The 57,039-nt window shown below is 61.5% G+C and carries 48 protein-coding genes (1 of these 48 cut by a window edge); 28 read left to right on the forward strand and 20 right to left on the reverse strand.

Annotation, left to right across the window (positions count from 1 at the left end):
* Nucleotides 1-342: 342 nt before the first annotated feature.
* Complete coding sequence (locus tag P3C18_RS05330; RefSeq protein ID WP_275960812.1) at nt 343-1,677, reverse strand: imelysin family protein; 1,335 nt, start codon at nt 1,675-1,677, stop codon at nt 343-345.
* A 189-nt stretch (nt 1,678-1,866) separates the two neighbouring features.
* Here P3C18_RS05330 and P3C18_RS05335 point away from each other — a divergent pair, with 189 nt between their 5' ends.
* Nucleotides 1,867-2,439, forward strand: coding sequence for a LemA family protein (locus P3C18_RS05335; RefSeq protein WP_275960815.1), 573 nt, complete (start codon nt 1,867-1,869; stop codon nt 2,437-2,439).
* Between the two features lie 3 nt (nt 2,440-2,442).
* Nucleotides 2,443-3,339, forward strand: coding sequence for a GIDE domain-containing protein (locus tag P3C18_RS05340; RefSeq protein ID WP_275960816.1), 897 nt, complete (start codon nt 2,443-2,445; stop codon nt 3,337-3,339).
* A gap of 62 nt (nt 3,340-3,401) precedes the next feature.
* On the opposite strand, the gene P3C18_RS05345 is transcribed toward P3C18_RS05340, so the two are convergent.
* Nucleotides 3,402-5,465 carry a GGDEF domain-containing phosphodiesterase gene (locus P3C18_RS05345; RefSeq protein WP_275960817.1) on the reverse strand — a complete coding sequence of 688 codons (2,064 nt, stop codon included), beginning with the start codon at nt 5,463-5,465 and terminating at the stop codon, nt 3,402-3,404.
* Nucleotides 5,466-5,798: 333 nt separating this feature from the next.
* On the opposite strand from P3C18_RS05345, the gene P3C18_RS05350 reads away from it, so the two are divergent.
* Both P3C18_RS05350 and P3C18_RS05355 read left to right on the forward strand, forming a co-directional pair.
* Nucleotides 5,799-7,094 (forward strand): ammonium transporter, encoded by a 1,296-nt coding sequence (locus tag P3C18_RS05350; protein WP_275960818.1) that lies wholly within the window; start codon nt 5,799-5,801, stop codon nt 7,092-7,094.
* 1 nt (nt 7,095) lies between these two features.
* On the forward strand, nt 7,096-7,740 hold the full coding sequence (locus P3C18_RS05355) for a hypothetical protein (RefSeq protein ID WP_275960819.1): 645 nt from the start codon (nt 7,096-7,098) through the stop codon (nt 7,738-7,740).
* Nucleotides 7,741-7,804: 64 nt separating this feature from the next.
* On the opposite strand, the gene P3C18_RS05360 is transcribed toward P3C18_RS05355, so the two are convergent.
* The 3 genes from P3C18_RS05360 to P3C18_RS05370 all read right to left on the reverse strand — a co-directional run bounded on the left by P3C18_RS05360 (nt 7,805) and on the right by P3C18_RS05370 (nt 9,581).
* Nucleotides 7,805-8,386 carry a Fe-Mn family superoxide dismutase gene (locus P3C18_RS05360; RefSeq protein ID WP_090249029.1) on the reverse strand — a complete coding sequence of 194 codons (582 nt, stop codon included), beginning with the start codon at nt 8,384-8,386 and terminating at the stop codon, nt 7,805-7,807.
* Between the two features lie 176 nt (nt 8,387-8,562).
* Nucleotides 8,563-9,174: a LysE/ArgO family amino acid transporter gene (locus P3C18_RS05365; protein ID WP_275960820.1), complete on the reverse strand. Its 612-nt coding sequence runs from the start codon at nt 9,172-9,174 to the stop codon at nt 8,563-8,565.
* A 5-nt stretch (nt 9,175-9,179) separates the two neighbouring features.
* On the reverse strand, nt 9,180-9,581 hold the full coding sequence (locus tag P3C18_RS05370) for an ACT domain-containing protein (protein ID WP_275960821.1): 402 nt from the start codon (nt 9,579-9,581) through the stop codon (nt 9,180-9,182).
* A gap of 97 nt (nt 9,582-9,678) precedes the next feature.
* Between P3C18_RS05370 and P3C18_RS05375 the strand changes: the two genes are divergently transcribed.
* Complete coding sequence (locus P3C18_RS05375; RefSeq protein ID WP_275960822.1) at nt 9,679-10,575, forward strand: LysR family transcriptional regulator ArgP; 897 nt, start codon at nt 9,679-9,681, stop codon at nt 10,573-10,575.
* Nucleotides 10,576-10,579: 4 nt separating this feature from the next.
* On the opposite strand, the gene P3C18_RS05380 is transcribed toward P3C18_RS05375, so the two are convergent.
* Together P3C18_RS05380 and P3C18_RS05385 are read right to left on the reverse strand one after the other, a co-directional pair.
* Nucleotides 10,580-12,538: a methyl-accepting chemotaxis protein gene (locus tag P3C18_RS05380; protein ID WP_275960823.1), complete on the reverse strand. Its 1,959-nt coding sequence runs from the start codon at nt 12,536-12,538 to the stop codon at nt 10,580-10,582.
* A gap of 264 nt (nt 12,539-12,802) precedes the next feature.
* Nucleotides 12,803-13,858: a saccharopine dehydrogenase NADP-binding domain-containing protein gene (locus P3C18_RS05385; RefSeq protein WP_275960824.1), complete on the reverse strand. Its 1,056-nt coding sequence runs from the start codon at nt 13,856-13,858 to the stop codon at nt 12,803-12,805.
* Between the two features lie 163 nt (nt 13,859-14,021).
* Between P3C18_RS05385 and P3C18_RS05390 the strand changes: the two genes are divergently transcribed.
* A complete protein-coding gene (locus P3C18_RS05390) occupies nt 14,022-15,014 on the forward strand; it encodes an NAD-dependent epimerase/dehydratase family protein (protein ID WP_275960825.1) in 993 nt (330 codons plus the stop codon).
* Between the two features lie 17 nt (nt 15,015-15,031).
* Here the strand turns inward: P3C18_RS05390 and P3C18_RS05395 are convergent, their stop codons facing one another.
* Nucleotides 15,032-15,343, reverse strand: a complete 312-nt coding sequence (locus P3C18_RS05395; RefSeq protein ID WP_275960826.1) for a hypothetical protein — start codon at nt 15,341-15,343, stop codon at nt 15,032-15,034.
* Between the two features lie 379 nt (nt 15,344-15,722).
* Here P3C18_RS05395 and P3C18_RS05400 point away from each other — a divergent pair, with 379 nt between their 5' ends.
* The gene (locus P3C18_RS05400) at nt 15,723-16,568 is read left to right on the forward strand and encodes an ATPase (RefSeq protein WP_275960827.1); all 846 of its coding nucleotides are present in this window, start codon (nt 15,723-15,725) and stop codon (nt 16,566-16,568) included.
* Between the two features lie 554 nt (nt 16,569-17,122).
* Here the strand turns inward: P3C18_RS05400 and P3C18_RS05405 are convergent.
* Genes P3C18_RS05405 through P3C18_RS05415 form a run of 3 tightly spaced genes read right to left on the reverse strand, consistent with a single transcriptional unit; the run spans nt 17,123 to nt 19,697 of the window.
* Nucleotides 17,123-18,172: an alkene reductase gene (locus P3C18_RS05405; RefSeq protein ID WP_275960828.1), complete on the reverse strand. Its 1,050-nt coding sequence runs from the start codon at nt 18,170-18,172 to the stop codon at nt 17,123-17,125.
* Nucleotides 18,173-18,189: 17 nt separating this feature from the next.
* The gene (locus tag P3C18_RS05410; protein WP_275960829.1) at nt 18,190-19,356 is read right to left on the reverse strand and encodes an MFS transporter; all 1,167 of its coding nucleotides are present in this window, start codon (nt 19,354-19,356) and stop codon (nt 18,190-18,192) included.
* Nucleotides 19,357-19,394: 38 nt separating this feature from the next.
* Nucleotides 19,395-19,697 carry a helix-turn-helix transcriptional regulator gene (locus P3C18_RS05415; RefSeq protein ID WP_275960830.1) on the reverse strand — a complete coding sequence of 101 codons (303 nt, stop codon included), beginning with the start codon at nt 19,695-19,697 and terminating at the stop codon, nt 19,395-19,397.
* Nucleotides 19,698-19,824: 127 nt separating this feature from the next.
* Here P3C18_RS05415 and P3C18_RS05420 point away from each other — a divergent pair, with 127 nt between their 5' ends.
* Complete coding sequence (locus P3C18_RS05420) at nt 19,825-20,409, forward strand: ACP phosphodiesterase (RefSeq protein ID WP_275960831.1); 585 nt, start codon at nt 19,825-19,827, stop codon at nt 20,407-20,409.
* Here the strand turns inward: P3C18_RS05420 and P3C18_RS05425 are convergent.
* Nucleotides 20,406-21,200 (reverse strand): lysophospholipid acyltransferase family protein, encoded by a 795-nt coding sequence (locus P3C18_RS05425; RefSeq protein WP_275960832.1) that lies wholly within the window; start codon nt 21,198-21,200, stop codon nt 20,406-20,408. The two genes, P3C18_RS05420 and P3C18_RS05425, sit on opposite strands and share 4 nt — an antisense overlap.
* 176 nt (nt 21,201-21,376) lie before the next feature.
* The gene (gene olsB, locus P3C18_RS05430; protein ID WP_275960833.1) at nt 21,377-22,135 is read right to left on the reverse strand and encodes an L-ornithine N(alpha)-acyltransferase; all 759 of its coding nucleotides are present in this window, start codon (nt 22,133-22,135) and stop codon (nt 21,377-21,379) included.
* Between the two features lie 148 nt (nt 22,136-22,283).
* Between olsB and P3C18_RS05435 the strand changes: the two genes are divergently transcribed.
* From P3C18_RS05435 to P3C18_RS05460, 6 genes are all read left to right on the forward strand, one after another.
* On the forward strand, nt 22,284-23,171 hold the full coding sequence (locus P3C18_RS05435) for an acyl-CoA dehydrogenase (protein ID WP_275960834.1): 888 nt from the start codon (nt 22,284-22,286) through the stop codon (nt 23,169-23,171).
* Nucleotides 23,172-23,331: 160 nt separating this feature from the next.
* Entirely contained in the window at nt 23,332-24,117 is a 786-nt protein-coding gene (locus tag P3C18_RS05440; RefSeq protein ID WP_275960835.1) for an MBL fold metallo-hydrolase, read from the forward strand.
* Nucleotides 24,118-24,273: 156 nt separating this feature from the next.
* Nucleotides 24,274-25,365 (forward strand): serine hydrolase, encoded by a 1,092-nt coding sequence (locus P3C18_RS05445; RefSeq protein WP_275961589.1) that lies wholly within the window; start codon nt 24,274-24,276, stop codon nt 25,363-25,365.
* Nucleotides 25,362-25,700 (forward strand): amidase, encoded by a 339-nt coding sequence (locus tag P3C18_RS05450; protein WP_275960836.1) that lies wholly within the window; start codon nt 25,362-25,364, stop codon nt 25,698-25,700. Before P3C18_RS05445 ends, P3C18_RS05450 begins: the two co-directional genes overlap by 4 nt.
* A 114-nt stretch (nt 25,701-25,814) precedes the next feature.
* Nucleotides 25,815-26,972: a phosphatidylserine/phosphatidylglycerophosphate/cardiolipin synthase family protein gene (locus P3C18_RS05455; RefSeq protein WP_275960837.1), complete on the forward strand. Its 1,158-nt coding sequence runs from the start codon at nt 25,815-25,817 to the stop codon at nt 26,970-26,972.
* Between the two features lie 90 nt (nt 26,973-27,062).
* Complete coding sequence (locus P3C18_RS05460; protein ID WP_275960838.1) at nt 27,063-27,674, forward strand: DUF2846 domain-containing protein; 612 nt, start codon at nt 27,063-27,065, stop codon at nt 27,672-27,674.
* Nucleotides 27,675-27,804: 130 nt separating this feature from the next.
* Here P3C18_RS05460 and P3C18_RS05465 read toward each other — a convergent pair whose 3' ends face one another.
* Nucleotides 27,805-28,980 (reverse strand): acetyl-CoA C-acyltransferase, encoded by a 1,176-nt coding sequence (locus P3C18_RS05465; RefSeq protein ID WP_275960839.1) that lies wholly within the window; start codon nt 28,978-28,980, stop codon nt 27,805-27,807.
* Between the two features lie 183 nt (nt 28,981-29,163).
* Between P3C18_RS05465 and P3C18_RS05470 the strand changes: the two genes are divergently transcribed.
* The 4 genes from P3C18_RS05470 to P3C18_RS05485 all read left to right on the forward strand — a co-directional run bounded on the left by P3C18_RS05470 (nt 29,164) and on the right by P3C18_RS05485 (nt 37,615).
* Entirely contained in the window at nt 29,164-30,846 is a 1,683-nt protein-coding gene (locus tag P3C18_RS05470; protein WP_275960840.1) for a fatty acid--CoA ligase, read from the forward strand.
* Between the two features lie 371 nt (nt 30,847-31,217).
* Entirely contained in the window at nt 31,218-33,209 is a 1,992-nt protein-coding gene (locus P3C18_RS05475) for a DUF1302 domain-containing protein (protein ID WP_275960841.1), read from the forward strand.
* A gap of 34 nt (nt 33,210-33,243) precedes the next feature.
* The gene (locus P3C18_RS05480) at nt 33,244-34,611 is read left to right on the forward strand and encodes a DUF1329 domain-containing protein (RefSeq protein ID WP_275960842.1); all 1,368 of its coding nucleotides are present in this window, start codon (nt 33,244-33,246) and stop codon (nt 34,609-34,611) included.
* A gap of 280 nt (nt 34,612-34,891) precedes the next feature.
* Nucleotides 34,892-37,615 (forward strand): LuxR C-terminal-related transcriptional regulator, encoded by a 2,724-nt coding sequence (locus P3C18_RS05485; protein ID WP_275960843.1) that lies wholly within the window; start codon nt 34,892-34,894, stop codon nt 37,613-37,615.
* Here P3C18_RS05485 and P3C18_RS05490 read toward each other — a convergent pair.
* The gene (locus tag P3C18_RS05490; RefSeq protein ID WP_275961590.1) at nt 37,604-38,470 is read right to left on the reverse strand and encodes a hypothetical protein; all 867 of its coding nucleotides are present in this window, start codon (nt 38,468-38,470) and stop codon (nt 37,604-37,606) included. The two genes, P3C18_RS05485 and P3C18_RS05490, sit on opposite strands and share 12 nt — an antisense overlap.
* An 87-nt stretch (nt 38,471-38,557) precedes the next feature.
* On the opposite strand from P3C18_RS05490, the gene P3C18_RS05495 reads away from it, so the two are divergent.
* Nucleotides 38,558-39,238: a TetR/AcrR family transcriptional regulator gene (locus tag P3C18_RS05495; protein WP_275960844.1), complete on the forward strand. Its 681-nt coding sequence runs from the start codon at nt 38,558-38,560 to the stop codon at nt 39,236-39,238.
* A 222-nt stretch (nt 39,239-39,460) separates the two neighbouring features.
* Nucleotides 39,461-40,402 (forward strand): alpha/beta hydrolase, encoded by a 942-nt coding sequence (locus P3C18_RS05500; RefSeq protein WP_275960845.1) that lies wholly within the window; start codon nt 39,461-39,463, stop codon nt 40,400-40,402.
* 191 nt (nt 40,403-40,593) lie between these two features.
* Here P3C18_RS05500 and P3C18_RS05505 read toward each other — a convergent pair whose 3' ends face one another.
* Nucleotides 40,594-41,433 (reverse strand): metal-dependent hydrolase, encoded by an 840-nt coding sequence (locus tag P3C18_RS05505; protein WP_275960846.1) that lies wholly within the window; start codon nt 41,431-41,433, stop codon nt 40,594-40,596.
* Nucleotides 41,434-41,822: 389 nt separating this feature from the next.
* Here P3C18_RS05505 and P3C18_RS05510 point away from each other — a divergent pair, with 389 nt between their 5' ends.
* The 5 genes from P3C18_RS05510 to P3C18_RS05530 all read left to right on the forward strand — a co-directional run bounded on the left by P3C18_RS05510 (nt 41,823) and on the right by P3C18_RS05530 (nt 50,415).
* Complete coding sequence (locus P3C18_RS05510) at nt 41,823-42,842, forward strand: AraC family transcriptional regulator (RefSeq protein WP_275960847.1); 1,020 nt, start codon at nt 41,823-41,825, stop codon at nt 42,840-42,842.
* 2 nt (nt 42,843-42,844) lie between these two features.
* The gene (locus tag P3C18_RS05515) at nt 42,845-43,492 is read left to right on the forward strand and encodes an MBL fold metallo-hydrolase (RefSeq protein WP_275960848.1); all 648 of its coding nucleotides are present in this window, start codon (nt 42,845-42,847) and stop codon (nt 43,490-43,492) included.
* 108 nt (nt 43,493-43,600) lie between these two features.
* The gene (locus tag P3C18_RS05520; RefSeq protein ID WP_275960849.1) at nt 43,601-44,257 is read left to right on the forward strand and encodes an OmpA family protein; all 657 of its coding nucleotides are present in this window, start codon (nt 43,601-43,603) and stop codon (nt 44,255-44,257) included.
* 171 nt (nt 44,258-44,428) lie between these two features.
* Entirely contained in the window at nt 44,429-48,193 is a 3,765-nt protein-coding gene (locus P3C18_RS05525; protein WP_275960850.1) for a response regulator, read from the forward strand.
* A 71-nt stretch (nt 48,194-48,264) separates the two neighbouring features.
* Nucleotides 48,265-50,415, forward strand: a complete 2,151-nt coding sequence (locus tag P3C18_RS05530; protein ID WP_275960851.1) for an EAL domain-containing protein — start codon at nt 48,265-48,267, stop codon at nt 50,413-50,415.
* Between the two features lie 175 nt (nt 50,416-50,590).
* Here P3C18_RS05530 and P3C18_RS05535 read toward each other — a convergent pair whose 3' ends face one another.
* The 4 genes from P3C18_RS05535 to P3C18_RS05550 form a co-directional block, all read right to left on the reverse strand.
* On the reverse strand, nt 50,591-51,502 hold the full coding sequence (locus P3C18_RS05535) for an acyltransferase (protein WP_275960852.1): 912 nt from the start codon (nt 51,500-51,502) through the stop codon (nt 50,591-50,593).
* 238 nt (nt 51,503-51,740) lie between these two features.
* Nucleotides 51,741-53,834 carry a phosphate acetyltransferase gene (gene pta / locus P3C18_RS05540; RefSeq protein WP_275960853.1) on the reverse strand — a complete coding sequence of 698 codons (2,094 nt, stop codon included), beginning with the start codon at nt 53,832-53,834 and terminating at the stop codon, nt 51,741-51,743.
* Nucleotides 53,835-53,893: 59 nt separating this feature from the next.
* Nucleotides 53,894-55,081 carry an acetate kinase gene (locus tag P3C18_RS05545; protein ID WP_275960854.1) on the reverse strand — a complete coding sequence of 396 codons (1,188 nt, stop codon included), beginning with the start codon at nt 55,079-55,081 and terminating at the stop codon, nt 53,894-53,896.
* On the reverse strand, nt 55,082-55,453 hold the full coding sequence (locus P3C18_RS05550) for a DUF3565 domain-containing protein (protein ID WP_275960855.1): 372 nt from the start codon (nt 55,451-55,453) through the stop codon (nt 55,082-55,084).
* Between P3C18_RS05550 and P3C18_RS05555 the strand changes: the two genes are divergently transcribed.
* The 3 genes from P3C18_RS05555 to P3C18_RS05565 all read left to right on the forward strand — a co-directional run.
* The gene (locus P3C18_RS05555; protein ID WP_275960856.1) at nt 55,422-55,907 is read left to right on the forward strand and encodes a peptidylprolyl isomerase; all 486 of its coding nucleotides are present in this window, start codon (nt 55,422-55,424) and stop codon (nt 55,905-55,907) included. The two genes, P3C18_RS05550 and P3C18_RS05555, sit on opposite strands and share 32 nt — an antisense overlap.
* Nucleotides 55,908-56,056: 149 nt before the next feature.
* Complete coding sequence (locus tag P3C18_RS05560; protein ID WP_275960857.1) at nt 56,057-56,539, forward strand: glutathione peroxidase; 483 nt, start codon at nt 56,057-56,059, stop codon at nt 56,537-56,539.
* A 96-nt stretch (nt 56,540-56,635) separates the two neighbouring features.
* On the forward strand, nt 56,636-57,039 hold the 5' portion of the coding sequence (locus P3C18_RS05565; protein ID WP_275960858.1) for a nitroreductase family protein. The gene runs 334 nt beyond the window's last position; only the first 404 of its 738 coding nucleotides appear in the window; the start codon lies at nt 56,636-56,638; its stop codon lies off the right edge, out of view.

The raw sequence follows: 57,039 nt of genomic DNA on the forward strand, positions 1-57,039 counted from the left end.
GAAAAACAGGCGGCAGATCTTAACAGCCTGACCCGTTTTAAATAAGACGGATTTGCATTATCGCTGGTGGTCAAAGGTCGCAGGGTGCCAAAAAAGGCTATATCCGAGCTGACTGTTGTCGGCGATTTCGGCCCTGTAGGGGCGTGCTTGGCCGTGATCGGGGCCAGCCAACGATCCACTGTGGGAGGCGCTTCAGCGGTGGTTGTCGCGGCTGAAGCCCCTCCCGCATCAGTCTCGCCATAAAAATGGCTGGCGTAAAAAAGCCGCGACTCGGGTAAGGAGTCGCGGCTTTTTCATCACTACAAGCTAGGACTTCGTGAGTCGCAGCAAGTCCTACGCAGCTTAGAAGCTGTGGTCAGCGGTATCGGGGTTGAGATCACTGATACCGAGCTTGCCGGCGGCCTGCTCGATTGCACCGGTCTGCTTGACCAGAGCAGCGATGGCATCACGAACGATCTGCTGGCCTTCGGCGTTGTCGGCGGCGATCAGCTGATCGAAGTGCTTGCCGTTGTTCGCGCTGTCGACCAGCGCCTGCAGCTTGCCTTCGGTGGCTTCGAGATCGGCTTTCAGGGTGCTGTCAGCGGCGGCGTCAACCTTGGCCACCAGCGACGACAGGCTTGGGCCGGTCAGGGTGGTGCCATCGACCTTCTTGTACTCGCCCAGGTAGACGTTGCGAATACCTTTGCCGTTGTAGAAGTGCGAGTTGTGGGTGTTGTCACTGAAGCAGTCGTGCTCGTCTTCGGTGGAGTTGGCTTCCAGTGCGACCTTCATGCGCTCGCCGGCCAGTTCGCCGAGGGACAGGCTGCCCATGCCGAACAGCATCTTGCGCAGGCCGTTTTCAGCGGTGTCGGCTTCCAGCGTGGCGCGGTAGTTGTCGGTTTTGCCGGCTTGCCATTCGCCGACCATTGCATCGAGGTCGCTGACCAGCAGGTCGGTGGCAGCCTTGAGGAAGGCGCGACGGCGCTCGTTGTTGCCGCCAGTGGCGCCTTCACCCACCACATAATCGCTGGCTGGACGCTCGCCGGCACCTGGGCCGCTGCCGTTCAGGTCTTGGCCCCAGAGGAGGAATTCGATGGCGTGGTAGCCGGTGGCAACGTTGGCTTCGGAGCCGCCCAGTTCATTCAGGCTGGCCAGCAGCTCCGGGGTGATGGTGCTGACATCGAGCTTGTCTTCGCCGACCTGGATCTCGGTGTTGGCAATGATGTTGGCCTGCGCGCCTGGGTTGCCCAGGGCGTGCTGGTAGTCGGCGGCAACGTAGTCGATCAGGCCTTCGTCCAGCGGCCAGGCGTTCAGCTGGCCTTCCCAGTCGTCGACCACGGCGTTGCCGAAGCGGAACACTTCACTTTGCATATACGGCACACGGGCAGCCAGCCAGGCTTCGCGGGCGGCTTTCAGGGTGTCGTCATTCGGGTTGGCGAGCAGGGCGTCTACGGCTGCTTGCAGGGTTTTGCCAGTGCTGGCAGCGTCGCTGAATACGGCCAGGGCCAGGTCTGCGTAGTGGCTGACCACAGCTTTGCTGGCGGCTTCATCGACTTGGCTGGTGGCTGCTGCCGGGGCGCTGGCGCTGCTGGCAGCAGGTGCGGCGGCTTGGCTGGCTGGCGCTTTGTCTTCACCGCAACCGGCGAGTGAAATGGCGATGGCAAGCAGGCTGGCAGAGGCCAGGGGCATACGAAGCATGGCGGAATCCTTTGCTGGTGAGAGTAAGCACCCACGCGCGCGGGTACAAAAGCCGAAACATAATGCGAAAGATTTTCATTTTGCGCAAAGGGTCAATGCAGCTTTTTCACCGCAAACTCTGCGATTGGGCCATTTGATACGGCTAAAATGCCCACACAGCTGCCTTCAAGAACCACTCAGGAGTTCCGCATGAGCCTTACCAGTGTTGTCATCATTGTGCTGTTGGTCCTCCTCGCGGCGTATGCCGTGATGCTCTACAACGCGCTGGTGCGTTTGAAGCACGGCGTGAGCAAGGCCTGGTCGAACATCGATGTGATGCTCAAGCAGCGCCATGAGGAATTGCCCAAGCTGGTGGAAACCTGCAAGCAATACATGCAGCACGAGCGCGGCACCCTGGAAGCGGTGATTGCCGCACGCCAGGCGGTTTCCAGCGCACAGGCCAAGGGTGACATGAATGCCCTGGGCAAGGCCGAGACAGGGCTGCGCGCCGGCCTCGGTCAGCTGTTTGCCTTGGCCGAGAACTACCCGGAACTGAAAGCCAATGAGAGCTTCCAGCACCTGCAGCAGCGCATCAGCGGCCTGGAAAACGGCATTGCCGACCGCCGCGAGCTGTACAACGAGGCGGTCAACCTGAACAACGTGCGCATCGAGCAGTTCCCCGACGTGATCGTCGCTCGCGCTTTCGCTTTCAAGGAAGCGGCGCTGCTGGAGTTCAGCGAAGGCGAAAAAGCCGATGTCGACCTCAAGTCGCTGTTTGGCTAAGCCGTGGATATTCAAGGACAGGTTGTCGGGCTGGCCTGCAGTTTGGCGGTCAGCGCGGGCGGGGCGTGGTGGTTCTTGCGGCGTTTCTCCCAGGCGCGGCATCTGCTTGATACGCCGACGTCGAAGATTCGCTCGGCGGCCCAGGGCTATGTCGAGTTCTACGGCGTACTGCATGACAGCGCCGAGCCTGCCCTACTCGGGCCGCTGACCAATACGCCCTGCTTGTGGTGGCGTTACAAGATCGAGGAGTACACCTCAAACGGCAAGAAACGCAGCTGGCGCACCCTGGAAAGCGGCAGTAGTGAGGCGTTGCTGCGACTCGACGACAGCACCGGCAGCTGCCTGGTCGACCCGCGCGGCGCACAGGTGCGGCCGCTGACCCGTGAAGTCTGGAAAGGCAGCTTGCGTCACCCGCTGGGCGCGGCGAAAACCGGTTGGCGCGCGCTGTTCAGCAACGACGAGCGTTACCGCTATACCGAGGAGCGTTTGCATGCCGGCCAGCCGTTGTATGCCATTGGTGATTTTCGCAGCAGCGGTGGCGGTCGCCAGGGCCTGGATCTGCCAGCCGCTCAAGGTGCGGTAATCCGCGAATGGAAGGGCGACTTCGGCGGCCTGCTGCAGCGCTTTGACAGCGACGGCAATGGCCAGCTGGATGAGCGTGAATGGCAGCGCGTACAGCTGGCTGCGGGCCTGGAAGCTGAAGACCGGCATCGTCGGCAAAGCACTCAGCCGGTGCAGCATCACCTGAGTAAGCCGCGTGAGGCGCAGCCGTTTATCCTCTCCTGCGCCGGCGAGGATGAGCTGGTGCGGCAGTTCTACTGGCAGGCAGCTGGCGGTGTTGTGCTGTGTCTGGCCGGCGCGCTGGCAGCAGCCTGGTTGCTCGGTATCAACAGCTTCTAGGTGAAAGCGCCGCGCATAAAAAAGCCCGCCAAAATTGGCGGGCTTTTTTGTAGGCGTCGGCGCTAGAGCGTGGCGGGGTTGGCGGCGCTGTTCAATCGCCTGGCCTGTTTCAGGTAAGCAGTTAGCTCGCGGGCCGGCAGCGGCTTGCTGTACAGGTAGCCCTGACCCTCGTTACAACCCTGAGCGATGATGTAAGCCTCTTGCTCGACGGTTTCCACGCCCTCGGCGATGACCTGCATGCCAAGGCTCTTACCCAGCTGGATGATGGCGCGCACGATGGTCGCGTCGTCTTCGTCTTCCAGCAGGTCCTGCACGAAGCTCTTGTCGATCTTGATTTTGTCCAGCGGCAGGCTCTTCAGGTAGCTCAGCGAGGAGTAGCCGGTACCGAAGTCATCAATCGCGATCAGAGCACCGGAGCGACGCAGGCTGAGCAGGTGCTGGGCGGCGGTGTTGATGTCTTCCATCAGGCCGGTTTCGGTGACTTCCAATTCCAGGCTGCGCAGCGGCAGGCGGTAGACCTGCATCAAGTTGTTGACCACCCGTGGCAGCTCGGCGTGGTGCAGCTGCACGGTGGAGAGGTTGACCGCCATACGCAGCTCGGTGAAGCCCTGATCGTGCCATTCGCGCAGTTGGCGGCAGGTCTGGTCGAGAATCCATTCGCCAATCGGGATGATGGTGCCGTTCTGTTCGGCCAGCGGGATAAACAGGTCCGGCGGCACGAAACCATGTTGCGGATGCTGCCAGCGCAGCAGCGCTTCAACACCAACCACGCTGTGGTCGCGGTAGTCGACCTGCGGCTGGTAAACCAAATGCAGTTGGTCCAGAGCCAGGGCGTCACGCAGGTCTTTTTCCAGCTCGCGGCGGCGGCGCATTTCGCTGTCGACGCTGGCGATATAGAACTGGTAGCGGTTGCGTGAGCGGCTTTTGGCCAGGGTCATGGTCTGTTCGGCTTTCTGCAGCAGCTTCTCGGTGCTGTCGCCATCTTCCGGGAACAGGGTGATGCCGATGGTGGCGCGTAGGCGCACTTGCTGCTGATCGAGCATAAAGGGGTTGTCGAGGTCATCGAGTACGCTCTGCGCCAGCTCGGCGGCCTCGTAAGGCTGCTCGATATCGGCCTGCACCAGGGCGAACTGGTCACCACCCAAACGGGCGAGGGCGCCGAGGCGGCCACTGTGGCTGCGCAAGCGGTCGGACAGGGCCAGCAGCAACTGGTCGCCAGTCTGATAGCTGAACTGTTCGTTGATCCCTTTGAAGTCATCCAAACCTACGCAGAGCACCGCCACGCGCCGGTTTAGGCGGCCGGCGTCTTCGATAATCTGGTCGAGTTGCTGTTGCAGCTGCTGACGGTTCGGCAGGCCGGTAAGGAAGTCGTACTGGGCCATGCGCAGCAGGCTGTTTTCCGCTTCACGGCGCAGGTTGGTGTTGCGTTCGATGGAGGAGAGCAGCTGGTTGGCGGTATTGATCCACAGCCCCAGTTCGTTCTTCTCGTTGCCCTTGAGCATCGGCAACTTGTGCTCGCTGGGGCGGTCCGGGTTGATATTGGTCAGGTGCTCGATGATCTTCGACAGCGGCTTGGTCAGCAGCCAGTGGTAGACCAGGTACAGCACCAGCCCCATGGCCAGGGCGCGCAGCACACCGGAGATAAAGATGATCACCGAGTTGGTGACAAAGCTCTCGCCGTAGGGGGCCGTGTCGAGGGTGATGCTGAGGTCGCCGTAGTATTCGCTGTAGGGGCCGCGGCCAACCAGTTGGGTGGTGAAATTCTGTTCTTTACCAAGGATCGGGTCGGTCAGCCAGCGCGTGGGGATGTCGACTTGCTCTCGGGCTTTTTCCGCCAGCATCGGCTCGTTGGGGTGGCCGATGGCGGCCATGCGCACCGACTCATGCTGGAACAGGCCTTCGATCACCTGCATGCCCATTTCCCGGTCCAGGCTGTAAACCGCCTGGGTGGAGGGGTCGCGGAACATGCCGAGAATCCGGTGCGCGTCGTTGGCCACTGCCTGACGTGTTTTGTAAACGTCGAAGACGATCTGGGCAAGACTCAAGACCACGCCGACGATCAGTGCCGAAAGCAGCACTACGCGGAGCAACTTAAGTGACAAGCTGTTTTTGAGTTCCAGCTTCAAATGACGGTTCCTTGTTCGAGGCCTTCGGCGTCAGACGCTAGTGAGTATTGGCAAAGTCGCGCTTGCAGTCAAAGGGCCATTACCAAACTTTGTCGAACAAATTATCTGCGCGGCGATGGCGCGACCACTGGCAGCGGTGTTGGCTGCTTGCACTGTGTCGGTGCGAGTTGCTTGTGGCTTGAGCACCGTTGGGCGGTTTTTTATGCGCTGCCATCCCTGGTGGCCAGCCTTCGGGCCGTTGCTAGGCAAGGTTAAAACGCGCGCCCAGCTATTTTTTCCTTTGGCATGAGAGTTGCGAAGCCCCCGGTACTCACCGTCATGGGGGACGCTGCGATGAAAACTCGACTGTTAGGGATAGCTGCATTTGCGGTTTCACCACTGGCTCAGGCGGCCAGCGATGAGGCGCTCAACACCGCTTGGCTGGTGTTGGCCAGCGTGCTGGTGTTCTTTATGCAGGCCGGCTTTGCCTTGCTTGAAAGCGGCATGTCGCGAGCGAAGAACGCAGTCAATGTGATGATGAAAAATTACATGGACGGCTGCGTCGGCGGCATCACCTTCTGGCTGCTGGGTTTCGGTCTGATGTTCGGCAGCAATATCACCGGCTGGTTCGGCATGAGCCATTTCGCGCCACATGATGGCGAACCCTGGGATTTCACCTTTCTGTTATTTCAGATGATGTTTGCCGCCACCGCAGCAACCATCGCCAGTGGCGCGATGGCCGAGCGTACGCGTTACTCGGCCTACCTGATTGGCGCGGTGGTGATCAGCGGGTTTATCTACCCGGTGTTTGGCAGCTGGGTGTGGAGCGGCATCTATGGCGGCCAGGGCTGGTTGGCGGCGCTGGGCTTTATCGACTTTGCCGGCTCGACCGTGGTGCACAGCATCGGCGCCTGGTGTGCGCTGGCCGGTATTCTGGTGCTGGGGCCGCGTCTGGGGCGTTTTGCTGCGGACGGTACGCCGCGCAGCATTCCCGGGCACAACCTCAGCCTGGTCGCGCTGGGCGGCTTTATTCTCTGGGTTGGCTGGTTCGGTTTTAACGCCGGCAGCAGCCTGGAGATGAATGTCAGCCTCGGTCTGATTGCCCTGAATACCCATCTGGCAGCGTCGGCCGGGGCACTTGGCGCGTTTCTGGCGCAGCGCAGCACCTCCAGCCCGGTGCTGCTGACGACTACGGTGAACGGTTCGCTCGGTGGCCTGGTCGGCATCACCGCCGGTTGCGCGACGATGTCGCCGCTGTTTGCCCTGCTGACCGGGCTGGTGGCCGGTTTTGTGGTGGTGTTCGGCATGCGCCTGCTGGAGCGTTGGCAGCTTGATGATGTGGTCGGCGCCGTGCCCGTGCATGGCTTTGCCGGTGTCTGGGGCACCGTGGCGGCCGGGCTGTTCTTCAGTGGTGATCTGTTCAACTGGTCGCGGGTCGGCGTGCAACTGCTGGGCGCCGGTGTGGCGTTTATCTGGGCCTTCCCGTTGGCATTGATGCTCTATCTGTTGCTGGCGAAAACCCTTGGTTTGCGCACCTCCACGCAACATGAGCAGCGCGGTCTGGATTATGCCGAGCACGCCGAGGTGGGCTATCCCGAGTTCAACCTGGCCGTGACCTTCGACAGCCACGACCTGCCGAGGAAGGTGTGAGATGAGCCTGGCAACTCGCCGACGGGCGATCTACACCGGGCTGGCCGGGCACTTTGCCGAGGACGAACTGCTGGCCGTGCTGGCGCTGTGGGAAAGCAAATATGCCGACAAACCGCCGTTTGCCCTCAATGAGTTTCTCGGTGAAGTGGCCGCGACCACTGAACGCAAGCTGGAGCGCGCCAAACTTTACCGCGAGCTGGTGGGCGCGCTGACCGGGCCGCTATCGGCCTTGCTGCCGGACCCGGAGCCGCTGCTGCTCAGCTGGCGGCAGCGGATGGGCGTGGCGGCGCCGCTACGGAGCGGCCCGGATAGTCAGGCGCGGCATACCTTCGAGGCGCTGAGTCGGGTGCTGTTTAATGAGCTGGAGGCCGAGCTGCTGCCGCGTTTGCGGCGTTTTGCAGCGGGCAATCTTGCCGGGTTGAGTGTGGCTAACGAACAGCGTCTGCTGGTGCGTGCCTGGCTGGAGCAGGGCGCAGCGCTGGAGGCCGCTGGCTTGGGCCTTGAGCAGTTACGGCAGTTGCTCAACCTGCTGTATATCGGTCTGTGTGAGTACCTAGGGCCGGTTATCGCCGATCAGCGCCTGAGCCATGCAGTACAGCAGGTGGAGGCGCTGCACCTGGCGTTCGCGCCGCGCAAGCTGCTTTAAATCCCCTGGCCTATAAGCAAGAAACCCGGCACAGGGCCGGGTTTCTTGTGGGTAACGCAGGTACTTAGGCGGCGTAGTTTTTCGCTACGAAGTCCCAGTTGACCAGGTTCCAGAACGCCTCAACATACTTTGGACGCAGGTTGCGGTAGTCGATGTAGTAGGCGTGTTCCCACACGTCGCAGGTCAGCAGCGGGGTGTCGCCGCTGGTCAGCGGGCAGCCGGCGCCGATGGTGCTGGCCAGGGCCAGGGAGCCGTCAGCTTTCTTCACCAGCCAGCCCCAGCCGGAACCGAAGGTGCCGATGGACACTTTGCTGAACTCTTCCTTGAACTTGTCGAAGGAACCGAAGGCCGCGTTGATCGCGTCAGCCAGGGCACCAGTCGGCTGGCCACCGGCGTTAGGCGCCAGGCAGTTCCAGTAGAAGGTGTGGTTCCAGACCTGAGCGGCGTTGTTGAAGATGCCGCCCGAAGAAGTCTTGACGATCTCTTCCAGGGTTTTGCCTTCGAACTCGGTGCCTGGGACCAGGTTGTTCAGGTTCACGACATAGGTGTTGTGGTGCTTGTCGTGGTGGAATTCCAAGGTTTCCTTGGAAATGTGCGGCTGCAGGGCGTCATGTGCGTAGGGCAGCGGCGGCAATTCGAAAGCCATTGTCTATCTCCTAATCAGGTCAGGTGCGGTGTGCGCGAGGCCGATCACGGGCGGCCATCTCAGCGGCGTGAGTTATCTCTTTGCGCCGCAAGCCCTGAATCATAGCACTCGCCCCGCGCCTTAAACACGCGGCAACTGTGTGGAAAACCACCTCGGCATATTGCATCAGGGCCGTTTTAGAGCATGCCGGGGTTGCTCAATAGCTGCCAGGCAATGCTGAACATCATCAGCGCCACGCCCAGATCGATAAAGCGCCAGGTGCTTGGACGCGCCAGCCAGGGAGCGAGCCAAGCCGCGCCGAGGGCCAGGCAGAAAAACCACATTAAAGACGCGCTGGCCGCGCCCAGGGCATAGGCACCGGGCACCGGCTGCTGCGCGCCGAGTGAGCCGATCAGCAACACGGTGTCGAGGTACACGTGCGGGTTGAGCAGGGTCACTGCCAGGGCTGCCAGCAGCACCGCACGGCGTGAGCGCGGGCCGCTCTCACTGGTCTGATTCAGTGCCTGCGGACGACTGGCGCGAACCAGCGCTTGGGCGCCATACCAGAGCAGAAACGCCGCGCCGCCCCAGCGCGCCACACCCAGCAGAATCGGGTTTTGCGCCAATACGGCGGCCAGGCCGAATACCCCGGCTGCGACCAGCAGGGCATCGCAGACCACGCAGAGCAGCGCCACCGGCAGGTGATGCTCGCGGCGCAGGCTTTGCGCCAGGACGAAGGCATTCTGTGCGCCGAGGGCGATGATCAGCCCGGCGGCGATCAGTAAGCCATTGCTATAGCTCTGCCACATAGCGGTTACTCCGCCTGCTCGCTGAGCTGTTGCAGCACGGCCAGCGCACGCGGCCCATCGGCGTGGGCGACGAACAGGTGGTCGTGGTAGAAACCGGCGATCACGTTGCAGCTGATCCCAGCTTGAGCCAGTGCGCTGGCGACGGCAGCCGTCAAGCCGACGGCTTCCAGGGCCGAATGCACATGCAGCGTCAGCCAGGCGGCGACGTAGCTGTACGGCAAACCCAGGTGTTCGGCCTGCTGGAGCTGCACAATTACGGTGAGGCCTTCGGCTTCCTGAAAGCTGCCCAGCGGCTGCACGCCCTTCAGTTGCGCGGCATCGCTTAAACAGCAGAACACGTATGCGCCATCGTTCAGCTGTGGGCTCATGCTGCGCAGCAAAGTTGTCAGTGAGGTTTCGCCGGCCATGCGGATTGCCTTGTTCAGGGGGGATGCTGGTCAGTCTGCTGCGGCTGGGTATATAAGAGAAACCAATAATCCTGATCGCTCATTAGGAAATCTTATTTTGCTGGATTACAAACTACTCGCCGCCCTGGCTGCGGTTGTCGAGCAGGCCGGCTTCGAGCGGGCCGCGCAGGTGCTGGGGTTGTCGCAGTCGGCCGTGTCGCAGCGGATCAAGCTGCTCGAGGCGCGGGTCGGCCAGCCGGTGCTGGTGCGTGCAGTGCCGCCGGCTCCCACGGAAATCGGTCGGCGCCTGCTTAACCATGTGCAACAGGTACGTTTGCTGGAGCGCGATATTCAGGCGCAGGTGCCGGGGCTGGATGAGGGCGGTTTACCGGAGCGCCTGCGCATTGCCCTGAATGCCGACAGCCTGGCCACCTGGTGGGCCGGCGCTGTAGGTGCGTTCTGTACCGAACAGCGTTTACTGCTGGATCTGGTGGTGGAGGATCAGGAGGTCGGCCTCAAGCGCATGCGCGCCGGTGAAGTAGCGGCCTGCGTATGCGCCAGCGAGCGCCCTGTCGCCGGTGCGCGCGCCGTGCTGCTGGGGGCGATGCGTTACCGCGCCATGGCCAGCCCGGGGTTTATTGCCCGGCATTTCCCGGCGGGTGTGACGGCGCAGGCGCTGGCTCATGCACCGGCTATCGTCTTCGGCCCGGATGACTTGTTGCAGCACCGTTATCTGTCCAGCCTGGGCGTCGAAGGCGGGTTTGCCCACCACCTGTGCCCGTCATCCGAGGGCTTTATCCGCCTGGCGCAGGCCGGTTTTGGCTGGGGGTTGATCCCCGAACTGCAGGTGCAGGGGGAGATGGCCCGTGGCGAGCTGGTCGAATTGATCAGCGAGCGGCCAATCGATGTGCCGCTGTACTGGCACCACTGGCGCAATGGCGGTGAGCTGCTGGGCGAGCTGACCCGCCATCTGCAGCGGCATGCGGCCACCTGGCTGGTGACCACTGCGGTCTAAGGGGTTACAGCTGAAAGTGCGCCAATAGATGCTGCTGGTTGCCGGCGACATTTTGCAGGTGCTCGCCGCACTGGCGGGTATTGGCGGCGTTTTCCCGGTTGTCTGCGGTCATGGCGCTGAGTTGGTGCATATGCTGGTTGACCTCCTGGGTGGTGGCCGCCTGCTGCTCAGCTGCCGCAGCGATCTGGAAGGCCAGGTCATGCACGGCCTGCAGTGAGTGATCCAGATGGCCGAGTGAGCCCAGTACGGCTTGCGTTTCATTTTCCAGGGCGCGGGCCTGGGTGGTGGAGTCCTGCATGCTGGCCAGGGCCAGCGCGGACGAATTGCCGAGGGTGGCGATGATCTGCACCACTTCTTCGGTGGCGGTGCGGGTGCGCATGGCCAGGCTGCGCACCTCATCGGCGACCACAGCAAAGCCACGGCCCTGCTCGCCAGCGCGGGCCGCTTCGATGGCGGCGTTGAGGGCCAGCAGGTTGGTCTGCTCGGCGATGGCGCGAATCACCTCCAGCACTGAGGCAATCTGTTGGCTATTGCCGGCCAGGGTTTGCACCACCTGATCGGCCTCGCGCAGGCCGCCAAGCAGTTGGTCCTGGCGGCCGATCATGCGCTGTAGGGTGCCCTGCATGGTGGTAAAGGCATGCCGCGCGGCTTCACTGCTGTCGGCGCTTTGGCTGGCGCTGGTGGCGATTTCCTGCACGGTGGCGGCCATCTGATCGACCGCGCTGACCACCATTTCCAGGGCTTCCTGCTGTTGGTCGAGGCGTTGGCTGGTCTGTCCGGCAGCGCTGAGAATATCGCCACTGGCATGGCCCACGGCATTGCTGGCCTGGCGCAGTTGTTCGATCACCACTCGCCAGGCATTGGCCATATCGTGCAGGGCATGCATCAGGCCATTGCCTTGGCCGGCTTGCTGGCTGATGCGCAGCTCGCCAGCGGCCAGGCGCTGCGCCAGTTGCGCCATGGTGCCCGGCTCGCCGCCTAACGGGCGCATTACGCTGCGGCTGACCAGCCAGGTGGCGCACAGCACGGCGGCGACAGTAAGCAGGCCGAGCAGGAGGATCTGCCACATCAATTCGTGCACCGGGGCAAACGCCTGGGCCTGATCCATTTCGGCGATCAGCGCCCAGTGCTGGCCATCGAATTCCAATGGCACGAAGGCCTTCAGTGCAGGCTGACCGCTTAAGCCGGTTTCAGCCAGTTGCCCTTGCTCACCGTTCAATGCACGGGCGATGGCATTGCCGTACAGGGCACTGGGGCGCTGTGTGGCGCGCTGCACCTGATGCTCGCTGAAGCGTGCGGAGTCCGAACGCAGTAGGCCGTCGGCGCCGACCAGATAGGTTTCACCGGCGTCGCCAAGGCCCTGGCGGGTTTGCATCACCTTGTTCAGCGGGGCGATTGGTAATTCGAGCATCAACAGCGCAATCAGCTCGCCTTCGCTGATTACCGGGCTGATCAGAAACTGGCTGGGTTCACCGGTTTGCGGGTTGATCGCCAGGTCGCTGATCAGGCTGGCCTGGCGGTTCAGCCCGGCGCTGGCCAACTGGCCCATGGGCAGCTCACGCCACGGGCCTTGGGTGAGGTTCTGCTGGTAGTCGTCGCCGCGCAGCACGCTGAAGATCACCGTGCCGTCGCTGGTGATCAGCTTCAGCTCGCGGTAGCCGTAGGTCTGGATAAAGTTTTCGTAGATCGGCCGGTCGTAATTGGAGGCGCTGACCAGGGCCATCCCGGTCAGGCCGCCGTAACTGGTGCCCAGGTTGTTGGCCAGGGTGCTGAGCTGGTCGCGGCGTGCCTGCAGGTTATCCAGTAGCTGTACTTGTTTGATATTTGCTACGGAATCCAGGGCGTTCAGTGTCTGTTCCTGCAGCGCCTTGCTGGCCTGCCAATACACCGTAAAGGCCATCGCCAGTACAGGAAAAAGCCCAATAAACAAATAGCTAAGGGCAAGCTTTAGGCGTAGCGGCATATCCAGTGGCTCCAGGCAGAAAGCGGAAACAAGGTGGTTGTGTTGATTATTCTGCAAGGATCGTGCGAATTGTTTGACGGTCGCGTAAATAAAATTGATCGGCAGCGCTCGGGCTGCCGGAAAGCCGCGTGCTGAGCCTGTATTGCGGCGCGGGGACGTTTGAGTGGTGAGGGGCTAGGCCAGAGGGTGCAGGCTGAACCTGGCGCAGAATGGTGCGTTACCTTGCGCTGATGGGGCGGAAGGTAACCAAGTTGGAGCGCGCCTTTAGCTGATGGTGATCTTGCCTGAACCCGGCAACAGTTCCACGCAGCGCTCACCGAGCAGCTTGCTGGGGGTGAAGTAGCCGCCGGGGCCGTTGTAATCGAGCAGGTGCCGCACCGCGAGCAAGGCGCCGTGCACGGTGACGTCATAGCCGTTGGCGGCTTCCAGGCGCGCGGTCTTCACCACGCCTGCGGCGTTGCGTGCCTCGCCCCAGAGCCAGGTGCGTTGGCGGGTGCGGCTGGCTTCATCCGGGCCGCTGACGCGTTTTTCGATCAGCCGTTTGAGCCAGTTCTGCACCGCATCCAGGCCCAGCAGGGCGCGCAGCGGGTCGATCAGGCGCATCACGATCGCGGCTGCTGTTGGCGTCGGCAGGTACACCTCAATATTGTCGATGCCGGTGGAGTGGTAGGCGGTGGACACATCGCCCCAGGGGATCGTCACCGCTGGCTTTTCACCACGGCCAAAGTTGATGGCGCGGCGTTTATAGCCCAGCGGCACATCGGTGATAACGCCTGCACGGCGCACCTTGCCGCCAAACTTCAGGCCTTCCACCGAGGTTTTTGCCGTACCGGGCGACAACCCGCTGCCAGAGTCGAAGCCCAGCGCCAGGCCCGTGGCATCGGGCAGGGCCTGATGCAGACAGGCGGCCAGGCAATCGCTGGGTATCACATCGAAACCCACGCCGGGGCAGACCACCACAGCCAGTTCGCGCGCTTGTTGATCCCGTTGATGGGCCGCCTCGAACACGCTGATTTCACCAGTGATATCGACGTAATGGGTGGCGCTGGACAGGCAGGCGTCGAGCATCGGCGCGCTGGTGGCGGAGAACGGCCCGGCGCAGTGGGCGACCACGGCAATATCGGCCAGGGCTTCCTTGGCCCGCTGCGGCTGATGGATATCGAATATCCGGCACTCCAGGCCCAGCAGACTGCCCAAAGCGTGGACAGCGGCCGGGTTGCGCCCCGCCAGAATCGGCGTGAGGCCTTGGCGCTTGGCCTCTGCTGCCAGCAGGTGGCCGGTGTAGCCGTTGGCGCCGTAGATCATCCAGTGCGTGGCCATCCAGTGCTCCTTTGTTGTGTGGTGTGGGGGCAGCTTAGTCGCTATGTGTGGCCCTGTTGGCCTATCGCAGGGTGTGTGCGGTCGTTGTTCTGGCTTGCAATGCCACGGCAGCGCCCGGTGTGCGCTGCTAGAGTGGCCTGCAATCACGGCAGAGGGGGCGGCAATGAAGATTCTGGTAACCGGAGCCAGTGGCTTTATCGGTGGGCGTTTCGCCCGCTTTGCCTTGGAGCAGGGCTTGAGTGTGCGGGTCAATGGTCGGCGCGCCGAGGGCGTTGAGCATCTGTGTTCGCGTGGCGCAGAGTTTGTCCAGGGTGATCTGTCTGACCCCGAGCTGGTGCAGCAACTGTGTCGGGATGTCGATGCGGTGGTGCATTGCGCCGGCGCGGTCGGGGTGTGGGGGCGTTACGAGCACTTTTATCAGGCCAACGTCACGGTCACCGAAAACGTGGTAGATGCCTGCCTGAAACAGAAGGTGCGCCGCCTGGTGCATCTGTCTTCGCCATCGGTGTATTTCGATGGCCAAGCGCATACCGGTCTGCGTGAAGAACAGTTGCCCAAGCGCTTTTCTGATCACTACGGCAAAACCAAGTTTCTCGCCGAGCAGCAGGTGTTTGCCGCCCAGGAATTCGGCCTGGAAGTGCTGGCGCTGCGTCCGCGTTTTGTCACTGGGGCGGGCGATACCAGCATCTTTCCGCGCTTGATCAATATGCAGCGCAAGGGACGCTTGTCGATTATCGGCAACGGCCTAAACAAGGTTGATTTCACCAGTGTGCACAACCTCAACGAGGCGCTGATGAGCTGCCTGCTGGCCGCCGGCCCGGCGCTGGGGCAGGTCTACAACATCAGCAATGGCGCGCCGGTGCCGCTGTGGGATGTGGTCAATTATGTGCTGCGCAAACTCGACCTGCCGCCGGTGACCCGCCATCTGCCCTATGGCCTGGCGTATGGCACGGCGGCCCTGAACGAGGGCGTGTGCAAGCTGCTACCCGGTCGCCCGGAGCCGACCCTGTTTCGCCTGGGTGTGGCGGTGATGGCCAAGGATTTCTCCCTGGATATCAGCCGCGCGCAGCAGTATCTGGAGTACGAACCCAAGGCCAGCCTGTGGAGCGCACTGGATGAGTTCTGCGCCTGGTGGCAGGCGCATCATCCGAGCTGACTGCGGGTAAACCGGTTTCAGGCGTAAACGCGTTGGCCGCGATACATGCGCACCGAGGCGCTGGGCGGGCGATGCGCGCTTTCTTCTACCAGCAGCGGGTGGCCTGCCTGCATACGTGGTGTGCTCGCGGGCTCGCCGAAGGGGCGGTCGCTGTACTGGGCCAGCAGTTGCCCGAGTTGGCGGGTTTCCTCGCTGCTTGAGGTGAGGCAGGCGCTGAGCATGCTGTTGATCGCATCCGGCTGGCTCATGCGAATGTCCACCGTCAGTTCTTCGCGCAGCCTGCGGCGCAGGCTCATCATGCAATCCAGTACTTCTCTGTTCAGCTCCATGGACCTTTCCCCCGTTAGTACAAGTGGGCTAGGCGTCATCCATCCGGAATGCCACCTGCCTGGTCTCGCCGCGTTTGCCGCGTGCGGATCGCGCCTGCAGCCCCTTTGCTCCCTGGTGCTGCGATAACGTCGCAAATAGACAAGTGCAAAGCGCATACCAGTTCACACTCTGTGGAACTGCGCGGGCTGCAGCGGGTCGATGGCCTGTGCCGTGCCCTTCGTCGGTGCGCCTCGCACTGGCATGGCGCGACACTGAAGCGCTGCGCGCGAACCGTTATACTGCGCGGCAAATTTGCATGGAGCCTGTCGGGCTTTTCTGCAGCAGAGCAGTATTAAGTCCGACAGGCTCCTCACCCCGCGCTTTCTTGAAGGTTGACCCATGCGTAACGATGCCCACGATGAACTCGATCACGTGCCCAGCCTGCGGGCTGATCAGCGCGATCACGATGACTACGCCACCGATCACCCGGAGCTAGCACGCGGCAACACTTATGGCCGCGCGGCGGCCGCTGCACCGGTGAAGGCGGCCAGCACTGGTCCACTCTGGGCCCTGGTTGGCGCTTTGATGATTGCTTTGGGCGGGCTTGGCTGGTGGAGCTTTCAGCAGATCAGCCTGATGGAGCAGCAGTTGGTTGCCACCCAGGAGAGTTTCGCGCGCATCAGCGAGGAAGCTGCGGGTCGTATTCAGGACATTTCCGGCAAGGTGGTGGCCACCGAGTCTTCGGTCACCAGCGGCAGCGAAGCGCTGAAACTGCAGGTCAAGCAGCTGGAGAACAAACTGGCCGAGTTGAGCAAGCAACAGCAGGGCGCTGTCAGCCAGCAGAGCGAGCAGGGCAAACGCCTTGAGCAGCTGGCCGTGCAGCTGAAGGGCCAGGAAGGTGGCGGTGAAAAGCTCGAAGCCATTCTTAACAAACTGAGCGCCGAGCAAGCCGTGCTGAAAAATGAGCAAGCCACCCTGAAAAGCTCGCTGGCCGGGCAAAGCAAACTCGACGAGAAGCTGGCTGGCTTGAGCGGCGAGATCGATGCGCTGAAGAAACAGGGCAACCCCAACCAGGCCATCGCTCGCGTCGAGCAGGACCTGCTGGTGCTGAAAAGCGATCTGGAAACCCGTTCCGCCGGCAGCAGCACGGCCGAGTTTGACGCCTTCCGCGCACAGATGACCCGTAATATCAGCACCCTGCAGGCGCAGGTGCAGAATTTGCAGCAGCAGATTGACGCACGCTGAGAACCAGCCTCGGATCTGCTGCGCGTCTGCCCTGCGGTGTTAAAAACCGGCTCGGAATGCTCATGTACAAAAGTACACTCCGCTTCCTCGCCGGTTTTTGCCTTGCAGGACTCTAGCTCGCGAGATCCGAAACAGGTTCTAAAGTTGCCGCAACGAAAAAGCCCGCCAATTGGCGCAATGCTGTTCAGTTAAGTGGGGCCGCTTTACGCCCTTATAGAGCGGCGGGCTTTGAAATCTTCCTCGCTCTAAGTCTTTGGCAGTGGTTCAGGCCGTAGGATGGGTGCTAACCCATCAGCCAATTGATGGGTTAGCCCCCATCCTACGGTGGTGAGCACAAAGAAATGCCGCTTCCCCTGGCAAGGGCGAAGCGGCATTTTTCTTATGTGAACAGCCTTACGCCAATTGGCGGGCTTCTTTTTTGAGGCGTTTAAACCTCAGGTAGATACTGGCGAGTCTCTGTGGGAGGCGCTTTAGCGGCGAACGTTCGATAACGCTATCGCGGCTAAAGCGGAATGCCGCCCAGCCCCTCCTACGACAGAGCGGCAGCCTCAGGCTTACAGCGTCGGGTAGTCGAGGTAGCCGACCGGGCCTTTGCCGTAAAAGGTTTCCGGGTGCGGCGCGTTCAGCTCGGCATCCTGCGCCAGGCGCGCCGGCAGGTCCGGGTTGGCGATAAACGGAATGCCGAAGGCCACCGCGTCGGCCTTGCCTTCAGCCAGCCAGGTATTGGCCTGATCCTTGGTGAAGCGTTCGTTGGCGATAAACACGCCGCCGAAGGCTTGTTTCAGGCTTGGCGACAGGCTGTCGTCGGCTTCCTTCTCACGGGCGCAGATAAAGGCGATACCGCGCTTGCCCAATTCACGAGCAACGTAGGTGAAGGTCTCGGCGCGGTTGGCGTCGCCCATGTCATGGCTATCGGCGCGCGGTGCTAGGTGCACGCCCACGCGGCCGGCGCCCCAGACTTCAATCGCCGCATCGGTGACTTCCAGCAGCAGGCGTGCACGGTTTTCCAGGTTGCCGCCGTAGCGGTCAGTGCGTTGGTTGGTGCTGCTCTGCAGGAACTGGTCGAGCAGGTAGCCGTTGGCGCCGTGGATTTCCACGCCATCAAAGCCTGCGGCTTTGGCGTTTTCCGCGCCCAGGCGATAAGCATCGACGATGTCGGCGATTTCTTCGGTTTCCAGGGCGCGCGGGGTGACGAAGTCCTTCATCGGGCGTACCAGGCTGACGTGGCCAGCGGGCTGGATGGCGCTAGGCGCGACCGGCAGTTGACCGTTCAGGTAGATCGGGTCGGAAATGCGCCCGACGTGCCACAGTTGCAGGACGATCTTGCCGCCTGCAGCGTGCACGGCCTTGGTCACATTGCTCCAGCCGCGTACCTGCTCATCCGACCAGATGCCAGGGGTGTCCGGGTAGCCGACGCCCATTGGGGTTACGGCGGTGGCTTCACTGATGATCAGCCCGGCGCTGGCGCGCTGCACGTAGTACTCGGCCATCAGCGCGTTGGGTACACGGCCTTCATCGGCGCGGCAGCGGGTCAGCGGGGCCATGATGATGCGGTTGTTGAGGTGTAGATCGCCAATCTGGATCGGGTCGAAAAGCGTAGTCATGGGACGGTCCTCTCAGGTTATTCGTTGAGTGCAAGTTCGGGTTCAGGGCTACGGGTACTAAAGGTCAGCAGGGTGGCAAGCAGCGCCAGTACGGCGAGGGTGGCAGCGGCCAGGGGCACGCGGGTCAGGCCGAAACCTTCGGCAATCACCAGGCCGCCGACCCAGGCGCCGAGGGCGTTGCCGAGGTTGAAGGCGCCAATATTCAGGGTCGACACCAGGTTCGGCGCGCCGCTGCCAAAGGCCACCACATTGACCTGCAAGGCCGGCACGGCCGCGAAGGCGGCGGTGGCCCAGAGGAACAGGGTGATTTCGGCGGGGATCAGCGCCTGGCTGGTCCAGCTGAATAGGGTGGAAATCACCGCCATGGCGACGAATACGCCGACCAGGGTGGCTTTTAGGTTGCGGTCTGCCAGGCGACCGCCGAGCACGTTACCCAGGGTCAGGCCAAGGCCGATCAGCAGCAGGGTCCAGGTCACGCCATTGGGCGACACCCCGGTGACTTCGCCAAGCAGCGGCGCGATGTAGGTGAACAGGGCAAACATCGCCGCGGAGAACAGCACCGTAGTGCTCAGCGCCAACCATAGGCCGGCACCGCGCAGGGCGCGCACTTCACTGGCAAAGTCGGCCTTGGCTTCATCGGTTTTGCTCGGCAGCACGCGCCACAGGCCGATCAGGGCAATCACGCCAATCAGGGTCACGGCCCAGAAGGTCGAGCGCCAGCCTGCGTACTGACCCAGGGCGGTGCCCAGCGGTACGCCGAGCACGTTGGCCAGAGTCAGGCCTGTGAACATTAAGGCGACTGCTGACGCGCGGCGATTGGCCGGCACCAGGCTGGCGGCAACCACCGAGCCGATGCCGAAGAAGGCGCCATGACAGAGGGCGGTGATCACCCGGGCGAGCATCAGCATCTGGTAATCGCTGGCCAGGGCGCAGAACAGGTTGCCGGCGATAAAGATGCTCATCAGCGTCAGCAGTGACGCTTTACGCGGCCAGCTGGCAGTGGCCAGGGCCATAAAGGGCGCGCCGATGGCCACGCCCAGGGCGTAACCGGTGACCAGCCAACCGGCGCCGGGAATCGACACACCGAGGTCGCCCGCGACTTCCGGCAGCAGACCCATGATGACGAATTCCGTGGTGCCGATGGCAAACGCGGACAAAGCGAGGACGAGAAGCGCTGCAGGCATGCTGTCAGCTCCTGAAAAAAGTGAATGTAAAAGTTGGTTTAGAGCGCTTGGCTGATGTGGTTAAGGAACGCCTGGATGGTTTCTTCATTGCGTTTGAAGAAGTTCCACTGGCCGACCTTCTTGCTGCTCACCAGGCCGGCGCGCTGCAGGGTCGCCAGGTGCGCGGAGACTGTGGATTGCGACAGCCCGGTGCGCTGGTCGATCTTGCCGGCGCATACGCCGATTTCCAGCGGGTGATCCTGGTCGGCGAAATACGCCTGCGGGTCTTTCAGCCAATGCAGAATGTCGCGCCGCACCGGATGGGCCAGGGCCTTGATCACTTCATCGATGTCGAGTTGCATGCGGGTTATCCCCTGTGCGCTGTAACGCTATATCGCGATGGAGCGAACTTTATATCGGCTTCTTGCGATATACAGATCGTTCGTGGCGATAGTCATCATCACGCGGGCTGATGTGTAAGCTGTGGCCATGAACTACCTCGCGCATTTACACCTCGGCGGCGACGCGCCGGCACAACTGTTGGGCAGCCTGTATGGCGATTTCGTCAAAGGGCCGCTGGCCGGACAGTGGTCGGCGGATATCGAGGCGGCCATCCGCCTGCATCGGCGTATCGATGTATTCACCGACAGCCACCCGCTGCAACTGCAGGCGCGGGCGCGCTTTGCCATGGAACGGCGACGCTACAGTGGGATTCTGCTGGATGTGTTTTTCGATCATTGCCTGGCGCTGAACTGGGGCGATTACGCTAGCGAGCCACTGCCGCGTTTTACCGGGCGGGTGTATCAGGTGCTGGCCGCTGAACCGCGCTTGCCCGAACGCCTGGCGCTGATCGCACCGCGCATGGCCGCGCAGGATTGGCTGGGCAGTTACCGCGATTTTGCCGTGCTGGAGCAGGTGGTCGCGGGGATCGACCGGCGTCTGTCGCGGCCAGGCTTGTTGGCCGGCGGTGCGGCCGAGCTGGAGCGGCTGTATCAGCCGCTGCTGGAGGATTTTCGTCAGTTCTATCCCGAGTTACAGGCCTTCGTTGCTTGTGAGCGTGGGCTCGCCGATTAGGCCGCCTGGCTCTCTGCTTCCGTCCGTTCTGTTTCCGTTGCGTCAGCTGCGCCAAACAGCGCCTGACTGATCGCCTGCTGCGCCGCGCGGGCCAATGCATTGCGGTTCAGCTCGCTGCTGGCAATCGGGGTCAGCAGCTGGATCTGCACCTCGCTCAGCTCGCTGCCGAGCAAACGCAGCAGGTGCGAGAGCATGTCGTCATCACCGATAAACGGCGCCACGCTGCACGGCTTGCCATCGCGTAGGTAACGGATGGCCACCGGCTGTACATAGACGCCACTGTCGATCGCACTGCTTAGCAGGCGGCCGTGAAAGGTGCGCAGGCCGAGGCCGTCGGTGGTGGTGCCTTCTGGGAAGATCAGCAGGTTGCGCCCGCGTTGCAGATGCCGACCGAGTTGCTGGTTAAGCAGGCTGCTGTCGCCCGAGCCACGGCGGATAAACAGGGTGCCGGCCTTGTGCGCCAGCCAGCCGGCCACCGGCCAGGTGCGCACCTCGGCCTTGGACAGAAAGGACAGTGGGGTGAGCATGCCGAGCAGCGGAATATCGGTCCAGGACACGTGGTTGCTGACCCACAGCATCGGCTGACGCGGCAGCTCGCCCTGTACCTGCAAGCGAAACGGCAAGGCCGCCGCCAGGCGCGCGAGAAACCAGCGGGTCAGGCGTTGGCGGGTCGGCATCAGGTCATGCCGGACCAGGCGTTCGAGCAAGGTGATACCTGCCGCTAGCAGTGTGCCGAGGCTGATCACCGCCAGCAGGCGCGCCAGGCGCAGGTACAAACGCAATTTCTTCATCAAGCTCTCCTGCGGCAAAAACACAAACGCCGGCACTGTCTACAGCGTGTCGCGGCTGCAGGCAAGTGTGTAGGTTGGGTTGAGAAGCGCAGCGACGAAGCCCAACAAGCGATGAGCGGTGCATGTCGATGTCATGACGGACACCGTCCGTTGGGCATCGCTGCGCTCAGCCCAACCTACACGGCCGCCTTAAAGTGCTTGGCGTAGCGCGGGCAAAGTTCGTCGCGCTTGAGCAGGATAAACACGTCGGCGACCTGGAAATCCTGGTCCCAGCACGGCTCGCCGCAGATCTTCGCACCCAGGCGCATATAGGCCTTGAGCAGCGGCGGCATTTCGGCGATCACGTTGCTCGGCACATCCAGCGCCGGCAGCGGGGTTTTCGGTTCGGCGCGCAGGTGTTCGGTGCACAGGTAGCGTTCGCGCAGGCGCTGCATGATCGCCTGGGCCTGGATGCCGCCGTCCTGCATGGAGATGCTGGCGCAGCCCATCAGGTAGCGGTAACCGCCCTCGTTGAGCACTTCGGCCAACTCGCCCCAGAGCACGGCGATGGTTGCGCCGTTGCGGTAGGCGGCGTCGACACAGGTGCGGCCGATTTCCAGCACCGGCCCTTCGAGGTGCGGCAGACCGTGCAGGCTGAATTCTTCTTCGCTGTAGAAGCGCCCCAGGCTGGCGGCAGCGCGGTGGTCGAGCAGGCGGGTAGTGGCCACCAGCTCACCGCTGTTGAGGTCACGTACGCCGATGTGTTGGCAGTGAATATCGTAGTCATCCATGTCCAGGCCCAGTTCGGCACCCTTGAGCTTGGCATCGAATTCGGCGCTGAATACGCGAAAGCGCAGCGCCTGGGCTTCGCGCAGGGCGGCAGCGCCGTGCAAACGCTCGGCCTGCAGGCGACGAGCTGGGGTGGTGCGGTCGCGGGTGATTGCCATTTGGGTCATGCCGTCATCTCCGTAAGCCGGCTTTTTGCCTTGCAGCCGGTCGATCTTGTTGGGCAAGCTCAGGCTAGGTAGCGGCGGTGTCACCTCCATGAAGATTTGGTGATGCTTGTGTGACAGTGACTTCGATAATTCCAATAAGGAGCAATGCATGCCCTGGCAACAGCTATTGAGCCCGCAAACGCGTCTGCCGGTAGCGGGGCTGGAGGAGTGGTACGCCAGCCTGCTGGAACGCATCGGCAACCCGACCCCGTTGCAGCTGGCCTTGCTCGGTGGTCGGCTGGCAGCGACGCCGGGGCTGGCGTTTCTCGCCGGTTATCAAGGCGCGTTGCGCGCACTCTGGCCGGCTGCGCCCTGGACCTTGGGCGCGCTGTGCGTCACCGAGAACCGCAGCACCCGCCCGGCGGATATGAGTACGCGGATCAACGCGCTGACCCTCGATGGCCGCAAGGATTTCGTCACCGCCGCCGAAGCTGCTGACTGGTTGCTGGTGGCCGCGCGTGAGGAGGTCGATGGCGCGCCGGTACAGCTGGCTCTTGGCGTGGTGCGCAATGGCGCGCCGGGTGTGCAGATCGAGACGCTGCCGGCGTTGCCGTTGATGCCCGATGTCAGCCATGGCCGCCTGCATCTGCAGGGCGCGCAGTGCGAACGGCTGGCCGGCGATGGCTGGGATGATTACGTAAAGCCTTTCCGTACTCTGGAAGACACCCATGTGCTGGCAGCGCTCAGCGCCTGGCTGTTTGGCGTGGGCCAGGAATCGGCCTGGCCGCAGGCCCTGCAGCTGCGCCTGCTCGGCCTGTTGGCCGGCTGCGCGGAAGTGGCGCGGCAATGCCCGAGTGCTGCGGCTGGTCACTTGATGCTGGCCGGGCTGTTTGCTCAGTTCGACAGCCTGCGCAGTGATCTGGACAACGCCTTTGCCGCCGGCGATGCGCATTGGGCGCAGCTTTGGCAGCGCGACAAAGGTCTGCTGGCGATTGCCGGCAGCGCGCGCAGCAAACGCTTGCAGAAGGCCCAGGCGGTGCTCGGCATAACCTGCTAGTAGCCCGGATGTAATCCGGGTCGCTTATCAGCGCCGCATGTTGCCCCGGATTGCATCCGGGCTGCGGGTTTAACCGGCGTATGCCGGCCGGCTTGATCCAGATCAGTAAGGTTGGGTCGCTGCGCCATTAAGCTCGCGGGCTTTCGGGAGAGAGCCTGCCATGCGACGCGAGCCCATAGTGCTGTTCGATAACGGCGAGCATCAATGCATGATGTTCGATGACCTGGTCAGCGGGGAGGGCGTGCAGTCCAACCAGTTTCTGATCACCGACAACGAGCAGTACCTGCTGCTCGATCCGGGCGGCGATCTGACTTACACGCCGTTGTCGCTGGAGCTGTCCAAGCACATCCCGGTGCAGGACCTGACCTATATCTTCGCTTCGCACCAGGACCCGGACATCATCGCTTCGCTGGACAAATGGCTGCTGCATACGCGTGCACGGGTGATCTGCTCCAAGCTCTGGGCACGTTTTCTGCCGCACCTGACGGCCAACTACCTGGCGCTCAGCCGTGGTATCAACACCTTTGACCGGATCATCGCACTGCCGGACCGCGGCCAGTCGTTTGCCCTGGGTAAATGCACGCTCAAGGCGGTGCCCGCGCACTTTCTCCACTCGGTGGGCAACTTCCAGCTGTATGACCCGGTGAGCAAGATTCTGTTTTCCGGTGACATGGGCGCCTCGATGGTCGATGACGCGCACCCGGTGACGGACTTCGTCAACCATGTGCCGAACATGCTCGGCTTTCACCGGCGCTATATGGCCAGCAACAAGGTCTGCCGGCTGTGGGCGGCGATGGTCCGTGACATGGATGTGGCGATGATCGTGCCGCAACACGGCCGCCCCTTTGTCGGGGCGGAAATGATCAATGCCTTCCTCTACTGGATCGAAAACCTGGAGTGCGGCATGGATCTGATGGGGCCTGACGATTACCGCTTGCCGAAATAGCTGCCTGAATAGGCGCACTGACTTTTCGCGCCGAATCACCGGCTAAACCGGCGTGTTCGGCGCTGTTTGCCGTCATCGATCACATGCTAGGGTGCCGCCTTCGATCCCAGCAGAGGCGGCTCCATGTCTTTCACTCTATCTCCTGCGCGGCGGCTGATGCTGGCCTGCGCTTTCGGCCTGAGCTGCGCGACGGCCCACGGCGAGAACTGGCCAGGTGAAGACTGGGACAGCCAGTTGGCCGCGCCCAGCGCTGCGCTGAGCGAGCTGGAAAGCTATGCCTTCCCGATCCGTGATGACGCGACCCGCAAAGGCGTGCGCACCGACGCCCTGCTGGTGATCCGCGATGGTCAGGTGGTCTACGAGCGCTACGCCGCGCCGACCACTGCCGCCACGCCACACCTGACCTGGTCGATGGCCAAAAGCCTGCTGGCTACCACGATGGGAGTGGCGTACGGACAGGGGCGTTTTCGTCTGGATGCGCCGGTGGCCGATTACTACCCGCCGTTTGCCGTACACCCGCAGGTCAAGGTCGGTCATCTGCTCAATTGGGCTTCGGGCCTGGACTGGCAGGAAGACTACGAATACGCGCCGCTGAAGTCCTCGGTGGTGGCGATGCTCTACACCCGTGGGCGCAGTGATATGGCGGCGTTTACCGCCGCGCACAGTGCCGATGCTGAGCCGGGCGCACGCTTCCGCTATTCCAGTGGTGATACCAACGTGCTGGCTGCCGCGTTGAAGAACATGGTGGGCGAAGCGGCTTATGCTGATTATCCCTGGACCGCATTGTTCGATCCGCTCGGCATTACCACCGCCGTATGGGAGCGTGATGCCGCCGGCACCTTTGTTGGTTCTTCCTACGTGTATATGAGCGCCCGCGACCTGGCCCGTGTCGGCCTGCTGATGCAGCGTGATGGTCGTTGGGGTGAGCAGCAGTTGTTGCCCAAGGCCTGGGTCGACTTCAATCGCACGCCCTTTGCCAACTATCAGCGGCAGGCCGAACAACCCGGTGAGGCGGTGCCTGGCGGGCAATGGTGGTTGAACGCTGCGGTAGCCGGCGCAGGCAAGCCGTGGCCGGATGCGCCGGAGGACACCCTGGTGGCGTCTGGGCATTGGGGGCAGGGGCTGTATGTGATCGCCAGTGAGAACCTGGTGATCGTACGTTACGCCGATGACCGCGATGGCAGCTTTGATCGCAACCACTTCCTCAAGCTGGTTCTTGCCGCGTTGGCCGATGAGGTGCAGCCATGATTCGTCGTCGTCCGTTCAGCAGCCTGTTGCTGCTTATTCTGCTGTTACTCGCCGCCCTGGCCTGGCAGAACCGTGCGCACTTGCAGGCCTTCCCAGGCATCATCGGCGCCTACTCGGCCAAGGAATATTGTTCGTGCCGCTATGTGGCGAACAACCCGGCCGACTACTGCGAGGCGTATGTGGCTCAGTATGTTTCGCTCTCGGGCTTCTTCGATGATCAAGCCAATAAGCGCGTGACCGCGCGCGGCCTGGGCAGCACCCAGAGTGCGCAGTGGCTGGGCCTGCGGCAGGGGTGCCAGCTGTTGCCGGAACCGGCGCAACTGCCTGAGTCATAAAGCACCCGCGGTCGCCTGGCAGGGTTTGCAAGGCCCTGCCGGGCGGCTATGGTGGCGTCTCCATTTCCCATGCGTGAGACGCAATGCGCAGAATCAACTGCAACGTGAACTGTCATGCCGCATAACGTCTTTCCCTGGCGGCGCGGCAACACGCTGGCGCTACTGATCGACGGGCCGCAGTTTTTTGTGCAGATGCTGGCGCGCATCGACGCCGCGCAGCGGCAGGTCGAACTGGAACTCTATCTGGTGGAAAGCGGCGCCTGCGGCCATGTCTTGCTGGCGTCGCTGTGCGCGGCTGCCCAGCGCGGAGTCGCAGTGCGCTGTCTGCTGGATGCCTTTGGTGCGCAAGGTTTGCATGCGGCGGATCGTCAACTGCTGCAGGCGGCCGGCGTGCAGGTGCAGTGGTACAACCCGCTGCGCTGGAAACACGGCGTGCGCAACTTTCACCGTGATCACCGCAAGCTGCTATTGGTCGATGGGCAATTTGCCTTTGTCGGCGGCACCGGCGCGACCGATGAATTCTGGCAGCCGGAGCAAGACAGCAGCCGTTGGCATGAAGTGATGGTGGAAATCAGCGGGCCGCTGGTGGCCGACTGGCAGCAGTTATTCGAGCGCCAGTGGCAGGCGACTCAGGCCTGGATCGCCTGGCGACCGCGTATGCCGCTGCGCCTGAAGAATCTGCCGGCCTTGCCGGCGCTGGGGCAGGGCTTGGGCCGGGTGGCCTTTGCCGATGCCTCGCAGCACCGCGATATTCTGCTCTCGCTGGTACGCGCCCTGCGTGGCGCCAAGCAGCGTATCTGGCTGGCTACACCGTATTTTCTGCCGACCTGGCGCGTACGCCGTACCTTGCGCCAAGCGGCCAAGCGCGGCATCGAGGTGCGCCTGCTGCTGGCCGGGCAGCATACCGATCATCCACCGGTGCGCTTTGCCGGCCAGCGCTATTACGCCAGCCTGCTCAAGGCGGGGGTGCAGATCTTCGAGTACCAGCCGCGCTTTCTGCACCTGAAAATGGTGCTGGTGGATGATTGGGTCAGCGTCGGTTCCTGCAACTTCGACCACTGGAATCTGCGTTTCAATCTGGACGCCAACCTGGAGGCGCTCGACCCGGTCTTTACCGCCAGTGTGGCGGCAAGCTTTCAGGCGGATTTTGCCGATAGTCAGGAAATCACCCTGGCCGACTGGCGTGCGCGGCCCTGGTGGCGGCGCTTGCAGCAGTCCATCTGGGGCGCGTTGGATCAGCTGCTGGTCAACCTGCTCGATCGTCGCCGCTGATCCGCACTTTTTCGGCCCGCACTTTTGTCTGGTGTAGGCCGGGCAGGGCGCCGCTATGCTCGGCCTATAACTCGAATAAGGATGCTGTCGATGCGTGGTCTGCCCTGGCTTGCGGTGCTGTTGTTGGTTGCCTTGAGTGGTTGCTCGACCCCGGGGGCGTTTTTTGGCGCAACCGAAGGCGAAGCCTTCCGTGAGCATGTGCTCAGCGATGACAACCACGCCCTGGTTTACCTCTACCGACCGCAAAGCGATTGGGCGGATCAGGAGCTGGAAGCGCCCGCGCTGTTTCTGAATAACGCGCGCATCGGCAGCCTGCCGAGCAATGCCTATATGGTGCTGGAGTTCGATATCGCCAGTTATCAACTGGAGATGCGTCGGCCGCTGTTTGGCACGCACTGGACCTTCTTCGCTGACGGTCCTCTGGATTTCACCCTGATCAGCAGCTTTACCCTGGACGCCGAAGCCGGTGGCATTTACTACCTGCGCTATGACGAACTCAACCCGCCGCCAGTCAATGAGCAGGCAGTCAGCCAGGGTGATGGCCCGCTACAACTGGTGTCCCGCGAAGTGGCCGCAACAGAAATCAGCACTACCCGTGAGATCCAGCCTTTCGAACGGATTGCCGCCAGCGGTGAAACCGAGCGCATGCAGCGCAGTTTCTGGCGCAAGGTCGGCAAGTCTTTGGACAAGATCGGGATCTAGCCGTCGCTGGCCGTAAAAACCAGTAGCCCGGATGTAATCCGGGGATGTGCTGAAAATCCCCCGGATTGCATCCGGGCTACCGGAGCGGGCTAGGCGGGTGGAAAACCGCGAAGCGTTTCCACCTTCTAGTTTAGATCAACTCGACTGCCACTGCCGTAGCTTCGCCGCCACCGATGCACAGCGAGGCGATGCCACGCTTGCCGCCGGTGTTTTTCAGCGCGTTGATCAGGGTCAGGATGATCCGCGAGCCGGTAGAACCGACCGGGTGGCCCTGGGCGCAGGCGCCACCGTAGACGTTGACCTTGGCGTGATCCAGGCCGTGTTCACGAATGGCCAGCATGGTGACCATGGCGAAGGCTTCGTTGATCTCGTACAGGTCGACCTCGGCCTTGTCCCAGCCGGTTTTCTTCAGCAGGTTAGTGATCGAGCCAATCGGCGCGATGGTGAACTCGCTTGGGTCCTGGCTCTGGGTGGCGTGGGCGACGATCTTCGCCAGCGGCTTGAGGCCACGCTTGGCGGCTTCTTCGGCAGTCATCAGCAGCAGTGCCGAGGCGCCGTCGGAGATTGAGCTGGCGTTGGCCGCAGTGATGCTGCCGTCCTTGCGGAAGGCCGGTTTCAGCCCTGGGATTTTCTCCAGATTGGCGTTCAGCGGCTGTTCGTCATCCTTGACCAGCACATCGCCCTTGCGGCCGCTGACGGTGATCGGGACGATTTCCGCATCCAGCGCACCGCTGGCGATGGCGGCCTGGGCGCGTTTCAGCGATTCGATGGCGTAGGCGTCCATCTGCTCACGGGTGATGCCGTACTGGTCGGCGGTTTCCTGGGCGAAAGAGCCCATCAGGCGGCCGGTGCGTGCATCTTCCAGGCCGTCGAGGAACATATGGTCCTTGATCTCGCCGTGGCCCATGCGCAAGCCTGCGCGTGCCTTCGTCATGATGTAGGGCGCGTTGGACATGCTTTCCATGCCGCCGGCGATCATCACGGTGTTGCTGCCGGCCTTGAGCGAATCAAACGCCATCATTACCGCTTTCATGCCCGAACCGCACAGCTTGTTGATCGTGGTGCAGCCGGTGGCAGCGGGCAGGCCAGCGTTCAGCGACGCCTGGCGCGCCGGGCCCTGTTTGAGGCCGGCAGGCAGTACGCAGCCCATGATCACTTCCTGCACGTCGGCAGGGGCAATGCCGGAGCGCTCAACTGCCGCGCGAATGGCGGCCGCACCCAGGTCAACCGCAGCAATGCTCGACAGGCTGCCTTGAAAACCACCCATCGGCGTACGTGCGCCGCTGACGATGACGATATCGGACATTAGGAAACTCCTCGTTTTTGTAGTAGGTCGCAGGCCAAGCACATCGAATGCGAGCCGCCGATTCTACTGCGTGACTAAAAATGCCCAAAGAGTCACGCGAAAAATCATTCTTTGGGCTGATTTGGGCAGGCTGCGGGGGCTCTAGATTGGCCGCACTGAAAAAAGCCAACAATAGGTACCGCCATGCTGCAGACCCGCCTGATTGCTCCCGCCGACAATGCACACCAAGCGCCGCTGTTGATCAAGCGCCTGCTGCTGTCCGGTATCCGCTACGAGAAAACCCGCGAAATCGTCTACCGCGACCAGCTGCGTTACAGCTACGCCACCCTCAACGAGCGCGTGGCGCGCCTGGCCAATGTGCTTACCGAAGCAGGGGTCAAGGCTGGTGACACTGTGGCTGTGATGGATTGGGACAGCCACCGCTATCTGGAGTGCATGTTCGCCATTCCGATGATCGGCGCGGTGCTGCACACCATCAATATCCGCCTATCGGCTGATCAGATTCTTTACACCATGAACCATGCCGACGATAAGTTCGTGCTGGTCAACAGCGAGTTCGTGCCGCTGTACAAGGGCATCGAAAGCCAGCTGACCACGGTGGAGAAGACCATCCTGCTCACCGATGCCGCCGAGAAAACCGCCGACCTAGGCGGCCTGGTCGGTGAATACGAAAACCTTCTGGCCGCCGCCAGCCCGCGTTACGACTTCCCGGACTTCGACGAGAACTCGGTCGCCACCACCTTCTACACCACCGGCACCACCGGCAACCCCAAGGGTGTGTATTTCAGTCATCGTCAGCTGGTGCTGCACACCATGGCCGAAGCCAGCGTGCTGGGCAGCCTGGACAGCATTCGTCTGTTGGGCACCAACGATGTGTATATGCCGATTACCCCGATGTTCCACGTGCATGCCTGGGGCATTCCATATGTGGCCACCATGCTGGGGATCAAGCAGGTCTATCCCGGCCGTTATGAGCCGGACATGCTCTGCCGCCTGATCAAAGAGGAGAAGGTGACCTTCTCCCACTGCGTGCCGACCATTCTGCAGATGGTATTGGCTGCCCCAGGCGCTCAGGGCCACGACTTTGGCGGCCTGAAGATGATCATCGGCGGCAGCGCACTCAATCGCTCGCTGTATGAAGCGGCCAAGGGCCGCGGTATTCAACTGACCGCCGCCTACGGCATGTCGGAAACCTGCCCGCTGATCTCCTGCGCGCATATCAACGATGAGCTGATGGCCGGCAGCGAAGATGAGCGCACCACCTACCGGATCAAGGCTGGCGTGCCAGTGCCGCTGGTGGAAGCGGCGATCATGTCCGCTGATGGCACCCTGTTGCCGGCCGATGGCGAAAGCCAGGGCGAGCTGGTGCTGCGTGCGCCGTGGCTGACCCAGGGGTACTTCCGCGAACCGGAGAAGGGCGCTGAGCTGTGGGAACACGGTTGGTTGCACACCGGTGATGTGGCGACCATCGACGACTTCGGCTTTATCGATATCCGCGACCGCATCAAGGATGTGATCAAAACCGGCGGCGAATGGATTTCCTCCCTGGAGCTGGAAGACCTGATCAGTCGTCACCCTGCTGTGCGGGAAGTGGCGGTGGTGGGCGTGGTCGACCCGCAGTGGGGAGAGCGGCCGTTTGCCCTGCTGGTACTGCGCGAAGGCCAGAGCCTGGATGCCAAAGGACTCAAGGAACATCTCAAGCCTTTTGTCGATCAGGGCAGCATCAACAAGTGGGCGATACCGTCGCAAATCGCCCTTGTTACCGAAGTTCCCAAGACCAGCGTCGGCAAGCTGGATAAGAAACGCATTCGCCTGGATATCGTCCAGTGGCAAGCCGCCGGCAGCCCGTTTTTGTCCACTGTTTAAGGTGTTGTGCTACGGGTGAGGCGCAAGCCCCGCCCGTTGGCGCGTTTGCCCTGCGATACCGCTAAAGCCAGATGATTAAAGGCTTACAGGCTGTTCTACCGGGTTTTCTTGGGGTGGTTTGCGTAACGTTGCAGGATGTTCAATTCACGCCAGGCCAGGTCGTTTTTGGTGACTGACCAGTCAAACAAGCGTTTGGCTTGCTAATTGCTCATTCCAAGCCATTCTTGGCTCTGCCGGCCGTGCCAAACACGCCGAAACCTGCGAGCCAGAGTGCCTGGGGGCTGCAAATCACACTTTAGAGGGATCAAGCAGAAGTACCCGCTGGCTATAGTCCGCACCATCCATAACAAAAAACACATGGAGTAGCGTCGATGACAAAAACAAAACAAACCTGGCGCCTGGCAAAACTGCCACTGGCCGTCAGCCTCGCATCCACCCTCGCCGCACCTGCATTCGGCGTTACTTTCAATATTGGTGAAATCGAAGGTCAGTTCGATTCGTCCCTGTCGGTTGGTTCCAGTTGGTCTGTACGTGGGTCTGACCCGGATCTGATCGGCTTCAATAATGGTGGGCGTGGCCTTTCGCAGACTTCCGATGACAGTAAAATGAACTTCAAAAAGGGCGAAACCTTTTCGAAGATTTTTAAGGGGACCCATGACCTTGAGTTGAAATACGGCGATACCGGTGTTTTTGTTCGTGGCAAATATTGGTATGACTTCGAACTAAAAGATGAGAGTCGTTTGTTCAAAGATATTAGCGACAGTAATCGAAAAGAGGCTGCGCAATCATCGGGTGCGCAGATTCTCGATGCCTTTGTTTATCACAACTATTCGATCGGTGATCAGCCTGGTTCTGTACGTCTTGGCAAACAAGTCGTTAGCTGGGGTGAAAGTACTTTTATTCAAAACAGCATTAACGCAATAAACCCTGTCGATGCTGCAGCATTTCGCCGCCCGGGTGCTGAGATCAAAGAAGGTTTGATTCCGGTTAATATGTTTTTTGTACAACAAAGTCTAACTGAAAACCTTTCAATGGAAGCGTTTTACCAGTTGGAGTGGGATCAGACAATTGTAGATAATTGCGGAACTTTCTTTGCGCAGCCTGATATTATTGCAGATGGTTGTGACCAGAATCTTGCTGTGCTGAGGACTGAAAGTAGTCTTAGGGCAGCGCTTGCTCCTCTAGGCGTTGCGCTTACTAATGCTCAAGTTAATGCTCTCGGAGATTTGGGTGTTAAATGGGGTACACCTGATGAGGGTGTAATTGTTCCCCGTGGCCAAGACCAAGATGCCCGCGATAGTGGTCAATTTGGTTTGGCATTCCGTTATACGTTCGAACCGTTAGACACTGAGTTTGGCGCGTACTTTATGAACTATCATAGCCGCACACCAGTGTTCAGTGGGCAGGCCGGTGATGCTGAGGACTTTGCAGCTATTCGTCAGTATATATTGGCTGGTCCTGGTGGTGGTGGTTTGACTGCTACTCGTGCAGGTCTTGCCTCACTTGCGGCTGCCGCTTCGGGTAGTACTTTTCTTGAGTACCCGGAAGATATTCGGCTTTATGGTTTGAGTTTTGCTACCACTCTACCTACCGGCACTTCATGGGCTGGTGAGTTGAGCTATCGCCCAAATGCGCCAGTGCAGATCAACTCGACGGATGTTCTGTATGCCGGCCTGAAGCCTCTAGGGCAGCTAGCAAACGTTGGTCCAATTTTTGTGGCTAACGGCGTAAATAATGTCTCGCTACTTGACTCGACATTTGGTGCGACTGCTAACGGTTACAATCGTAAAGAAATTACTCAGTTCCAGACAACCTTCACTCATTTCTTTGATCAAGTAATGGGCGCCAGTCGCCTAACGCTTGTAGGGGAAATTGGTATCGCTCATGTGGGTGGGCTTGAGGATAGTAGCGAGTTGCGCTACGGTCGCGATCCTATATATGGGCCGGGTGCTTTGCCTGGTAATTACACTGTTACAGGTGTGGGTACCTTTGATGCTTGCGTAGGTCTGAATGTGGCTACTTTGGGGAATAACCCGAACGCTAAGAACGTAAGTAAATATTGTGAGGATGACGGTTTCGTAACTTCAACCTCGTGGGGCTACCGTGCCCGTGCCATTTGGGATTATCCGGACGTAGTAGCAGGTATCAACCTGCGTCCAAGCGTCACTTGGTCACATGACGTAGATGGCTACGGCCCGAACGGTCTGTTCACTGAAGGCGCCAAGGCTGTAAGCCTGGGCCTGGATGCCGACTACCAGAACACTTACACCGCCAGTCTGGCTTACACCGATTTCTTCGGTGGCAAATACAACACTCTTGTTGATCGCGACTTTGTTGCGCTCAGCTTTGGCGTGAACTTCTAAGTAAGCGGACGAGATTTTGAGGACGACTATGACTATGAAAACAACAAAAAGTCTGCTGCAAACCGGTGCGCTGACACTCTCGCTGCTGGCCAGCGGTGTGATGGCAGCGGTATCGCCGGATGAGGCTGCCAAGTTGGGTACTACGCTGACTCCGGTTGGTGCGGAAATGGCGGGTAATGCTGATGGTTCGATCCCGGCATGGACTGGCGGTCTGCCAGCCAGCGCGGGTTCGGCTGATGCTGCGGGTTTCCTCTCGGACCCGTTCCCGAGCGAGCAGCCGCTGTTCACCATCACCGCGCAAAACGTTGATCAGTATAAAGACAAGCTGACCCCTGGCCAGTTGGCGATGTTCAAGCGTTATCCGGAAAGCTACAAAATGCCGGTGTTCGCCACTCATCGTACGGCGACCATGCCGGACTTTATCCTGGCCGCTGCGAAGAACAACGCAGTCAACACCAAGATGGTCGAAGGCGGTAATGGTCTGGAGAATTTCGAGCAGGCTAACCCCTTCCCGATTCCGAAAGACGGCCTGGAAGCGATCTGGAACCACATCACTCGCTACCGTGGTGGCAGCGTGAAGCGTCTGGTAACCCAGGCGACTCCACAGCCGAATGGCTCCTACAGCCTGGTTTACTTCCAGGATGAGTTCACCTTCCGTGGTGCGCTGAAAGATGCCGATACCAGCAAGCCAAGCAACGTACTGTTCTACTTCAAACAGCGCGTAACCGCGCCTTCGCGTCTGGCAGGTAACGTGCTGTTGGTGCACGAAACCCTCAACCAGGTGAAAGAGCCGCGTCTGGCGTGGCTGTACAACGCCGGTCAGCGTCGTGTACGTCGTGCACCGCAGGTGTCCTACGACGGCCCAGGTACCGCTGCTGACGGTCTGCGTACGTCCGACAACTTTGACATGTACAACGGTGCTCCTGACCGCTACGAGTGGAAACTCAACGGTAAGAAGGAAATCTACATTCCTTACAACAGCTACCGTCTGGACTCGCCGAAGCTGAAGTACAGCGAGATCATCAAGGCTGGCCATATCAACCAGGACCTGACTCGTTACGAGTTGCACCGCGTATGGCATGTGACCGCAACCCTGAAATCGGGCGAGCGCCATATCTATGCCAAGCGTGACTTCTACCTCGACGAAGATACTTGGCAAGCTGCTGCCATCGACCACTACGACGGTCGCGGTACCCTGTGGCGTGTGGCTGAAGCCCATGCTCAGTACTACTACGACAAGCAAGTGCCGTGGTACAGCGTAGAGACCTTGTATGACCTGCTGTCCGGTCGTTACCTGGCTCTGGGTATGAAGAACGAAGAGAAAAGTGCTTACGAGTTCGACTACCCAGCGAAGGAAAGCGATTACACCCCAGCGGCCCTGCGCCAGGCTGGCGTACGCTAAACCTGAGTAACGCTGCATAAAGAACCGGCCCGCAAGGGCCGGTTTTTTTATGTCCAGCCATCGATGGCGGCCACCCTTCGGGCCGTCGCTGCGCGAGGTTAAAAATGGCTCCCGCCCATTTTTTATGCCTGTGATAAAGCTCGGGAAATGTTCAATAGGGACTGAGCAATCATTGCCGTTTGCTACCTGAGGGCCACAAGGGCTTCAAATGCGCGCATCAAGAGGCTAGTCTGCGGGGCATTGGTAGTGCCTCTGCCTGACTACTACAAGAAACTGGCTGATGACTGATCTGTCCCGCATTCCTGGCTTGGTTGCCGCGCCCAATGTACTCGGCGGGCATTTCTATCGCCCCCCTTTACCGGTCAGTTACGTGCCGCGCCCGGGGTTGTGCGAGCGTCTGTTGGGCGGCTTGGCTGGGCGACTGCTGTTGGTCAGCGCGCCGGCAGGCTTCGGTAAAAGCTCATTGGCCATCGAGTTCTGCGAGCATCTGCCCGAACAGTGGCAAAGCCTATGGCTGGGCTTGAGTTCACGCGACAGTGATCCAGGGCGTTTTCTGGAGCGTTTGCTTAGCGGGCTGCAACAGTTTTTCCCAGGCGTTGGTCAGGAAGCACTTGGCTTGTTGCGCCTGCGCCAGCGGCATCAGCCGTTTGCCTTTGAAGAGTGGCTCGACGGTCTGCTCGATGAGCTGGCGCTGCGCCTCGATCCTCAACAGCCGCTGTTGCTGGTGCTGGATGACTACCACCTGGCCCAGGGCGCAGTGCTTGACCGTTGCCTGCAGTTCTTTCTGAGCCACCTACCGCCAGGCCTGGTGATGTTGGTGACCAGTCGCCAGCGCCCTGATTGGCACTTGGCGCGCCTGCGTCTGTCGCGGCAGTTGCTGGAATTGCACGAGCAGGATCTGCGCCTCACTGATAGCGAAAGCACCGCCTTGCTCCGCTTGCAGGGTGCCGAGTTGTCGGCAGAAGCGCTGGCCGCGCTGTTGCAACGCAGCGAAGGCTGGGTCGCGGGGCTGCGCTTGTGGTCGCTGGCCGCCAGTGAGGCGCAGGAGTCCGCGGCGTTACCGGCACTGGTGCAGGGGGGCGACGGGCTGATTCATGACTACCTGCTGGAAGAGGTGATCGAACGCCAGCCGGCTGATGTGCAAGCCTTTCTCTATGAAACGGCCAGTCAGGAGCGCTTCTGCGCCGAGTTGTGTGATGCCCTGCGTGATGCCCATGACAGCGCCGCGATTCTGCGTCACTTGCAGGCCCATCAGGTGTTTCTGGTGCCGCTGGACGAGCAGGGCAAATGGTTTCGTTATCACCATCTGTTTTCCGACTTACTGCGCAGCCGGCCGCAGCCAACTTCAGGCCTGCATCTGCGCGCGTGCCGCTGGTTCAGTTCCGAAGGGCTGCTGGATGAAGCCATCGAGCAGGCGTTGCGTGCCGGTCAGCCGGACGTGGCAGCCAACCTGGTGCAGAACCTCTCCGAGGAGCAACTGCTGGCCGAGCAGAACGTCGCCACCTTGCTGCGCTGGAAGATGGACTTGCCGGACAGCCTGCTGACCAGTACGCCACGCCTGATTCTGCTCTACGGCTGGGCGCTGGCGTTGGCCTGTCAGCTGGATGCCGCCGAAGAACTGTTGGCTGAGCTGGGGCGTTTTCTGCCCGCGCGTGATCGCTGCGAGCAGGAAGGTTTGCTGGCCCAGTGGTTGGCCCTGAGCGGGGTGATTGCGCGGGGGCGCGGTGACAGTGCCAAGGCCCAGGCCTATTGCAGCGAAGCGCTGAGCTGTCTGCCATTGGACCGTTACGGGCAGCGTTTGATGTGTCTCTCTAGCCTGGCCAACCTGGCCATCGTCCACGGTGATCTATGGCGCGCTCGGGGACTGAACCGCGAAGCCTTGGAGCTGGCGCAGCGCGTTGGTAACCCGCTGTTCGAGGCACTGGCCCATTACGACCGTGCGCGGGTGTTGCAGGCCCGTGGCGAAGTATTGCGCGCGCTGGACGAAGTGCGTCAGGGCCAGCAGCGTCTGGCCAATCTGCCGGCCCAGCGTCAGTATGCTGCGCGCGGACGCTTGACCCTCTATGAAGGTTATCTGCTGAGCCTGCGCCTGCAGCCGCAGCAAGCGCGGCAACGCCTGTTGGCCGGGATCGCCGAGGCCCGTGCTTGCCGCGATATCAGTGTGCTGATCGGTTACTGCGTGCTGGCTAGCCTGGAAGGACGCAGTGGCAACCTGCCCGAGGCCTTTGCTCAGCTGGCCGAAGCCGAACGGCTGATGCATATCTGGGATATCCCGCCGATCTACTACCTGGCGATGATCACCCTGACCAAATGTGAGCTGTGGCTGCGTCAGGGGCAGACTGAGCTGGCGGGCGTCTGGCTGAGCCGGCTGCTGGATGCCTATGGTGGCGAGCAGGCGGCTGCGGCGCCGGAGTTCCATCCGCAACTGCCGTTGCATATCCAATTGCACCTGGCCACTTACGAGAGTTTGCAGGGTGAGGATGAGCAAGCTGAGCGGCGTTTGCGCGGGCTGAGTCAGCTGGCGCAGAACGCCGGCGGGCAGTTGCTCGGGGCGATTGCCCAGATGCAGCTGACGGCCTTGCTGCGTGACGGCGGGCGTGAGCGTGAGGCGCAGCAACAGTTGCGCAGCGCTTTGCAGGCAGCCGCTGGTGGTGGGTTGTTGCCGTTCCATGGGCTGCTGAGTCAGCAACCCGAGTGGCTGCGCGAGCAGTTGCTGGGGCAGGACGCGAGCCCTTTGATTGACGCCTTGCGGCAGCACCTGCCGCAGTCAGCGCAGGCCGTTGGCCAGGACGACTATGCCGGCGTGGTCGATGCCCTCAGTTCGCGCGAACTGTCGGTGCTGCAGCTGATCGCCCAGGGCTGCTCCAACCAGGAGATCAGCGACAGCCTGTTTATCTCCCTGCACACGGTGAAGACCCACGCCCGCCATATCAATAGCAAGCTCGGCGTCGAGCGGCGCACCCAGGCGGTGGCGCGGGCCAAGAGCCTCGGCCTACTGCGCTGATTCCGCCGGAACCGACAGGTCTAGGCTGCGCGTAGGCGTTTTGCGCGGTTGCGCGGCAGCGGCCGCCAGCTTCTCGTGAACATCCTGCTGGATGCTCAGCAGCACCGGCTGTAGCTCGCGCATGTTTTGCTGCACTTCTGCGTAGGTGTGCTGCTGGGCAAGCTGCTCGACGCGTTGTAGCAAGGTCTCGCGCACATCCCCACTTAAATGGATAAACAGCTCGGGCAGCTGTTTGCTCAGCTCGGCGCTGTAGAGCACCAGTTCTTCACGACCAAACTGTTTGGTCAGGCCCAGATAGTCCAGGGCGCTGGAGGTGAGCATGGCCGCCGCCGCCTTGGTTTCATGCAGGCCTTGCAGGCGCACCGGGTTGCTTTGCTCGCTTTCCGAGAGGGTCATCCAGAATTCGGTGGTCAGGGTAAACAGCACCGCCTGCTGGCGCAGTGAATAACTCATCAAACCCAGCGCCTCGGCGGCATAGGGCTGTTGCACGGCACGAAAATCAAAATACAGACGCATCAGCTCCTTAAGGCGAAACAGCGCTTCGCGGGCTTCGTTCTGCCGTAGTTCAAGGGGGGCGTAGATATTCAGCTGCGGGCGGAAGTTCTCTTCACTGACCATGCGCTGGTAGATCGGCCCGGTGAACTCGCCGCTGCGCCGGGGCAGGGCGTTGAGCTGGGTGTTGTCGACCTTGTTCAACGCCTCTAGCAGTTGCTGGTAGTCAGCGCTGTTCCAGGGCTTGTGGATATCGGGAATCTTCTGCCCGAGATAGAACAGTTCAGCGGCCTGCACAGGCGACAGCAGAACCAGCAAAAGGATGGCCAGCGGTAGGTAAGGGCGGCGTGTTAGCGTGTTCAGCACAACAATAATCCTGCGGCGATGGCGTGGCTCAGCGTAACCAGCTTGGCGGCTCGCGTCACCCGCGCCTTGGTTGGGTAAAGTGCAATGCAGCAGGCGTTGGCAGAACTGGGTGCCGTTCGCGCAGTATTTGAAGACCTCGGCGGTTACGGTGCCGTAGCCCAGCAGCAGGAACAGGATGGCGACGGGCCGCTGATCGGCCATCTGCAGCGCACCAATATCCAGCTGGCGGCAATTCCGGTATTTGCCCGCAAGGGCCTGGCCGACACCACGGTGAATGACCTGCTGGCGGCGGCCAATGTGTCGCGGCGCACCTTCTACAAATACTTCGAGAACAAGATGCAGGTGCTCGAAGGCATCTACCAGACGGCGGTGTCCCTGCTGCTGTCGCGCTTCAGTGAAATGCAGAGCATCGCCGGCAGCCCACAGGCCTGGTTGCAGGGCATGGTCGGGCGCTACTTCGACTATCACCTGGCGGTCGGGCCGATTATCCGCCTGATGCAGGAAGAAGCCCTGCGCGCCGATTCACCGCTGGCCGCGCACCGGCAACGGGCGCATACCGAGATGGCGCGGTTGCTGGCCGAACGTCTGCATGGCGCGACCCAGGCCGCCGAGCCGCTGACCTACCGCGCGCTGATCTGGGCCATGGAAGCGGCCTCGCTGGAACTGCTCGGTCGCGCCGCCAGCCGTGCGGAAATCGAACAAGCCAAGCGCGTGCTCAGCGAGCTGCTGATCGCCTCGCTGTGTCCTGCGCCCAGCTCAACCTAGGTTAGGTACGAAAAGTCGTCGAGCGACGGTCAGGCGAGGCAAAAAACGGTGAGGAAGCGGAGTTTACGAGCTGTAAATGAGCATTCCGAACCGTTTTTTAACGAAGCATCACCGAGCGTAGGCAATTGTCGTACCTAACCTAGGTTAGGCGTCAGCTGAGGGTGGAAATGCTCTGATAGCCCGGATGCGTCTTTCCCATAACAACAATCTAGAGGTGCCTGCATGTCTGCTTCCAGTCTTCCGCTGATGCCGCCACTGGCGGCCGGTTTTGCCCGCCTGGGCTTCGGCGCTTTGCCGCTGGAAAGCCTCAAGGCGCGCTATGGCAACGCCGCCAACGGCTCGCGCTATATCGAACTCGACGGCTTCAACCTGCATTACCGCGATGAAGGCAGTCGCGACAAACCGGTGCTGGTGCTGATCCACGGCGTGGTGGCTTCGCTGCACACCTGGGATGACTGGTTGCCAGCTTTTGCCGCCGATTACCGGGTGATCCGCTTCGATGTGCCGGGCTTCGGCCTCACCGGACCGGCTCGTGATGGCGTGTATTCCGCCGAGCGGATGATCAAGGTATTCGGTCTGCTGCTCGACTACCTGGGCGTGAATAAAGCCTCGATTGTCGGCAACTCGCTGGGCGGTTATATCGCCTGGAACTTCGCCCTGGCGCAGCCACAGCGGGTGGAAAAACTGGTGCTGATCGACCCAGCCGGTTATCACATGCACAAGGTGCCGTGGATGATTGCCGCTGCCGCTTTGCCCGGTGCCACCGTGGCCATGCCGCTTTGGATGCCGCGCGCGCTTATCGCCCAGGGCATCAAGGAAGTCTACGGCGAACCAGCACGGATCAAACCGGGTGTGGTGGATCGCTACAACGACCTGACGCGGCGACCGGGCAATCGCCGGGCGATGATGGATATCTTCCGCGTGCTGCTCAAGGTCAACAAGGAAGAGCTGCATGGTACACCCGCGCGGGTGGCGCAGATTCAGGCGTCGACGCTGCTGCTGTGGGGCGAGCGTGATCGCTGGATTTCGCCCAAGCACGTACCGCTGTGGCAGCGTGACTTGCCGGCGATTCAGGTAAAAACCTACCCAGGTGTTGGGCATATTCCGATGGAGGAAATCCCGCAGCAAAGCGCGGCCGATACCCTGCGTTTTCTCCAGGGGTGATTTTTGGATATGCGGGCTGCGGTTGCGCCGTGGCCCGCAGCTTCAGGAGGAGCGGGGCGTAGCCCGGATGCAATCCGGGAGCGGATTGGTTGACGGGAAATTTCCCCGGATTACATCCGGCTACAGAAATGCTGACGCACACTAAAAAGGGAGCCATACGGCTCCCTTGTCGTTTTGCCTGAGTGTCCGCCTCAGGCCGCCTGGCTCTGCGTCGGCGCATCAAATTCGCTGCGGGTCTGGTAGAGCAGTTCCAGATTGTTGTGCTCCCAGGGGTGGAAGTTGGGTTTGAAGAAGTCGCGGTAGGTGCTGATCAGCGGGCGGAATACGCCTTCCTTACCCCACATCCACTGGATGCCATCGCGCCATACGCGCCAGTTCCACAGCAGGCCGTCCTGTTTAAGCATATGCGCCAGGCCGCGAGTGGTGTCGAGCACGAAGAAGAAGGTGCCCATGATCATCGCCCGGCGCAGCAGTTTGCGGCTGCCGCACACCTGGTTGTACACGTCGAAGGCCACCGCCTTGTGCTCGGTTTCCTCCAGCGCGTGCCAGCGCCACAGGCGCACCATGGTGGGGTGAGCGCCTGCCAGATGTTTCGGGTCCTTGAGCAGGCCGTCGGCCATGATCGCGGTGATGTGCTCCAGCGCAGCCGTGGCGGCCAGTTGCCGCTGCGGCGAGAACTTCTTCTGGGTGTAGCGAATCCGCGCCTGGGCGCGTTTCTCGATACGGGTGATGTTGTAACCCAGGTCGCGCAGGCGATTGCTGTATTCCAGATGTTCGCGGCTGTGGTGGCCTTCCTGGCCGATAAAGCCACGGATCTGCTCTTTCAGCACCGGGTCATCGATCTGGTCGCGGAAGTGCCGCACCGAGTCGATAAAGAAGCGCTCGCCATCGGGGAACAGCACCGACATGGCATCGAACAAATGGCTTTTGAAGGCATCCCCACTGTGCCAGTGGCGCGGCAGCGGATTGGGGAAATCGAAATCCATATGCCGTGGACGAATCTGCAAACCTTCCGGGGTAGTGCTGACCATGCTGACTCCCTGAGTCTGTGACTAAAGCGTGACTCACTATGGATTCGCCAAGCGCTTCGGCAAAGGTTCACAACAGCCAATATTTCGGTCATATATGGCCAATATTGCACGGGTGTACCAGGCTTTATGGCGTGTCAGCGCCGTGCGTGGGTTAGCACATCTGCGTGCTAGAGCGCTTGCCTGGACGTGGAAGACACTCGCGCCATGCCTGCGCCCAACCTTCGGCTGTGGTGATCGGCTGCTCAAGTCCTGAGTATGGCCAAAGCCTTCGCACAAACTACGCAGGCGGCTGACCTGGCCCTACGGTGCAGGGATGCCCTTGTCGGATTTTGTCGAACAGGGTTATCGTCGCTGCCAGTGGTCATATCTGGCCAGATAATAAGAAGACCATGAAGCCATCATTGAATTTTTCCGCCGAACTGGTTCCCGTTGCCTATGCCGCCGCCTTGCTTGACCTGGTCGAGGAGCTGGGCGTACCGCGCGCGCAGCTGTTTGCCGAGGCGCGGGTGCGGCCCGAAGTGCTGGGCAACCCTCAGGGGCGATTGTCCTTTATCGACTTCACCCAACTCACCAGCAGCGCCTTGCGTCTGTGTGATGAGCCAGCGCTGGGCCTGTTGCTCGGTCAGCGGCTGAATGTCTCAACCCACGGCATCCTCGGTTATGCCGTGCTGTCCAGCGCCAACCTCGGCAAGGCCATGCAGTTCGCCCTCAAGTACTACCGCGTACTGGGCCTGACCTATGAGCTGGAAATGGTCGAGCTGGGCACCCGGATCGAACTGCGCGCCAGTGAAACCATGCCATTGGGCCCGCTCAGTCGCTTCGCCGCCGAAGGTTTGCTAACCAGCCTCTACACCATCGCGCGTTTTCTGGTCGGCGAGCGGCTGCAGGAGGTCGAGGTGGGCTTTGCCCATGCCGCGCCGCATTACGCCGAGCGCTACGAGCGGCTGTTTGGCGTAGCGGTGGCGTTTGATCAGCCTTATCACCGCCTGAGCATGCCGGTCAGCTACCTGGACCGGCCGATGGCTTTGGCCAACCCTGCCACCGTGCAGATGTGCGAGCAGCAATGCGAGGCCCTGCTGGCCAGCCTGGATGTGCAGGACGGCCTGCTGACCCGCGTGCGCCGCTTACTGCTGGCGCGCCCCGGTGACTTCCCCGACCTGGCCAGCGCCGCCGATGCCCTACACACCAGCGGCCGCAGTTTGCGCCGGCATCTGTCGAATATGGGCACCAGTTACCAGCAAGTGCTCGATGAAGTGCGCAAAAGCCTGGCCCTGCAATACCTCACTACCACCCACCTGTCGCTGTATGAAATCGCCTACCTGCTGGGCTTCAGCGACCCGTCGAATTTTCGCCGTGCGTTCAAGAAATGGACGGGTAAACTGCCCAGCGATTACCGCGCTGAGGAATAACCATGAGTTCTGCCGCAACCCCGACCCTGATCCGCGAAACCTTCCCCGTCGGGCCTTTGCAGTGCAACTGCACGGTCATCGGTGACCCGCTTACCAAGAAGGCCATCGTCGTCGATCCGGGTGGCAACCCCGAGCTGATCATGGCGCGTCTGGAGGCCCATGGGCTGAAGGTGGTGAGCATCATTCACACCCACGCGCACCTTGATCACTTCCTCGCCTCCGGGCAGATGAAGGAGAAGACCGGGGCGACCCTGCACTTGCATAAAGAGGATCAATTTCTCTGGGATAACCTGGAGATGCAGTGCCGCATGTTCGGCGTGCCTTACACGCCGGTGCCGGCGCCGGATCAGTGGTTGAGTGATGACGAGGAGCTGGCCTGCGGCTGTGGTGTGGCGCTGCACACACCGGGGCATACGCCGGGCTCGATGAGTTTCTGGTTCCCCCAGGACAAGCTGCTGATCGCTGGCGATACCCTGTTCAAGCGCGGTATCGGCCGCACCGACCTGTGGGGCGGCGATTACTCGACTATTGAACGCTCGATCAAGCAGCGCCTGTATACCCTGGACGAAGACGCCACCGTGGTGACCGGCCATGGCGCCGATACGCGCCTCGGTGATGAGATGCGTGATAATCCGTTTGTTCGTGCTTAGCAGGCTGTAGGCCTGCTCAATCACCCCGGAAAATGAACTTTAACCACGTATCGGGCTCGAAAACCCAGGTGCAAACCTGTCCCGATCCGATATTCAAAGGAAGTACGCATGAAGCTGTGGCGAAATCTGGCTGTTGTTACCCTCGGTCTTGGCGTGCTCGCCGGCTGTACCACCAACCCCTATACCGGTGAGCGTGAGGCAGGTAAAGCGGGCATTTACGGCGGTGTCGGCGCAGTGACCGGTGCGGTGATTGGTGCAGCCACATCGAGCAAGAAGGATCGCGGCAAAGGTGCCCTGATCGGCGCGGCAGTCGGCGGTGCGGCCGGTGGTGGTTACGGCTACTACGTCGACACCCAGGAAGCCAAGCTACGCCAGACCCTGCAGGGCACGGGCGTGCAGGTGCAGCGCAATGGCGATGACCTGAAACTGATCATGCCGGGCAATATCACCTTTGCCACCAACTCGGCGGATATCTCCAGTGGGTTTTACCCAACCCTCAACTCCTTGGTTACGGTGTTCAAGGAGTTCAACAAGAACGGCATCGATATCGTCGGCCATACCGACAGCACCGGCTCGTTCGAGTTGAACCAGAACCTCTCCAACCGCCGTGCGCAGAGCGTCGCCTCTTACCTGAGCGCCAATGGCGTTCCGGCTTCGCGGCTGTCGTCTTATGGCGCCGGCCCGAGCCAGCCGATTGCCAGCAATGCCAATGAAGCAGGTCGTGCACAGAATCGCCGGGTAGAAATCAACCTGCGTCCGCTGTAACCGCAGGCTGCAAAACAGCCGCGCATTGGTTCGAATGCGCGGCTTTTTTATGCCTGCAATTTAGGTTCGGCCCGCCGTTCAAATCGTGACTAGACTGCTGGCAGTGGTTCCAACAACCCTGCCGCATCGGTGCGCCGCCCGCACCGGACATGGACGACAACTGGAGCAATCATGGACGACAGGCATGTTTCTTCCTCGCGTAAACCCTGGCTGCCGTTGTGGGTCACCCTGGCCTTGTCGCTTGGCCTGGGGGCGTTGATCGTCTGGCAATGGCAGGTCTTCGAGCTGCGTGAGCGCGAGCAGAACCAGCAGCGCTTCGAGCTGGAAGCGCAGGACATCGGCCAGCGTGTAAAAAGCCGTATGCGCGCTTATGAAATGGTGCTGCGTGGCGTTTCCGGGTTGATGACTGGCAGTGATCATGTGTCCCTCACCGAGTGGGATCGCGCCCTCGATCAGTTGCAGCTGCAGGACCGCTACCCAGGCATCCTCGGCCTGGCGTGGTCGCGTTATCTACGCGCCGAGCAGCTTGATGCCTATCTGGCTACCCAGCAGAGCTTGGGGCGTGCCGACTACCGGGCATTTCCCACGGGTGTGCGTGAGCACTATCTGTTGATCGACTACATCAGCCCGCTGGACTGGCGTAACCGCCGGGTACTGGGCTTTGACCTGCTCAGCGAAGAGGTGCGCCGCGCCGCCGCTGAGCAGGCTATCGACACGGGCCAGGCGATTCTCAGTGCGCCCGTTACCCTGCGCCAGGAAACCGAGGCCAATGTGCAGGGCGGGGTGCTGTTGTTTCTGCCGGTGTACCAGCCCGGCATGCCGCAGAGCACGGCCGAGGAACGCCGTACTGCCTTGCTCGGCATGGTGCATGGGGCGTTTCGCAGCCATGAGCTGATGGAAGGCATTCTCGGTGCGCAGAGCCAGCGCTTTGATGTGGTGATCAAGGATCAGCAGGCTCTGCAAACCCCCTTGCTAAGCGCCGAGGCGCAGGGGGTTGCCCTGCAGCCAGGCTTTCAGCATGAGCTGGAATTACCCTTGTATGGGCGCAACTGGGTGCTGCAGGTAACCAGTACGCCAGCCTATGAAGCGGCCTTTTCCAGCCGCGGCGGTATCAGTTTATGGATCGGCCTGGTGGCTGCGGCGCTGCTGGCCTTGCTGGTCGGTGGCTATCTGTATCTGCGTGAGCGCGAGCTGCACGCCAACCACCTGGCCACCGACAAACTGCGTGAGCGCGAAGAGCGCTTCCGCCTGCTGGTCGAGCGGCTGCCGGTGGCGACCTTGCTGTGCAACGCCCAGGGGCGGATCGAGATGGCCAACCGCAGCGCCGCCGACTTGCTCGACTCGACGCCCGAGGGCTTGGTCGGTGAACGGGTTAAACGCTTTTTGCCGAGTGTTGAGCAGCTCAGCGCCCTGGCCATCGATCACGACACCTCGGAGCTGTCCAACGAATACCTGGCGCGCCGTGATCTTGGCGAAGAAGTGCCGGTGGCGCTGAGCCTGAGCGTGCTGGGCGATTCCGGCGGGGTCAATTACCTGATCAACCTGATTGACCTGCGCGCGCGCAAGGGCGCCGAAGAGCGCTTTCGCCTGGTGGTCGAGGCGTCGCCCAATGCCATCGTGCTGGTCGATAACAAAGGCTGTATCGCCATGGTCAACCGGCAGACCGAGCAACTGTTTGGCTATGGCCGTGAGGCGCTGCTCGCCCAGCCGGTAGAGATTCTGCTGCCCACGGCCCTGCGTGGCAGCCATGTGCCGATGCGCCAGGGCTATCAGAAGAGCCCGGAACCACGGCGCATGGGCAATAACCGCGAGCTGTTCGGCCAGCACCGCGATGGTCGGCAGATTCCCCTAGAGGTGGGCCTGTCGCCGATCAGCGGTGGCGAGGGCGCGCTGGTGCAGGCGGTGATTATCGACATCAGCGAGCGCAAGGCCGCCGAACAGCGCCTGCGCGACCAGGCCGAGCAACTGATTCTGGCCAACCGCTACAAGTCGGAATTCCTCGCCAATATGTCCCATGAGCTGCGCACGCCGCTCAACAGCATCCTGATTCTCAGCGACCAGTTGCGCCTGAACAGCGCCGGCAACCTGACCGAGAAGCAGGCCAAGCATGCCGATATCGTCCACCGTGCCGGCAGCGACCTGCTGCAGTTGATCAACGATGTGCTCGATCTTGCCAAGGTCGAGTCCGGGCGTATGCAGCTCAAGCTCGAGCCGCTGAACATGCAGGATGTGCTGGTCGAGCTGGATGCCAGCCTGCGGCCGATGGCCGAGATCAAGGGCCTGCGTCTGCATACCCAGCTGGAGGCCGGGGTGCCGCGGGTGATTCACACAGACCGCATCCGCTTGCAGCAGATCCTGCGCAACCTGCTGTCCAACGCGCTGAAGTTTACCGAGCACGGCGAGGTCAGCCTGAGCGTGTCCTGCGCCAGTGGTGAGCCCGAGGAGGGCCATGAGCTGCTCAACTTCAGCGTGCGCGACAGCGGTATAGGTATCCCTGCCGAGCAGCATGAGCAGATATTCCAGGCTTTCCAGCAGATCGATGGCTCCACCAGTCGGCGCTTTGGTGGCACCGGGCTGGGGTTGGCGATTACCCGCCAGTTGGTGTTGGCGATGGACGGCGAGATCAGCCTGCAAAGTGCGCTGGGTGAAGGCTCCTGCTTTACCGTGCAGCTGCCGGTGCGGGTGGTGGCGCAGGTGCAGGAGCATGCAGAGCCGGCCGCCGACGCGCCGCAGCGCAGCGGCGAAGGCCCGGCGGTGCTGATTGTTGAAGACGATGTGAATTTTGCTGTGGTACTGGCCGAGGAGGCGCACGCTCACGGCTTTGCCAGCGTGCATTGCCGCTCTGGCGTGCAGGCGCTCAACCTGCTGCACAGCGAGCGTTTCAGTGCGGTGATCCTGGATATTCTGCTGCCGGATATCAGCGGCTGGCAGTTGTTCCGCCGCCTGCGCAGCCAGGCCAGCCACCGCAGCACCCCGGTGCATATCATCTCCTGCGTACCGCAACCGGTGGACTGGAACGATGACGGTACGCGCTATCTGGTTAAGCCGATTCAGCGTGCGGACCTGGAACAGGTGTTTGTCGACCTGCAACAGCTCGACCAATCGCCGGCGCAGCGCCTGTTGCTGGTCGAGGATGTTGAGGTTGAGCGCGAGCATTACCGTGAGCATCTGCAGCAGCTGGGCTTTGATGTGCAGGCCTGCGCGCGCGCCGATGAGGCGCAGCAGGCTTATGCCGCCGGGATGTTCAATGCATTGGTGATCGACCTTGATCTGCCCGATCAGGACGGCTTTGAGCTGCTGGAAACCCTCAACCGCCAGCGCCCGCTGAATGGCACGCGGGTGGTGATCAATACCGGTGTCGATGTCACCCGCCAGGCCCTGCAGCGCCTGCGCCGTTACAGCGCGGTGGTGGTGCACAAACACGGCGAGGACATGCAGGAACTGAGCGAGGCGGTGCAGGGCTTTCTGGGCAGTGTGCGTGACCCAGCGCGGGCCGGAAGCCCGAGAATCGAGAATCCGCTGGAAGGCCGGCGCGTGCTGCTGGTGGATGATGACGTGCGCAATGTCTATGCCCTGACGGCTTTGCTGGATGAAGTCGGGCTGATCATCAGCTCGGCCAAGGACGGTCAGGAGGCCATCAACTGTTACGAGCGCGAACCGTTCGACCTGATCCTGATGGACATGGCCATGCCGACCATGGACGGCTACACCGCCACCCGGCTGCTCAAGACCGAGCACGGTTGCAGCATCCCGATCATCGCCCTGACTGCCCACGCGATGAAAGGCGACCGGGAGAAATGCATCACTGCGGGCGCCGATGACTACCTGGCCAAACCGGTCAGCCGCGAGGCCTTGCTTGAGCTTCTGGTGCGTTGGCTGGCCACTGCCGACCCGCATACGGGCTCATTCGGGGCATCCGCCGCAGCGCCGCAGTAGTTTCGCTGCGGCCTGCTAACCTCAACCGCAACAGGAGTCGCAAGGCGCTCGCCAGGGACAAGGGAGGAGATATGGCACATGTACAGCTGAAGAGCGTGTCCAGCACGCAGATTCTGCTGGTGGTGGATGACCGCCCGGAAAACCTGGTGGCCATGCAGGCTCTGCTGGAGGAGGGCGACTGGCAACTGCGTTGTGTCGATTCGGGCGAAACGGCCCTGCAGTGCATGCTCGAAGAGGATGTCGGCCTGGTGCTGCTGGACGTGCAGATGCCGCACATGGACGGCTTTGAAGTCGCCCGCTTGATGCGTGGCAACCCGCGTACCCGCTTTACCCCGATTATTTTCGTCTCCGCCATCGCGCAGACCCAGGATTCGGTGATCAAGGGCTACGCCACCGGTGCGGTGGACTTTATGCTCAAGCCGTTCGATCCCAGTGTATTGCGCCACAAGATTCACGCCCTGCTCGAACATGAGCGCAACCGCAGCGAGCTTCTGCAACTGACCCAGCAACTGGACACCGCGCGGGCGTTCAACGCCTCGGTGCTGGACAACGCCGCCGAAGGCATCATGGTGGTGGGCGAAGATGGCCGGATCAACTTCGCCAACCCGGCCATGGCACGCATGCTTGAGGGCTCGATCAGCGATCTGGAAGGCAGTGAAATGCTTTCCTATCTGGTCAGCCCGCAAGTCACCAGCGAATGGCGCCTGTCCGAGTTTTACCTGCAGTGGCGGCGCGGTGAAGCCTATCGCTTGCATGACGCCAACCTGCGCACGCTGAACGGTGGGCAGGTGCCGGTGGCGCTGTCCTGTTCCCCCTTGCCGCGCCTGCAGCACGCCATGGTGGTGATGGCCCTGGATATGTCGGTGGTGCGTCATCTGCACCAGCAACTCGAATCGCAGGCGATTACCGATGCCCTGACTGGTCTGCTCAACCGCCGTGGCTTTTATCAGGCGCTGGAGTCGGCGCTGTCGCGGATCAATCGCAGCGGCCAGCGCATGGCGGTGCTTTATCTCGATCTGGATGGCTTCAAGCGCATCAATGACTCCCTCGGTCATGACGTTGGCGACCGCTTGCTCAAGCTGGTTGGCGACCAGCTCAAGGCCAGCCTGCGCCCCTATGACAGCCTGGCGCGGATTGGCGGCGATGAGTTCACTGCTTTGCTCGACAGCCTGGAACACCCGGAGGACGCCGCGCGCATCGCCGAGAAACTGATCGAGCAGGTGTCGGTGCGGCATAACCTCGATGGCATCGAGGTAACCCTGGGCGCGAGCGTAGGGATTGCCTGTTTCCCCGAATGTGGGCAAAGCGTGGAAGGCTTGCTGCGCGCCGCCGACATGGCCATGTACGAGGCCAAGCGCACGGGCCGCCAGCAATACCGCTTCTTCTCCCCGGAAATGAACGGCCGCGCACGCTCACGGTTGATGCTTGAGGAAAGCCTGCGCAACGCCATCGAGAATGATGATTTCGTCCTGGTCTACCAGCCGCAGATCTACCTGGAGAGCGGGCGCCTGCGCGGCTTCGAGGCCTTGTTGCGCTGGCAGCACCGGGTTGCCGGCACCGTGGCGCCGGGGGTGTTTATTCCGCTGCTGGAAGAGACCCGCCTGATCAACCGCCTGGGCAGCTGGATTTTTCAGGCGGGGATCGAGAAATGCCAACAGCTGAGCCAGCAGTACGGCAATGAACTGGTGCTCAGCCTGAATGTCAGCCCGGTGCAGTTTGGTATGCCGCAGCTGGTTAATGACCTGCGCCGGGTGCTTGAAGAGCACCAGTTGAACCCCCGGCAGCTGGAGGTGGAAGTCACCGAAAGTGCGCTGATGCAGGACCTGGAAACCAGCCAGGAGCAGCTGCGCCAGCTGCGTCAGCTGGGGGTGAAGATCGCCATCGATGACTTCGGCACCGGTTACTCATCGCTGGCTTATCTGCGTCATTTCGAGCTGGATACGCTGAAGATCGACCGCCTGTTTATCTCCAATATGCTCGACTCGCCGCGTGACGCTGCGGTGGTCAGCACCATCATCGACCTGGGCCGCAACCTGGGGCTGGAAGTAATCGCCGAGGGCGTGGAAACCATGGCCCAGCGCGATTGGTTGGCGGCGCATAACTGCGCAATCATGCAGGGCTTTCTGGTTGCGCCGGGGCTAAGTGCCGAGCAGGTCAAAACCTTCCCCGCGCAGCTGGATTGGCACAATTTGCCGTCTGCCAATGAAAAGCCCGCCAGTTAGGCGGGCTTGAGGTTGCGGCGATACGACGTAGGGTGGATGACGCTCTTTTCATCCACCGCCCAGCCGGCATTCGGTTGTGGTGGATGGGTAAAGCGTCATCCACCCTACGGCTCTAAATGTAAAAAATGCCGCTTGCCTGTTACAGGCAAGCGGCATTTTTCTTAACCGAACAGTATTACGCTGGCTTGGCGGGATAGCGCTGCTTCAGCTCTTCGAGCTGCGCATCCTTGTCCAGCCACAGCTGGTTGACCCACTGCTGAAACTGCAGGCGGTAGGCTTCGTCCTGATCGTAGTTGCCGCCAATAAATTCTTCGGGAATCTGCAGCTGATCGAAGCGCACTACCACTTGATCAATCCGCCCGCACAACAGGTCCCAGAAGCCAGGGTTGCCCTGCGGGTAATGGATGGTGACGTTGACCAGGCTGTGCAGCTGTTCACCCATGGCATCCAGCACAAAGGCAATGCCGCCGGCCTTGGGCTTGAGCAGGTGCTTGAACGGTGATTGCTGCTGCGCATGCTTGGCGGGCGACAGGCGCGTGCCTTCGAGGAAGTTGAACACCGATACCGGGTTGGTTTTGTAGCGCTCGCAGGCCTTGCGCGTGGTGGCCAGGTCCTGGCCGCGTTTTTCCGGGTGTTTGGCCAGGTATTCCTTGCTGAAGCGCTTCATAAACGGGAATTCCAGCGCCCACCAGCACAGGCCTATTACCGGCACCCAGATCAGCTCCTGCTTGAGGAAGAACTTCAGCAGCGGCATGCGCCGGTTGAGCTGATATTGCAGCACCAGAATATCCACCCAGCTCTGGTGGTTGCTGGTCACCAGGTAGGAATGCTGCTTGTCGAAGCCACTGAGACCGGCCACATCCCAGTGGGTGCGACCGACCAGGTTCATCCAGAACTTGTTGGTGCTGATCCAGAACTCGGCAATCCCGTGCATGACAAAGCGCAAGCCGCGCTGGACCGCTGGAATGGGCAGCAGCAGTTTGAGCAAGGCCACGGCAAACAGCGGCCAGCAGCAGATCAGGGTGTTCAGGGCGAGCATCAGGCCAGCAAGCAGGCCGCGCAGCGGGGCAGGCAGGAAATGCAGCATGGGGGGCAGGTGCCTCCAAAAAATGGGGCAGTTCTGCTGAGCGCTATGGCGTAGGTTCTCAGCAGAATTGTCCCGACTTATCTATGTCTGCAGTTTTCCACCACAGATCGGTCGGCGCACAGGTTAACGCCTATGCATCGAACTGCAAGCCTTTCGAAACGTTGGTGATCGCTGCGTTTCGCTGATTTTTAGCGCTTTTACCTGGCCAGGGCCGCCGTTGAGCAGCCCTGGCGGTGTATTACTGCGGCAGGTTGGCGGCCTGGATCGCGGTCAGGGCGATGGTGTAGACGATGTCATCGACCAGCGCGCCGCGCGACAGGTCATTCACCGGCTTGCGCAGGCCCTGCAACATCGGTCCGACGCTGACGCAATCAGCGCTGCGTTGCACCGCCTTGTAGGTGGTGTTACCGGTATTCAGGTCGGGGAAGATAAATACCGTGGCACGGCCGGCAACCGGGCTGCCGGGGGCCTTCTGCCGACCGACACTTTCAATCGCCGCGGCGTCGTATTGCAGCGGGCCGTCGAGCAGCAGTTGCGGGTCGATGGCCTTGGCCAGACGGGTGGCCTCGCGGACTTTCTCGACCTCTTCACCGCTGCCGGAATCACCGGTGGAGTAGCTGAGCATCGCCACCCGCGGGATGATGCCGAAGGCGCTGGCCGACGCCGCGCTTTGCAGGGCGATTTCCGCCAGTTCCACCGCTGTTGGGTCAGGGTTTACCGCGCAGTCGCCGTAGACCAGCACCTGATCGGGCAGCAGCATAAAGAACACCGACGACACCAGCTTGTAGCCCGGCGCGGTTTTGATCAGTTGCAGCGCTGGGCGGATGGTGTTGGCGGTGGTGTTGATTGCCCCGGACACCAGACCGTCGACTTCATCCAGGGCGAGCATCATGGTGCCCAGCACCACGGTGTCTTCCAGTTGTGCAGCGGCCATCGGCGCGTTCAGTCCTTTGCCTTTGCGCAGCTCGACCATGGGCTCGACATAGCGCTCGCGAATCAGGTCCGGGTCGAGGATTTCCAGCCCTTCCGGCAGGTCGATGCCGTGGGCATGGGCCACTGCGTGAACATCCTCCGGCTTGGCCAGCAGCACGCAGCGGGCGATGCCGCGGGCCTGGCAGATGGCGGCGGCCTGCACGGTGCGCGGTTCGCTGCCTTCGGGTAGAACGATGCGCTTGTTGGCGGCCTTGGCGCGTTGCACCAGTTGGTAACGGAACGCCGGCGGCGACATGCGCAGCTCGCGTGGCGTGCCGCAGCGGGCGAATAACCATTCATGGTCGATATGGCTGGCGACGAAGTCGGCGACCTTTTCCGCGCGCTCCTTGTCGTCGACCGGAATTTCCTTGTTCAGGCGGTTGAGGTTGGTGGCGGTGTCGTAGGAGCCGGTGCTTACCGTCATCACCGGCAAGCCGCCCTGCAACGCGCCACGGCACAGCTCCATGATCCGTGGGTCGGGGGCAAAGTCGCTGCACAGCAGCAGACCGGCCAGCGGCATGCCATTCATCGCCGCCAGGCTGGCGGCGAGGATGATGTCGTCGCGGTCCCCCGGCGTCACCACCAAGGTGCCGGGCTTGAGCAGTTGCACGGTGTTGGCTACGGCGCGGGCGCAGAGCACGATCTTCAGCATGCGCCGCTGCTCGTAATCACCGGCATTCAGCACCCGCGCGCCGAGCAGGTCGGCGATGTCGCGGGTGCGCGGGGCGTTCAGTTCGTCTTGCCAGGGGATGCAGCCGAGCAAGCGGAAGTCATCGCCCTTGAGCAACGGTGAGAGTTCTTTCAGGCGATTGGCGAAGGCTTCGATGCCATCGTCACTGCGCACTTTGTTGAGGATCACCCCGAGCACTTTCTCGTCTTTCGGCCCGCCAAACAGCTGGGCCTGGATTTCCACCCGGTCGCTCAGTTCGCTGAGACTTTCCTGCTCCGGTGCGGAGACCAGAATGACTTCTGCATCCACGCTCTTGGCCAGGTGGAAGTTGACCCGCGCGGCGTAGCTGGCCTGGCGCGTCGGCACCATGCCTTCGACGATCACCACGTCTTTGCCTTCGGCGGCTTGCTGATAGAGGCTGATGATTTCTTCCAGCAGTTCATCCAATTGGCCGTCGCCGAGCATGCGCTCGACGTGCGCCAGGGCCAGTGGTTTTGGCGAGTGCAGGCCATGGGTGCGGGCGATCAGTTCACTGGAGCGTTCCGGGCCCATATCGCCCTGATGTGGCTGGGCGATGGGTTTGAAGAAGCCGACCTTGAGGCCGGCACGCTCCAGGGCACCGACCAGGCCCAGGCTGATCGAGGTCAGGCCGACACCGAAACCGGTGGGGGCAATAAAGAAGGTGTGCATGCTGTCTCCATGTGTAGGTTGGCGCTGAGCGCAGCGAAGCCCAACGGGATGCGCGTCGCTCAGGCTTCGAGTAGCGCCAGGGTGTCGAGGGCAATCTGTCGTTCTTCATTGGTCGGCACGACCATTACGCGTGGGTGGCCTTGGGCCTGGATCGGCCCAGCCGCACCGCGCATGGTGCGAGCGTTGGCCTGATCGTCGAGGGCCAGGTTGAGCAGCTTCAGGTGCGCCACGGTCTTGCTGCGGATCAGCGCCGAGTTCTCGCCGATGCCGCCGGTAAAGATCAACCCGTCGAGCTGCGGCAGGGCGCAGCTCATGGCTGCCAGGGATTTGGCCAGGCGATAGCAGAACACCTCGATGGCCAGGGTGGCGCCGGCATGGCCCTGTTCGCGGGCCTGCTCCAGGGTGCGCATATCGTTGGACAGACCGGAGAGGCCCTGCAGGCCGCTGTCTTTATTGAGCATGGCTTCGATCTGCTCCAGGCTCCAACCCAGGGTGCGCGCCAGGTGGCTGTGCAGATTGGGGTCGACATCACCGCTGCGCGTGCCCATCACCACGCCTTCCAGCGGCGTCAGGCCCATGCTGGTATCGCGGCTCTGACCATCGACGATGGCGCAGGTCGAACAACCGTTACCCAGGTGCGCCACCAGCCAGCTGCTGGCGTTGACCGGCAGCCCGGCCATTTCCGCGGCGCGCTGGCTGACAAAACGGTGGCTGGTGCCATGAAAGCCATAGCGGCGTACGCCGTGCTCACGGTACAGGTGCTCGGGCAGGGCATAGCGGTAGGCGTGTTCGGGTAGGGTCTGGTGAAACGCGGTGTCGAATACCGCCACCTGGGTCAGGGTTGGGAACAGCTTGATCGCCGCTTCGATGCCCAGCAGGTTGGCCGGGTTATGCAGCGGTGCCAGCGGTGCGGTAGCGCGAATCGCCGCAAGGCTCAGCGCATCCAGGCGACAGGCTGCGGTGAAATGCTCGCCGCCATGCACCACGCGGTGGCCGATGCCGTGCAATTGGCCGCCCGCTGCAGCCTGTACCAGAGGCAACACCTGGGCGAGGGCGGCGCGGTGATCGGCATGGGGCAGAATCAGGCTGTCCTTGCTGTCGCCCTGTTGCCAGTGAACTTGCGCATCCGGACTGCCCAGGCGCTCGGCCAGGCCGCTGAGAATAAAGGCATCTTGGTCTTCGTTGATCAGGGCAAACTTGATCGATGAACTGCCGCAGTTGATCACCAGAATATTGCGTGCGGGCATTTACCGCTCCTTGTGCAAATCTTTGTTCGGGCGCTCTGTCAGCGCCTCGCTTGCTGCATGTTCAGTTGCGCACCAGCCGCAGAGGAAGGGTTTTTCCAGCTGCGCCTGGCGTTGCTGCGCATCCAGCACCCAGGCGCGATTCTGCCAAGGCGGCTGGTGGCGCAGGTGCTGAGTATGGCCGCAGGACAATACTGCCAGCCAATCGCCGTGCTCATCCTGACGAAAATCAAGCACGCGCACTAAGGCCACGCTTGGCCGTCCGTCTGTGTCCGGTTCGCTTTCGCGCGTGCCCTTGGGTAAACTTGCCCGCTCTTTATTTCCAAGCAAAAGGTCTCGCCCCATGCTGATCGCCGCCAATAAGGCCGTCTCCATCGACTATACCCTGACTAACGATGCCGGTGAGGTGATCGACAGTTCCGCAGGCGGCGCGCCGCTGGCTTATCTGCACGGTGCCGGCAACATCATCGGCGGCCTGGAAAAAGCCCTGCTGGGCAAGCAAGCCGGCGACGAGCTGGAAGTTGCAGTCGAGCCGGAAGACGCCTACGGCGAGTACAGCGCCGAACTGGTAGCCACCCTCAACCGTTCGATGTTCGAAGGTGTTGATGAGCTGGAAATCGGCATGCAGTTCCACGCCTCCGGCCCGGACGGCGGCATGCAGATCGTCACCATCCGCGAACTGGAAGGCGACGACGTGATTGTTGACGGCAACCACCCACTGGCTGGCCAGCGCCTGCACTTCAAGGTCAAGGTTGTCAGCGTGCGTGATGCCAGCGAAGAAGAAGTTGCGCATGGGCATATCCATGGCGAAGGTGGTCATCATCATTGATGGTTTAGCCTTATGTGGTCGCCACGAGTCGACTTATGGTCGTATCAACCGTTGGCTTGACTGCTAAGCTGCAACAGAAGAAAGGCGCCTTCAGATAGGCGCCTTTTTTGTCCGCTACGTGTAACCCGTGTGTTCTCAAGGAGTTAGCCATGAGTGCCTTTCACGACCTCAACCTGCGTGCACTGGATGGCCATGAGCTGCCGCTGGCACCCTTTAAGGGGCAGGTGGTGTTGGTTGTCAATGTGGCCTCCAAGTGCGGCCTGACGCCGCAGTATGCCGGCCTGGAAAAGCTCTATCAGCAGTACAAGAGTCAGGGTTTCAGCGTGCTGGGCCTGCCGTGCAACCAGTTTGCCGAGCAGGAGCCCGACAGTGAGGAAGCCATTCGCGAGTTCTGCAGCCTCAACTACGGCGTGACCTTCCCGTTGGGCAGCAAGCTTGAGGTGAACGGGCCGGAGCGTCATCCGCTGTACCGTTTGCTGGCGGGCGAGGGTGCCGAATTTCCAGGCGATATCACCTGGAACTTCGAGAAATTCCTGGTTGGTCACGACGGCCGCGTGCTGGCGCGCTTCTCGCCGCGCACCACGCCGGATGATCCGAGCATCATCCAGGCTATCGAAAAGGCCTTGGGCTAAGGTCATATACGCCAAGGCTGCGGACTAAGTTTGTACATGGCTTGTTCGCGGCCAGGCATCGCGGCTTAATCGGTTGATCTGCCGAGGATGCCCCCGATGAGCCTGTTTCCCGCTGATACCGCCATTTCTCCCGCGACCCCTGCCGCACTGCGTGAGCTGATCGAAAGCCGCCGCGCAGTAAGGCGCTTTACCGCCGACGCGGTGCCTGATGAGGTGGTGCGTGATTGCCTGGAACTGGCGGTGCTCGCGCCCAATTCCTGCAACCTGCAGCCCTGGAGTTTTCAGGTGATTCGCGACCCAGCGTTGCTGGCCCGTTTGCACCCGGTGTGCATGAGTCAGAACGCCGCCAAAGCGCCGCTGATTATTGCCGTGTTGGCGCGCCCGGATACCTGGAAGCAGGCTTGCCAGAACATCATCGACTACTGGCCGGAGCCGGATGTGCCGGCGCGGATTCGCCGCTTCTACAACAAGACCGCACCCTTTCAGTACAACCAGGGACC

It is taken from the genome of Pseudomonas sp. 1928-m, from assembly GCF_029269135.1.
Lineage (GTDB): Bacteria > Pseudomonadota > Gammaproteobacteria > Pseudomonadales > Pseudomonadaceae > Aquipseudomonas.

Coding starts and splice junctions, on each gene's coding strand:
- P3C18_RS05560 (WP_275960857.1), top strand. CDS start 56,057: ATGAGTGCCTTTCACGACCTCAACCTGCGTGCACTGGATGGCCATGAG.
- P3C18_RS05410 (WP_275960829.1), bottom strand. CDS start 19,356: ATGCCTGCAGCGCTTCTCGTCCTCGCTTTGTCCGCGTTTGCCATCGGC.
- P3C18_RS05365 (WP_275960820.1), bottom strand. CDS start 9,174: ATGTGGCAGAGCTATAGCAATGGCTTACTGATCGCCGCCGGGCTGATC.
- P3C18_RS05355 (WP_275960819.1), top strand. CDS start 7,096: ATGAGCCTGGCAACTCGCCGACGGGCGATCTACACCGGGCTGGCCGGG.
- P3C18_RS05480 (WP_275960842.1), top strand. CDS start 33,244: ATGAAAACAACAAAAAGTCTGCTGCAAACCGGTGCGCTGACACTCTCG.
- P3C18_RS05530 (WP_275960851.1), top strand. CDS start 48,265: ATGGCACATGTACAGCTGAAGAGCGTGTCCAGCACGCAGATTCTGCTG.
- P3C18_RS05425 (WP_275960832.1), bottom strand. CDS start 21,200: ATGAAGAAATTGCGTTTGTACCTGCGCCTGGCGCGCCTGCTGGCGGTG.
- olsB (WP_275960833.1), bottom strand. CDS start 22,135: ATGACCCAAATGGCAATCACCCGCGACCGCACCACCCCAGCTCGTCGC.
- P3C18_RS05405 (WP_275960828.1), bottom strand. CDS start 18,172: ATGACTACGCTTTTCGACCCGATCCAGATTGGCGATCTACACCTCAAC.
- P3C18_RS05450 (WP_275960836.1), top strand. CDS start 25,362: ATGATTCGTCGTCGTCCGTTCAGCAGCCTGTTGCTGCTTATTCTGCTG.
- P3C18_RS05470 (WP_275960840.1), top strand. CDS start 29,164: ATGCTGCAGACCCGCCTGATTGCTCCCGCCGACAATGCACACCAAGCG.
- P3C18_RS05535 (WP_275960852.1), bottom strand. CDS start 51,502: ATGCTGCATTTCCTGCCTGCCCCGCTGCGCGGCCTGCTTGCTGGCCTG.
- P3C18_RS05495 (WP_275960844.1), top strand. CDS start 38,558: ATGCAGCAGGCGTTGGCAGAACTGGGTGCCGTTCGCGCAGTATTTGAA.
- P3C18_RS05420 (WP_275960831.1), top strand. CDS start 19,825: ATGAACTACCTCGCGCATTTACACCTCGGCGGCGACGCGCCGGCACAA.
- P3C18_RS05350 (WP_275960818.1), top strand. CDS start 5,799: ATGAAAACTCGACTGTTAGGGATAGCTGCATTTGCGGTTTCACCACTG.
- P3C18_RS05445 (WP_275961589.1), top strand. CDS start 24,274: ATGCTGGCCTGCGCTTTCGGCCTGAGCTGCGCGACGGCCCACGGCGAG.
- P3C18_RS05545 (WP_275960854.1), bottom strand. CDS start 55,081: ATGCCCGCACGCAATATTCTGGTGATCAACTGCGGCAGTTCATCGATC.
- P3C18_RS05485 (WP_275960843.1), top strand. CDS start 34,892: ATGACTGATCTGTCCCGCATTCCTGGCTTGGTTGCCGCGCCCAATGTA.
- P3C18_RS05415 (WP_275960830.1), bottom strand. CDS start 19,697: ATGCAACTCGACATCGATGAAGTGATCAAGGCCCTGGCCCATCCGGTG.
- P3C18_RS05525 (WP_275960850.1), top strand. CDS start 44,429: ATGGACGACAGGCATGTTTCTTCCTCGCGTAAACCCTGGCTGCCGTTG.
- P3C18_RS05465 (WP_275960839.1), bottom strand. CDS start 28,980: ATGTCCGATATCGTCATCGTCAGCGGCGCACGTACGCCGATGGGTGGT.
- P3C18_RS05505 (WP_275960846.1), bottom strand. CDS start 41,433: ATGGTCAGCACTACCCCGGAAGGTTTGCAGATTCGTCCACGGCATATG.
- P3C18_RS05500 (WP_275960845.1), top strand. CDS start 39,461: ATGTCTGCTTCCAGTCTTCCGCTGATGCCGCCACTGGCGGCCGGTTTT.
- P3C18_RS05400 (WP_275960827.1), top strand. CDS start 15,723: ATGCGTAACGATGCCCACGATGAACTCGATCACGTGCCCAGCCTGCGG.
- P3C18_RS05460 (WP_275960838.1), top strand. CDS start 27,063: ATGCGTGGTCTGCCCTGGCTTGCGGTGCTGTTGTTGGTTGCCTTGAGT.
- P3C18_RS05515 (WP_275960848.1), top strand. CDS start 42,845: ATGAGTTCTGCCGCAACCCCGACCCTGATCCGCGAAACCTTCCCCGTC.
- P3C18_RS05440 (WP_275960835.1), top strand. CDS start 23,332: ATGCGACGCGAGCCCATAGTGCTGTTCGATAACGGCGAGCATCAATGC.
- P3C18_RS05330 (WP_275960812.1), bottom strand. CDS start 1,677: ATGCTTCGTATGCCCCTGGCCTCTGCCAGCCTGCTTGCCATCGCCATT.
- P3C18_RS05550 (WP_275960855.1), bottom strand. CDS start 55,453: ATGGAGACGGCCTTATTGGCGGCGATCAGCATGGGGCGAGACCTTTTG.
- P3C18_RS05510 (WP_275960847.1), top strand. CDS start 41,823: ATGAAGCCATCATTGAATTTTTCCGCCGAACTGGTTCCCGTTGCCTAT.
- P3C18_RS05455 (WP_275960837.1), top strand. CDS start 25,815: ATGCCGCATAACGTCTTTCCCTGGCGGCGCGGCAACACGCTGGCGCTA.
- P3C18_RS05475 (WP_275960841.1), top strand. CDS start 31,218: ATGACAAAAACAAAACAAACCTGGCGCCTGGCAAAACTGCCACTGGCC.
- P3C18_RS05520 (WP_275960849.1), top strand. CDS start 43,601: ATGAAGCTGTGGCGAAATCTGGCTGTTGTTACCCTCGGTCTTGGCGTG.
- P3C18_RS05370 (WP_275960821.1), bottom strand. CDS start 9,581: ATGGCCGGCGAAACCTCACTGACAACTTTGCTGCGCAGCATGAGCCCA.
- P3C18_RS05390 (WP_275960825.1), top strand. CDS start 14,022: ATGAAGATTCTGGTAACCGGAGCCAGTGGCTTTATCGGTGGGCGTTTC.
- P3C18_RS05360 (WP_090249029.1), bottom strand. CDS start 8,386: ATGGCTTTCGAATTGCCGCCGCTGCCCTACGCACATGACGCCCTGCAG.
- P3C18_RS05555 (WP_275960856.1), top strand. CDS start 55,422: ATGCTGATCGCCGCCAATAAGGCCGTCTCCATCGACTATACCCTGACT.
- P3C18_RS05380 (WP_275960823.1), bottom strand. CDS start 12,538: ATGCCGCTACGCCTAAAGCTTGCCCTTAGCTATTTGTTTATTGGGCTT.
- pta (WP_275960853.1), bottom strand. CDS start 53,834: ATGCACACCTTCTTTATTGCCCCCACCGGTTTCGGTGTCGGCCTGACC.
- P3C18_RS05395 (WP_275960826.1), bottom strand. CDS start 15,343: ATGGAGCTGAACAGAGAAGTACTGGATTGCATGATGAGCCTGCGCCGC.
- P3C18_RS05385 (WP_275960824.1), bottom strand. CDS start 13,858: ATGGCCACGCACTGGATGATCTACGGCGCCAACGGCTACACCGGCCAC.
- P3C18_RS05335 (WP_275960815.1), top strand. CDS start 1,867: ATGAGCCTTACCAGTGTTGTCATCATTGTGCTGTTGGTCCTCCTCGCG.
- P3C18_RS05435 (WP_275960834.1), top strand. CDS start 22,284: ATGCCCTGGCAACAGCTATTGAGCCCGCAAACGCGTCTGCCGGTAGCG.